Below are 56,989 nucleotides of genomic sequence, written 5' to 3'. Positions count from 1 at the left end.
CGCGAGGGTGAGTTCGGTGCGGCTCGCAGGGTGCCCACACAGCGAGGGTGAGGGAATATCGATGCCGGAGAGCACAACGATCTCGCCATAGCGGATCCAGCCGTTGTAACGGAACTCATAGGCCCCGCGGAGGATGAGCGCTTCAGCGAGGAGCCTCTTGGGAGAGGTTGTCTGGGGTATGTCGTAGTCTGAGATCGCGTCGTTGTGATAGGAGGCTTCTTTGCGCTCGATCTCATCCGGGGTGAGATTTGCTCGGATGATCACGGGGTCGGGGATCTCGGACATTCCTGGGATCGTCTCTGGGCGATCAAAACCGTAGAGGGTGATCGCGTCGGGTGGCGCGGGCGTGTTCGTGGCGGCACGGACGTAGACGCCGCAGGCGAGAGCGGCAGTCGCAAGTATGCAGAGCTTCGATCGGTTTGTGAGACGATGACTGGCGCGGGCGTCGATGAGTTTGTAGTATCCGTTGGTCATGTCATTGCTCTCATCTCGTAGTCGTTCGCGCTCAAGCTTCTCATCGGCACGGGTGTCGTCTGACTCGGGGATCTCGTCATAGAGTTTGGCACGTTCTCGGTGTATCGCGAACCACCTTTCATATTCCGCTCTGAGCTCGGCGACACTGACATAGGGGTCTTCCTTGACATCAAAGACGCTTCTTCTGTTCTCTCGGCGCTCCCTCCTTTGCCGTACTCTCTCCTCCTTTGCCTTCTTCCTCGTCTCTATCTCGATGAACTCAGGGTTGACTTCGGCGAGCCTGCCCGTGAAGGGACCTTTCACCTCCTGACTTTCTCCTGACTTTGAGCGGTGACAGGCCAGGGCGCGGGACTAGGGGCGCGGACGGGTACCTTGGGCTGGGGCGCGGGCGGCGGGTTTGTAGGAGGAGGTTGAGGAACGGACGGTGGCGCGGTGACCGGGATAGTGCTGGTCGAATCGAGGGTGCTCTGGTCCAGCGGGATTGCGGTAGGTTGATGGGTTGGTGAATAATCCTGTTGAGTCGAGTCGACGATGAACGGATTGCCAATGATTGACTCGGCTGCGGTAATGAACATGTCAAGAGTAGCAAGCGCTGTGGTCACCTTGACACCAAGGGGTACGAGGATAACAATGGATGACCAGGTGAACCCGCGGCTGCGTAGCCTTGCGATCTCGTCCACGTTGTCGAGTACCCACCGCATGGCCACGCCATACTCAGGAGAACTGCGTCGGATGAGTTCCCTTCGGTACAGGGTGCGGAGCGTATTGATATTCATCGCGACTCCGGTCACCTGTAGCTGTTTGCCTATCTCGGACCAGCGGACGCCCTGTGCATGCCACTGAGCAATCTCGTCGAAGTGAGAACGTATGAGTTGGATAGGCGTGGGGGTAACACTCATGCGTCCATCTCGCCAAGCACTTCCCATTGGGACGGGCCCAAATGGCCTGATTTCGACCGTGCAGGTGGCAAGCGGCGAATCTGACTGTGCTCAACAAATTTGCCCAACGCAGCCTCGACTCGACCCAGCCTGGCGAATCGACGACCGTTGGATCTTGCAGTTTCTGCGGTCGAGAATTTCCGTACCTGCTTGCGAACGATCCATCTCGTGGGCAGCTCTTCGTCGCTCACTGGTGCTTTGCACGGATACCGGTCCGGTGCGGCAACAATACCTCGATCAATCATATCGTTGTACTCCACAATGAAGAATTCGAGATGTTGGGCGTTGAGTATTTCAAGAGGGAGAGGAAGGCTTTCAATTGGCACGCGGGTGGCACGGGGCTGATGCTCGCCGCCCAATCGAACCCGCGGTTGCGTAGCCTTACGATCTCGTCCACGTTGTCGAGTACCCACCGCATGGCCACGATGCACCAAGGAGAGCAGCGTCTATTGAGCTCTGCATGGTAACGACTCACAAGTGTGTCCACGCTCTGACGCTTACAGTCAACTTCAAAACGAGTCGCAATCTCTAGCCATGTGTCGCCTCGTGCCAGGGACTCGCTGATTTCGTCGAAGTGATCTCGTACAAGCACATCTGCCTGCTTAGTGTTCATGCTTCCACCTTTCTGACCCTACCCATTGCATATAGGCCGGTTCTACACAAATCGTGAGGCTCCGTTGCGATTTGCCTTTACGAGGAGGAATTGTGCCTTGGACACGCATCTCATTTCATTCTGTTTCTAGATGCGACTTACATCCGATACGACCTGAGGCCCTTGCGAACGTGATGACCACCGGTGTCTTAACGAGTCCTCGGGCAGGGAAGGCAACGCATGCGAGCCGGCAATCGATTAATGCCGCTTGGCTCGGCATGTGTCAGGTTCTTCACCACCAGTTGTGTCTCTCATCCAGAGCGATAGTGAGAATACGCACGTATATCGGTGGGTGCATCTGCTGGAGTACGGGAACAAATCGTGGGCATATATCCCAAGTGGCCCTGGTGAGCAGGGGGAATGTGAAGGAGAACGAGATGGCAGGTTTCAGGAGTCGCAAGGGGGAATGGATAGAACTACCGAGTGATCCAGACGGTGACGGATGGTATCGCCTTTCAGAGAGCCTGAAATGCGAACTGTTTGGTTCTGGACCCCACAATGATCATGATCGGCTTCGGTTCAGGGTGCTGAACAAGGAGGACCAGGCACAGGTGAACTCGAGAGCGCGTGAACTCTTTGTGCGTGGCGCCGATGGCGAGTGCCCAAGTATCGCATTCTGCTGGAGAACCGCGCTGGACGAGAGCTACGCAGCCAAGGGCGTTGTGATGAAACTCAAGCGGCGCGAACGGGGTCTTAGCGATCCGATTTTGGTGCCCGCACCTGGGGTTAACGAAGTCTGTGCCTCATGCGGGCGACCGCTAGCAAATGTCAACACGAGGGTCTAGAGCGGAGGGATCGTGAGCAATCGTCTACCAAGGGGGTGGAAACCTGTAAGCGGAGGTGGTGTCGCCTGTCGGCATCGGGACTTGTCTGTCTGTCCCGAATGCCAAGATGCCCACGTTGTGCTGGTGAATGTCTACGAAGCGTTCTTTTGGGTTAGGGATGAAGAAGAACGAGCTGAACTGTTGGACCACCTGACCGCCATGGGGTTCACTCCCACCGCGCAGCAGCACAGGCAACGCTAGCCCTAGGTTGATGGGTCTCGTGTGCTCGGATTCGTCTCTCAGGCAGCCAGGGAGCCACGGAGAGTGGTGATTGGGTGGAATTGTGTCTCGCTTGCTGACGCGCCAGTACTGAGTGCCCGTGCTCTAGCGCCTACGACGCGGGCCGCGATCTGGCTTGGTTCCACTGCCTCGACCTTGATCCAGACCTCGGCTATCAGAGCTGTCGCCATCAACACCTAACGCTTCTGCATGGGCAATAAGGATGGGCAGTACTGCCAGGTCTTTAGCACGACCAGCAGCTCGTTTGCTACGGATTACGTCCGAGAGGTCGGCCACTTGGGTCGACATGCCACCGACTACGACAGCATGCGCGGATCGCATTAAGTCGTCATAGCCGGTGGTGCCGCTTGGCACGTAGCACAGATCAAAGTCTCCGAATTCACAGGTCAGATTGAGAATGTCGATGCTAGCGATCGACGATGCGCTATGAGCGAACGCCAGCTCGTAAGGGGCATCTGCGATGCGGATCTTCGCCTTGAGTTCCGTAAGGGCGCTGTCTAACCGGACAAAATTGTCAGAGGTTCTTGACGGTGTAAAGTCAATGTCCATAGTGGCAGGAATGGGTGCACTCTGAAGCTGTGCCGCAAATGCACCGATCACAACATACTCGACTCCGTGGCGATTCAACACCTCAATAATCGCAGCCCCGTTGAGCTCAGCTCGTGTCACGGCATCGATGCCTTGTTCGACTCCGTAGTCTTACCTGCTCCGCGGAACATCTCAACGTTACTCAAGTGACGCCGGTCAACTTGTGTTTTCTCGTCATCGCTCAAGCTTTCGTACCTCGCTTGGAGCACTTGATCATGATCATCAAGGGGTGCGAGCTGGATCCTCATCTCCAGTCCGGCCCCGGCAAGAATCCGAGAGATAGTTTCGAATTTCGGAGCTACGGAGCCAGCTTCAATGCGAGCAATGGTGCTCTGGGGAACACCAGACAACTCGGCAAGTTCACGTTGGGTGAGCTTAGCGGTCAACCTCGCGAGTGCGACAATTCCGCCCTCTGGTCTATACGGTCTCCTTTTGGTTCTCATACCCTAATGATAGCATTGCGGCCATCAACACTGATGTCTTGAGTCCGGACCAGGGGTTACGAGCTAACCCATGCTCCGAGCATCAATTGGGCATCCTCGTTGCTGCTTTGCGCCGCTGGCCAAACTATGCCTCTAACGGGTCACACTGACGGGCGATTCCGCACGAACAAGTCGGTCGCATATATCCCACTCGACCCTGGTGATCAGGGGGAATGTGAAGGAGATCGAGATGGACGACAAGATGGAGATGTTCGATTGCATCCTCAGCATGGCAATTGACCTGCAACATGAGGCAAGCAAGGCTTACAGCATGGCCTACTACAAATACCGCGCGGACCCGACTGAGGCGAATCGAGTCGAGGCGCGCAGGCTTGAGGCCGAGCACGAGGAGGCGAGGGCTTTTCATCGTTTCGCGTTGCTGGATAAGTTCATGCAGGAGGCACGAGAGCATGAGAATCGTTAGTCTGGTGCCTCACACCACGCGGCTCATGAACATGGGCAAGGTTGTGTTGAGCGTTCCACCAAGTGGCCTGGTCGCACGGGTTGAAGTGCTCGAAGAGAAGGCTGAGGTGCTCGATCTCGATGGCACGGTTGTGCCGGTGATGCGGACTCGCTTTGGACGGGTGACTGGGGTGCCCGATGCTGAACCGGGCACGTTCTACATCGTCTCGGGGCTGGTACTGGACTACGCGGGGGACCGTGGGGACCTGTTGGTACCTGCACGGTTGGTGCGCTCTGGAGGACGGGTCATTGGGTGCCAGGCGTTTGCGCGGGCATCGGTGTGCGTAGGTAGGGGTTAGGCGCGGTCATATTCGTGGTGCGGATCTCAGGGGCGCGTGGTGAGGGTCTGAGGTGGGTCAAGGGGGGAGTTGGCTTGGGGCGTTCGTGGTGACCACACCTTAAGCAGTCTGGGAAAGTGCTGGTCGGGTCTGGAATCCCGACATAGAGGGATTCTGGTTGCCGCTAGCGGGTACTATGAGACAATGGCGACCGATCAAACCAGCGCTAACACCAAGCGACCAACCACGCTGGATGACCTGCGTATCCACAGAGATAAGATCATGCGCATCGCAGCCGCACATGGCGCCTCGAACCTTCGTGTATTCGGGTCAGTAGCCAGGGGCACTGCTGGGAAAGAAAGTGACATCGACTTTCTTGTGGACTTCGACCGTGATCGAACCCTTGTTGACTATGTTGGCCTCTGGCGGGACTTAGAGGCGCTCCTGGGCGCATCTGTTGATGTCGTAAGCACCGGTGGCTTGACTGAGCGCGACAGTGACATTCTTCGAGACGCGCTTGTATTGTGACCCACCCCGCTGACCAACGGTCCGTTGAGAAGACCATCGACGACCTGTTGGATGCCTCTAGTGCTGCTGATGAGATCGTGAACCGTGGGATCGATGCATGGAATAGCGACCGACTCTTGCGTCTTGCTGGTGAGGCAGTTATCAATCGGATCGGCGATGCCGCCAATAAGCTTCCCGAAGAGGTGCGCAATGCGATACCGGAGGTGCCATGGGACGAGATCCGATCGAACCGGATTCTCGTAGCCCACATCTATCATCGCATCGATTACCAGATCATATGGGAGACGCTGGTGCACGATGTCCCGCCCTTGGCTCTGGCGTTAAACCAATGGCGCAAAAACATCTCCCGCCATCCTGGTGGCTTTAGACCATGACCTCCAAGTTGGTTCGTTGGGATGGTAGGGGCGCGGATCGGTAAGGGAGTTGCCATGGTGGAAATCTATACACCGGTTATGCTCGGACAGAGTTGGCACGTTGGGGAACTGTTACCGGTGACCACACCTTAAGCAGTCGGGGAAAGTGCTGGTCGTGGGCGAGGCATAAGAGGTAGTTGGATGGAGCGTTACCACCGGCGGGAGGATCACAATTGGATCTGGCGATCTTCGCGAAGCTGTGCCAGCGCTATCTCAAGAAACCGTCGGACAGCTGCCCGAAGTTGGCGCTCCTCCCAACTCGCCCTGTGTTCTGCCACGGCCACGTCGAATCCATCTCGTTTCTCGGCCAGTCCTTCTACCACCAGAAACTCGATCACATCTTCCAGGGCTGGTCTGAATCGACGACCGCCTACAGGGAAGTGAAAGTCACGTAGGGGACGCATGGGCGATATGCGACCTGCACTACGAGCCTGCTCGGTAAGTGTATCGAAATGTTCGCAATCTCCATTCACCTGCACATGCGCGCTAGGATAGTCGTTCTCCGGGTACCGCGTGTAATCCCAATGGACCAGCATCTTCTGGCGATCACTATCGAGATAGAGGCCATACTGCGACTTTGCAACGGCAAGGTGTGCCTGTTCAGGATCGAGCCCTAGTATGTAGGCGACCAGGAGGTGGCAAGCAGGAGGCGTCCTCCTGATTCCCAACGGGACGGGCTTCGCTGTCAAGTCCTTAGAGCTGATTCCGTAACCGACATGAACCGTCGTAGCTCGCCTGTTAGCATTTACCGATTTAAGCCGTATCCCGTCAGTGACCGTTCGGTTGAGAAGGTCAGTCACTTCAGCGGCAAATTCCCTTGCCTGACCTTCGAGGTCAACCAATGAAGGGGGAGATCGCGAACCAAGCTAGGCGGGCGTTTTCTGAGCTAAAGCGTCCTGATCGCGCTTGCGCCTTAAGTTCCTCGGCCGAAACTCCGGCAATTTCAAGGGCGCGCTGGACGGCAATCTCAATATCCTCATCAGTTGCGTATTCGACTACTACAGCTGCTTGGACTGGCGTCATTGACCTGTGCCTCCACTACCTAGTTGCGTTAGGACGACCCCCCGCCAACAAGTTGAATATATGCCTCGGGTATGACACTATCAGCGTAGCCGTTGGTCTGCAACTGCTATCGAGGCATGATCGTGGACCGGTCTGGTGACACTGGCATGGGGCGATGATGTTTGTATCTGGTTTCATGGGCTGGTATCTGGTGGGGGTGGAGTTGCGCGGCTGGATGGCGGTTCTGGGTGTCAGGGAGGGATCTCGCCGGTACTACAGGTGATCGACGAGTTTACTAAATCTCCCGATAGGGAGATTTCCACCAGGCATATCCCTACACCGATTCAGACCCTTGCAAAGCGGATGCACGCCACGAGCCACCTAGACGTGTTGATCAAGGAGGCTCAGCGCTTATGGGAATGCCAGATCGACCCACAGTCAACGATGCCGGTCTCGCACAGCGTCTATCTCAAACTGGCATCACTTGATCCAGAACCTATCGATGCTGAGGTCGTCTTCTTCGACGAAGCACAGGACGCCTCTGCACCAATGTTGCGCATCCTTGAGGCCCATGCTGGCCGTGGTGGACGACTGGTGCTCGTCGGCGACAAGTATCAACACATCTATGGATGGGCTGGGGCGATGAATGCGATCGACAAGCTGGCGACCAAGTATCCTAATGAGTCACTGGTGCTACCGCTTTGTCGATCATATCGGTTCGGCCAGGACATTGCCGACTCAGGGAATGTCTTCCTCAATGCGATGGGGGCTGGCTACTCCCTCATCGGCATGGGGCCTCCAGGGGAGGCTGTTGGCTATGCGGACACGACGACGGTCCTCTTCCGCTCAAACCTGCGGTTGATCATGGAGATCCTCTCCCTTGTAAAGGCTGATCCTGGGGTTAAATTCCATGTGGTAGGTGGCATCAAGGATATCGGTTACATGTTGAACGATCTGGCTGGCCTCTTCGAGGGCAGGCTCGCCAAGAGCGGAGAGTTGTGCGGCTTTGCTGACTGGGAGGAACTGACCGAGTTCAGCGAGACGCCGCTCGGGTCTGGATATCACCCACTTGTCAACCTTGTAGAGCGCATGGGCGGAGCGGTTGGCGGTGTATTGCGAGTACTCAACATGAATGAAAGCAACGCAAAGAAGGCTGAAGTAGTTCTTGCCACCGCGCACAAGGCAAAGGGTGCACAGTGGGGATCCGTTACGCTCTCTCGAGAGTTTCGCAACGTCTGGGAAGCCTCGGTTTCGACACACGGCGATGATGCTGCCTACGCACTCCCCGATTACGAGGAGATGGCGCTCCAGTACGTGGCTGCTACTCGTGCTGAGACTCTGTTAGCAGATTCTGGGCTCGTACCGTTCGTGAACGATCATCTCCGCCTGATGCGCTTTGGAGGCACACCAGAGGGCGCGCGGATCATGCCAAAGGCTCGGCGCCGGCCAACTCATGTGGGGCAACCACGAGACTCACTTACCACAGACGTGAGCGATTTGGCTAACGCAAAAACCAACAAGTATGTAGGTTCGTTGTTTGACGGCTAACCATTTAGTAATGAGGTATGGGTCTTTACCACTGAGCGAGCACAGAGGGCCGTGCGATGGTACGATGAGCCCCCCCGCTTGCCTCCCCACCGTGGGCACCTCGTTCAAATATCGGTTATCATTAGCGTTGTGACCGTAAGTAGTCCGTACCGTCGTTCTCGCTCTGCCGGCGACGGAACGATCACGAAACCCAAACCTGGCACCTACCGCGCAGAGCTTCGTTGGACAGACGCATCAGGGGCCAAACGCCGCTGGACGAAAACGACCCGTAGTCTCAGGGAAGCGAATAAAGCCCTGACTGAGTTCAAGCGTTTAAGAGACTCTGGTGATGAGCCAAGAGCCAAGAGCCAAGAGCCAAGACACTTGGGGGCCTCCTCGATGCATGGATAGAGTTCAAAGCCTCCGAAATGTCGGTCGGGACGATCGATCAATATCGGTACGCGCTTCGGCATATCAAAGGTGGGCTCGGCGGCGCTGAGCTGAGTAAGCTCCAGCCGCAGGCGATCGACGAGTTCCTTCGCTCGAAGCTCGGCGAACTCTCCCCACGATATGTGAAGTACTCCGAACGGTGCTCAGCATGAGCCTGGATCAGGCAGTGCGGTGGCAGCTCCTTGCATCCAACCCTGCAAAGCTACCGGCATCCATCAAACAATCACAGGTCAGAGGGCGATCGCTTACCCCAGATCAAGCTAAGGCACTTCTACGCGCGACCCAAGGTGATCGGCTCCGTGGGTTATGGGTATTGATGCTGGCCACTGGACTCCGACGCGGCGAGGCCATCGCACTTGAATGGCGCGACCATGACACCCAGGCGCATACCTTGCGAATCGAGCGCAACCGCAAGAAGTCCGGATCCGCTGTTATCGTTGGAGATCTCAAGACCGAGCGTTCTCGGCGTACGCTCCCACTCTCAGAGTTCGTTGTCCAAGAGCTGGAGGCACACCGTCTCACCCAACTCGCAGAACGCGAACACCTCGCCAGTCTCGGAGTGCAATGGAGGGAACCGGCGGCGATGTTCACGACCGCTTGGGGGCAGTGGCTTGATCCTGACAACATTTCCAAGGCATTCAAGCGATTGGCCGAAAAGGCTGGCCTAGGCGCTTGGCACCTCCACGAACTGAGGCATTCGGCAGCATCACTTCTCTTAGCCCAAGGCGTCGGTCTTGAGGAGGTCAGTGAACTCGTCGGCCATGCGTCGATCCGTGTCACAGCAGACGTGTACGGCCACCTCCAGCCCGAACGGTTAAGAGCAGCCACCGAGGCACTGGGTGGCTACCTTTCGGGGCTTGATGATGAGTGAAGCCACTTTTGAAGCCACTCAAAGAGCACGGTCAATAGAATGAGTACCAACTTTATAGGCCATGAACTGGACTTTTATGGTCGGGCTGGGGAGATTTGAACTCCCGACCTCTTGACCCCCAGTCAAGCGCGCTAACCAAGCTGCGCCACAGCCCGTGCGCCCATTCTATCGAACGCACCTCGCCAGAAGGTCATCAAACGCAATCCTTCCCAAGTTCGATCAAGATCAGAGCTACTCACGCACCCCAAAACGTCGCTTTGGTCCCTGATCAGCATCCTCTGTTGCTGCCAGAATACCAGACAGTCGATTCGAGATCTCCATGGTCGCCTCTTCCTGCTGTTCAGTGGCGCTGTTGATGCGAAGAAGCATCTCGCGCACTTGGCGATTCGCGGTAAGGATATCCTCTAAGGCAATCGCAGCCGCTTCCGCGTTGGTTGCGCCACGCAAGGCTTCTTGAAAACTCTCCTCGAAACCTTCACCGACCTCGATTGTTCCAGAACGCACCTCGGCCACTCGATTAGTAATTTCGGACGCGGCACCTCGTGCTCGACTCGCCAACTGGCGAACCTCATCGGCGACTACCCCGAATCCGCGACCGGCCGTACCAGCGCGGGCAGCTTCAATTGCCGCATTCAAGGCGAGGAGATTTGTCTGATCTGCAATGCTTTGGATGGTAGCCACCATGGCGTCGATCAACTTTGTCTTCTCAGAGAGGCGTGCTAACGTGGCGGAGGTCTCGGTCATGCGCCGCGAGATCTCATCGATTGCCCCTTTTGCCGCAAAAAAGACATCCCGACTTTCAGCGGCTCTCCCATTCACCGAATCTGCGGCTTCTTTCACGACACGGGTGTTTGCAGCGACCTCACCAGCGGTCACCGAGAGTTCCTCGACCGCAGCAGCAATCTGGCTCACTGCTTCTGTGACTACCGAGGATCGGTGTTGATCCGACTCACGCCGCCGTTGATCGTCACGAGTATGAGTGGTTACTTCGCGCCACTGCACGAGAAAATACTCTTCCGATCCGCTCTCAGTGTTGCGCACTAGGCGGATCGTGGCCACGAACTGTCGTCCCTCAACGTTGTAATCGAGCTCCGCAAGATCGAGCGTCTGTGTAGTGCGCAAACGCTGCAGTTCCCGACGAGCACGATCAGGATCTTGAAAGAGTTGATGCAGTTCCCCAGCTCCGCCAACAGAGCTCAGTCGCAGCTGTCGCTCGGCATACGGGGTGACATACGTGATGTGTGCATCGCCATCAGGAGTCGCGAGCGCAACGAGCACCTCAAGATGGTCAAGCACCTCCCTTCCTGGTACACCTGAACGCCGTAGGCCAGCAAAAGCTCTTCCCATGTGAGCTTCATCGGCACAATTACGATGAGCTTGACCCAGACCGACTATCCGTTGTTAGGCGAAACAGGCTAACGGGCCGCCGTGATAGGAAATCATCGCCCCGAATGCGGCGACCACATCTACCGGCCCTCCAGGTGGTGTCCCCGTCAGCTCAGCCATGGCCCGGTAGAGATTACCGACGATGCGCTCAGGGTCATGCCAGCCAGCAAACTCACCCAAGTCGACACTCTTGGCGGCCTCCAACGGCTCCACACCAGCCTCAATGGCTTGACGCGCCACTTGTTCGACAAATCTGAGGTAACGTTCGATATCCCTAAACACATCTATCCCACATGGTTCCCCATGCCCAGGGATGACCGTTTGGACATCGAAGGAGCGCAAGGCTTCAAGGGAGCAAAGCCAACCCTGGACCGAACCCATCAGGGCAAAAGGAGTGCCGCCGTTGAAGGCGAGATCGCCAGCGAACAAGACACGGTCATCCGGGAAATAGACGACACAGTCACCGAGCGTATGTGCTGGATGTCCAAGGTGTCGAAGTTCGACCCGGTGTCCGCCCATCTGCAGTACTATTTCCGAAGAAAACGTAAGATCGGGAAGCCGAAGCTCGATGTCTCCCCAATCTACTGGCGTAAACAATCCCGGTGGAGGAACGGCAAAACCATTGGACATCTCCTCGGGGACCGTCGTGTGGCTCACCAAAAAACTTGGATCGATCGTGGCATTTCCGTTCGTGTGATCACCATGGTGATGAGTGGCCACCATCCCAGTGCGGTCGCCAACCCCAAGACGACGAGCTTCACCAAGGAGCGCCTGCGTGCGTGCCACCGTCGCTGTAGAATCGATGAAGTAAGAAAGCTTGTGATCGGGGATGATTCCGGCATTATTGAGGTACCAAGATCCATCACGTTGGATGTAGGCAAAAATCCCATCGCCAACCTCAAGTGTCTGGGTGTCATATGCGTGAATCATCGAGGCGCCTACGAGACGAGATCCCTGATCGCCGCCAACGCACAGCTGCGCAGCCCATCGCTACACTCCAACCCGTCGGCCAACCAACTAAAGCACATGGTGAAGCCAAAGAATCAGCTGAATGAGACGATATGTCAAGTACAACACCGTAGCAACAATCAAGAGCTTGAAGTGCCAAGGCTTCTTTTTGGGCGCCGCGATAACGGTACCACAACCCGGGCAGTGTCCCTCGCGGTCGATCTCCTCTGAGTCTTGAAATCGCTCACAATTCTCGCACCACGGCATACTCCGAGTCTATCAGCTGCCGCCGACCAACCCCTAGACCGGAGGTACGCCGTGCCTTCGACCGGAGAAGAACCGATCCCGTCGACTGGCTCGTTCGAATCGTGCGATAAGTTCTTGCCGCAAGAAACGCCCTTCGATAATCGCATCGATTACCAGGTCACTCGCCAATCGAAGAAGGTCAACATCCTTCTCATACTCCTCGCGCTTGACGCGTATGAACTCAGCGCGCTCTTCAGAATCCTCGATGCTAGCAATCTTGTTATAGTAGACAGCGTTTACGGCAGGCTCCGGCCCCATCACGGCGATGGCGGCTGATGGCAATGCAATCGTGGCCTCAGGAGAGAAGCCTGGACCGCACATCGCGTAGAGTCCAGCCCCGTAGGCTTTGCGCACGATCACCGAGATCTTGGGCACCGTCGCCTCGGCCACCGCAGTGATCATCTTGGCACCATGGCGGATAATTCCCTGACGCTCCACCTGGGATCCGATCATGAACCCTGGAACATCCGCCAAAAAAAGCAAGGGGATGTTGAAGGCGTCACAGTTCCAGATAAAACGAGCTGCCTTGTCGGCTGAGTCTCCAAAGAGGACTCCTCCTTTCGACATCGGGTTGTTCGCCACAATCCCAATCGCCGCACCGTTAAGACGGGCAAATCCAACCACAATTTCAGTCGCAAACAAGGGCTTTATTTCGAAGAAACTCCCTGCATCGACAAGGGAGTTGATCACCACATGCATGTCGTAACCCTGCTGGGCCTGAGACGGGATCATCGCATCATCAAACTCGGAGACCGGATCAATGGCCTCCTCGAGTGGTGGATCCTCCTCATAACTCGTTGGGAGATAGGAAAGATAGGCACGAGCCGCTATGAGTGCACTCTCGTCGTCAGCTACGAGGTTGTCACCACACCCCGAGACCGAAGCATGCATCCGTGCTCCGCCCATCTCTTCAAGGGTCACCCTTTCTCCGATCACGACCTCCGCCATTCGCGGTGAGCCAAGATACATCGAGGCGTTCTTTTCGACCATAAAGACTACATCGCAGAAGGCAGGGATGTAGGCGCCACCCGCAGCAGAAGGGCCGAAAAGACAACAGATCTGGGGCACCCTGCCAGAGAGTCGTACCTGGTTGGCAAAGATGCGTCCTGCACCGCGACGACCAGGGAAGAGGTCGACTTGATCGGTAATTCGCGCACCCGCAGAGTCCACGAGATAGAAGATCGGCAACATCTCGGCATAGGCCAACTCGGTGATCCGGATGATCTTTTCGACAGTGCGAGCACCCCAAGAGCCAGCCTTAACCGTCTGATCATTGGCCATGATCGCCACCGGCCGACCATCGACCGTACCAGTGCCGGTGATCACACCGTCAGCTGGCAGCCCAGGATCTCGCTCGTTAGCAAAAAGGCCATCCTCTCGAAACGAACCCTGATCGACGAGCAACGAGATGCGCTCCCGGGCATGCAATTTTTCTGCCTTTTGCAACTTCTCCTCGACCAAGCGCGGCCAGCCATACTTGATCTGTTCCGCCCGCTCCGTTATGCGTTCACTCATGTTGCTCCCATTTGTATGACCAATCCGAGACCTAGGCTAATCCCTGCGTCGAACCCGCAGCTTGATCGGGGTCGAGCCCAGGTTGTATCGATCACGAATTCGATTCTCTAAGAACTTCAGGTACGAAGCCGTCAGTGGTTTGCTCGCAAACAACGTAAACGTTGGTGGCTCCGTCGCCCCTTGCACAATGTAGAGTATTCGACCCTCCCGCGGTGGATTCGCTCCTTGAAGCGAGCGCAAAAATCGATTGAGCTCACCGGTAGGAACCCGCGATCGATAGGCAGTCTGGGCCTCAAAGATCTTCGGAAGCAGCCGGTGCACTCCCTTGCCGCTCTGTGCAGAGATCCGCATCGGCTCCACCCCAGTCAGGAAGGAAAGCCGGTCGCTCACCTGCGCATTGACCATCAGTCGTGCGTCATGGTCGAGCAAATCCCACTTGTTGAGCACAAGCACGATCGGCGAACCCGAGAGATCGATACGCTCCGCAAGACGTTGATCCCAGCCGGTGACGCCTGTCGTGGCGTCCACCACCAAGATAGCGACGTTACAACTATCGATGGCGCGGAGGGTGCGGACCATCGAATAGTACTCCGTTGCCTCGGCATATCGTGATCGTCTGCGCAGTCCAGCGGTATCAAAAAACCGTACTGGTCCCATCTCTGTCTCAATCACCGTGTCGATGGTGTCGACTGTGGTTCCCGGTCGATCGTAGACCACCGCGCGTTCTTGTCCCACCACACGGTTAAACAACGTTGATTTACCAGCATTGGGTCGACCGACGATCGCCACCGTCAGTTCGAGTGCCTCCAGTCGCACTGCATCAGTGAGTGGCAACTCCTCTTGCTCCTCGACCTCATTGAGATCATCCAAGAGCGGCAACTCACCAGGATCGTTACTAGCAAATCCACCAGTGCGCTCACCGAGTAAATCAAGAAGATCGCCCGTGTTCCGCCCATGCATAGCGGAAATCGCCAGCGGATCCCCGAACCCTAGCTGTAAAAACTCATAGATCTGCGGTTGATAATGATCATGGTCGACCTTGTTCGCGACAAGAATGGTCGAGCCTGGACGCCGGTGCAGCATCTTGGCAACATCGAGATCCTCCTCGGTGACGCCGGTGCGGACATCGACTAGGAAGAGTACGATGTCGGACTCTCGCACCGCTCGTTCCGCCATCTGCGATACCTTCTGGTCGAGATCATCGCCCTTGCCAAGCCAGCCGCCGGTATCCATAAACTCAAAGGTTCGCCCTCGCCAGTTGGTTTCACCAACCTTCAAGTCGCGCGTGACCTTGGCGCGCTCCTCGACGACCGCTACTCGTCTTCCCACCATACGGTTAAACAGAGACGACTTTCCAACGTTTGGACGCCCCACAATCGCTACCTTGGTGACCTCAGCCACGGGAACCTCCAATCAAAGGAAAGGCCAGTCCCTCAAGCGCCGCCGCCAACGAAGCACCGTCCGTTGGTACCACCTCAACCTCGCGGGGCAGCTCACGTGCATCGAGGCCATCAATAAATCTTCCCTCGCTGAGACAGATATCCGGTAACAGTAGTCGATCAACATCCACATCCGCGATAGCTTGAGCGACATCTTCCCCACTCATAAGCCCAGTCACCGCGATATTGCCTCCAAAGAATTCGTTGCGCACCTCTATGACTTCGACTGGCGGGTGTCCGCCATCAGAGAGTATCCGTTCGAGCGCGAGTTTTCCATACACCGAGGTGATGATCGCCATCGACAGCGAACCCTTTGTACGACGCTCCCCAAAACCCTTCGAGCGAAAGCGCACCGACCGATAGCCGAGGGCTGGAGCTCCATCGATCGAGGCAAAAAACCCCGAATGACTCACCGCCTTGGATCGTTCGCGAAGAAGGAATTCGCGTTCAAAGGCTCTGGTGACCCCGACACCATTCTCCAGTTGTTCGAAGTTCTCATACGTTGACGGAATCGGAAACTCCACTTCACCCAAGAGATAGAACTCATCGGAACAGTAAAACAGTGTCTTACCAAGCATCTCCCGGGCTACGGCTGCGTACTCCTCAACGGTCGCAATGGCTTCTTGCGCCTCTGTCTTGGTCATCGGACGCATTCTTGGTTCCTTGGTATACTTCGAAACCCCGAGCGGCACGACACCGACCGAGGCCAATTTGGGGAACTGCAACAAAATATCGGTCAACGTAGCACGCAGATGGTCCCCATCGTTAATGTCCGGTGCAAGAACAATCTGCCCATGGACAGCGACACCTGCATCGAGAAGATGCTCCAACCATCGAAGCGAGGTTGCCCCACGCCGGTTGCGCAACATCTCCGCCCGCAACAAGGGGTCGGTGGTATGGATGGAGACATACAGGGGGCTTAATCGCTCGGTAATCACCCGTTCAAAATCAGCCTCGGTAAACCGAGTTAGTGTCGTAAAGTTGCCATAGAGGAAGGACAGTCGATAGTCATCGTCTTTGACATAGAGCGTGCGCCGGAGGCCCTTTGGGAGTTGGTAGATGAAACAAAATTCACAGTGATTGTCGCAAGTTCGGACCTTATCGAACAGAGCATCTGAGATCTCCATACCAACTAACGTGCCCGCCGGCTTGTCGATCGGAAGCTCTAGCTCAAGACCGGAACGCTCGATGGTGACGATGGGATCCGGACCATCGACAAGCTGCTGATAGTCGATGATGTCCCTCGGAGGGACGCCATTGACCGCGACGAGGGCGTCGCCAGCGACGACCCCTCCTCGCTCCGCGGGGGAGCCTGGGGAAACACGGAGAATCGAGGGGTGAGGCATACAGGACCAGCCTAAAGGGTGCGAGCAGGTTTCAACGGCAATCCCTGGTGTTTCGATTCCGCCTAGACTGAGGAGAGTGACGGTAGAAAAGGTCATTTTGGCATCTCCGCGTGGATTCTGCGCAGGCGTCGAGAAGGCGATCAACGCCCTGGCTTGGATGGTGCGCATCTTCCCTCCTCCCATCTACTGTTATCACGAGATTGTTCACAACAAGCTGGTGGTCGAGACCTTCACGAGAGTCGGCGTCATCTTCGTCCAAGACATCGCCGAAGTCCCCAAAGGTTCGCCGATCATGCTTAGCGCGCATGGATCAGCCCCGGAGGTCATTGAGGAAGCCCGCAGGCAGGATGGGACCGTGATCGACGCAGTCTGCCCGCTGGTGACCAAGGTCCACCACGAGATTCGCACACGTGCCCAGAAAGGTTATCGCATCGTCTACATCGGCCATCGCGGTCATGAAGAGGCGATTGGTGCGATCGCTGAGGCACCCGGATCGGTTGACTTCGTTGAAACAAGGGCCGACGTCGACGCACTCGCCAGAGATGATCGCCCAATCGCCCTATTGGCACAAACCACCCTTGCAGTTCCGGAGTGGAGCGCACTGGCCGATCGAGCAAAGGAGCATCTCGGCGAGGTGTGGATGCCAGGTCGCTCAGATCTGTGCTATGCGACCACCAACCGACAAGCCGCCGTCAGCGCCATTGCTCCTCGCGTCGATACCCTCATCGTGATCGGCTCCGAGAACTCATCAAACACACGTGCACTTGAGCGAGTCGCCTGGAGTCATGGCGTCGCCAACGTGCTGCGGATCAACTCAGAGAGGGAACTACCTGACGATCTGACTGGGATCGTTGGCATCACCGCCGGTGCCTCGGCTGCTGAAGACGTCGTCACGCGCGTCGTCGAACGGCTTGCACCAGTCGAGGGCTGCGAGATCGTTACCTCGACCATCGAAGAGGAGTTCTTCCCAGCTCCACCCGAGTTGCGAGAGTTACTTAGCGGGCTCACCGCGGCAGCGGCGCTCCTTCTTGACAAAGACCTCCCGCTTGAGGTTGGACAGCACGACTCCGCCCGCGATGCGCTTCAGGACCTTACCAACGAGCCCGTTTGGTCGCCCGAACGATCACTGACGTAGGTCGTGGAGTCCGCGCAACCGACACGACGACTACTAACGTGACGGACTGCTAACGTGACGGACTGTATCGAGACCTCTCAGGCGGCCAACCCTCAGCGGCCAACCGGTCCCTTGTTCGATCAGAGCAAGCGCCGAATGACCCATCCGCAAAAAACCCGCACGCGATGATGCCACCTGCTCGCTACTCTCTCTATCCGCCCTCTAGAGCGTCGAACGCAGCCGGACCCGCTCATGCTCAGCCTGCGTGCGCAGTCGATTCAACTCCGACTGCAACTGTTCGGTCAGTCTGGTAATCTCCGAGCGGCGCACCCGTGCAGCGGAGACGTTGCCCGAACGCACTGACAGAGGCATCAAGGAGGCACCCACTTCGATCGCAATGGGTGCAGGATAGATGAGCCTGGCACCCACCGGCATCGCCTGTTCAGAACCGGAAATACCAACAGGGACAATGGGCACCATAGCCTTGAGTGCCAGATAGGATGCCCCCTCTTCAAGGTTCTCCACCTTGGCACCTCTGCGGCGTGTACCCTCCGGAAAGACCACGAGGCTCGATCCTGAGAGCAGCGCTGCCTGGGCAATCTCCACCGCATCTCGGTCGGTACCGTCGCGGTCGACGGGAAAGCCGCCAAGGAGCCGCAAAAGTTTTGCAAAGATCGGATTAACAAAGACGCCCGATTTAGCCATGTACGTCATCGGATCACGGGTGATAGAGCCGACCAAAAGCGTATCGATATTCGAACGATGTGTGGGTGCCAGGATATAGGGAGGTTGTGGCATGGGAGTCTCATAATGTACCGTCACCAACCAGAAATGGCGATTCCAGCCCTCCACAGTTCGCTGTGCCCCCTGATAGAAGCGTCGCTCGAAGGCAGATGGTGCGATGTAGCGCGTTCGATCCATCAGCTTGGGGCCTCAACGGAGGCGCGCTCTGACTGGAGAGCCACGAGACGAGCCATGCGATCGACCAGGACTTCGACTGGTTCATCCGAGTTGTCAACAAGAAATGCGTCACGAGCCATCCTCAACGGCGCATCACGACGTACCGAGTCCTTGCGATCGCGATCGATCAACTCCAACCCCTCCTCCGGCCGCCGCTCGATGCGAATCTGTTGGCGCGCGACAAGATAGAACTTGCAGATCGCCTGGGGCCATACCACCGATCCGATATCACGACCCTCCACGACACACGAGCCAACGCTGCTGATCTGCGCCCGTTCCAGCTCCAAGATACGCCGTCGTACCGTAGAGTCCGCCGCGACCAGCGAAAGGATCTGCTGGACCATCGGTAGACGCAGCTCCTCGCCAAGATAACCGCCATCAAGCAGAGCGCGATCCCCTTTGACGGTGATCCGGTGATGATCAAACCAATCCTCCACAAAACCGGGCTCCAACCGATCTTCGCCGAGGACAGGCGCCAGGCCCCAGGCGGCAACTCGAAAAAAGAGACCTGTCGACAACATCGGCACAGCAAGACGTTCTGCGAGCCGCGAAGCGATAGTCGACTTTCCTGAACCCCCTGGTCCATCGATGGCAACAATTGTCACGGTCACTACGACCAGACTTTCTGAATACGTCGGCCAGAACCCACTTCTACCTTTCGCCTACCAGCTGCTAGAATAGCAGGCAGAGAGCTGGTCGGGCACCTCTTCGGGAAGGATGAAGCGCAGGTCCACGCTGGTTGTGTGAGCAAACCTAGTACAGATGAACGGAAAGCAAAAGATCCAAGAAAGGTGATCAATGGCGGAATCTCGATATGTAAAGGATAGAGGGTTGAGTGCTCGCATGGCATTCACGATCTTTCTTCTTGGGCTCGTCTACGTTCTCTTCTTTGGGCTCTTGATCGCAGTTGGCGTTGGCGCCATCACGGTCGTGATCATCGCCGTCGCCCTGCTCGTGGCACAGCTCTACTTCTCTGACCGCATTGCACTCTTTGGGATGCATGGTCACATCGTCACCCAGGAACAGGCACCCGAGCTCTACCAGATCGTTGCCCAGCTCACCACTCTGGCCGACATGCCGATGCCAAAGATCGCCATCTCCGAACTCGACGTCCCCAATGCCTTCGCAACCGGACGGAGCCCTAAGAACGCAGTGGTATGTGTCACCCGTGGCCTGATGCGTCGACTACCCCCACAAGAGCTCGAGGCCGTCTTGTCGCATGAACTCAGCCACATTGCGCATCGGGACGTTGTGGTGATGACGATCGCCTCCTTTCTCGGCGTCCTCGCAGGGCTGCTGACCCGATTGATGTTCTACTCTGAGATCTTTGGTGGCATGATGGGAGGAGGCTACGGTGGCGGACGTGGCCGTGGAGGAGGTCGTGGCAACGGCGGGGGAAATATAATCGCCATCGAGATGACGATCATGCTGATCTCGGCAGTCGTGTATGCCATCAGTTTTTTCCTCATCAGAGCTCTGTCTCGCTATCGCGAATTAGCCGCTGACCGCGCTGGAGCTATATTGATTGGGCGCCCAGCAGCCTTGAAGTCAGCGCTTCTACGCATCTCTGGAACAATGGGGCAAATCCCTACCAGAGACCTGCGCACCGCCCAGGCCTTTAACGCCTTCTTCTTCACCCCAGCCATCAACCCCCGCAATCCCTCACTCGCCTCTGGGCTCTTTGCCACCCACCCCAGTATCGAAAAGCGCATCGCACAGCTCGACGAACTCGATCGGGAACTCGGGAAGGCAGAATAGCGTGGGCTTCTTTGATACTATTTTGGGTAAATCCAAGCAGGTCAATGCAAACCTTGACTCGATCTTTGCCTTGTCAAGTGCTGCCATCACGCTCCAAGTTTCAGCGAACCTTGTGCCCACCATGCAGGCAGCAGTGGTCTTTAAGCCAGCCTCTGGGGCCGCGTTCGCCAACACCGAGTCTGAGTTCCAGGGCGTTCTTAAAGAGATGACCGACGTGAAGATCTCGCTGTCGACCGATTCCTATGGATACCGTTGGGTCGTGATCGACGGTCAAGACCTAGAGACCGTCGTAACCGCCTCTCATGCAGTGAACCGCAGTCTTGAGGACCACGGCTTCTCACCGCAGCTCCTCTGTTCGCTCTACCCCTTCCAGGACACGAAGGATCAGAGCATGGTCTACTGGGTTTATCTCTATAAACGAGGTACGTTTTATCCCTTCGTACCCCTCGCTCACGAACGTCGCGACAACGAAAGAGAGCTCTCCCTAAAGGCGATTGTCGGCACCGATCTCCCAGTGGAGACCGACGTACAGCGGTGGTTTCCTCTTTGGGATATACCGATTCACCCCTAGCATCACATCAAGCCAACACCAAAGTTATCGCTCACCCGGGACCACCGTCACTTTGAATCGGTGGCACATCATCAGCGCATCTCGGGACTATTCACTCAAGATGCCGCCTCGGCCTACCGCATCACTGTACAGCCAACAACGATACTACGTCCCCAGCGAGCCCTTGCACAAGGATCGCTTCGAATTAACAACAGTGACGAATTTCCTTGGAGGACCCCTCACCGCCGGTCCACTTTATTGCAGACTCACAACTTGCATTCAGGCCCCTGGCTTCCCACTGCTTGAACTATCGAGTAAATGGTGATGTAGAAATGCCGATGTTGCTGCAGCAAAGACACCACTCCTTGAGCAACAGAATCGAAAACACAACATGCTCTGGTACCAGCCAGGCACGACCGACATGTGCAGACTATGCAGACAATCCACCAGACAGATTGAAAACGCTACGCTTGTCCACCAGTCTAACGAGTTCTTCTAGTGGCACTGGTTTAGAATAAAGATAGCCTTGCATGTACTCGCAGCCGAGCTCAGCCAACCGTCGGGCTTGCTCGATGTTCTCAACGCCCTCCGCAATAATATCCATATTGAGCCCCTTGGCAATAGCGATGATAGCCATCACCAGGGTATCTGATACCGATACCGTGCCACCAAGAGCTTCAACGAACGACCGGTCAATTTTTAGCAAATCAACGGGTAACGTCCGCAAGTACGCAAGTGAAGAGTATTCAGTCCCGAAATCATCAAGGGCCACACGCACCCCTCGACTTCGCAACTTCTGCAGTTGTCCATCAGCAATAGTCAGATCACTCATGAGCGACGATTCGGTGATTTCGACACAAACTGCCTCACCGTCGAGGCACGACTCCCTCAAAGCAGCGACCAGCAAGATATCGATCCTGTCTCTTCGAAACTGTTCAACCGAGAGGTTGACGTTCAGACGTACATGTGCAAGAGCTGGGCGAGATGCTCTGATAGTGACGAGGTCTTTGACCGCATTGAAAAGAACCCATCTACCAATATCAAGGATCGCACCGGTCTGTTCAGCGAGCTTGATGAACTGGTCCGGGGCCAGAACCCCGTGCTTCGGGTGACGCCATCTCACAAGGGCTTCAACAGCCACAATAGTCTGTGAGCTCATCTCGACAATGGGATGATATACCAGGAAGAGTTCTCCTTGGCGAACCGCGTTATGCAGATCAACTTCGAGATCGGCATGGGCCTCTACCGATTTACGAATACTATCAGTGAACACTGCAATGGAGCTGGGACTGCTGGCCTTTGCTTCATACATTGCAAGATCTGCATTCTCTATGAGTGTCTGGACATCCAATGTTGAATCAATGGTAGCGATCTCTATCCCTACGGCAGCCGAGATACGATAGACCGACTGATGGACATTGATCGTCCTCCCAAGTGCTTCGGTGATGCTAGCAGCTATCGTCATCGCATCTGCTGCATCAGCAATATCTTTTTCAATGACAACAAACTCATCGCCGCCCATTCTGAACACCGCACCCGATGGGCTGCTGGAGGCTTCTAGACGCTGCGCCACTTCTCGTAATACTGCATCACCACCGCTGTGACCCAGAGTATCATTAAGCATCTTGAAGCGATCGAGATCAATGAAGAATATAGCAATTTTAATACCAGGGTGGTGACAACTAGCCTCATCAACAAGAACACTGATATATTCGTCGAGGTACTTTCTATTCCCGAGCCCGGTTAAATAGTCATGAGTAGATTGATAGTGGAGGCGCCGCTGGGCATCATCTGACTTTCCTAGCGCGGAAGACAATCTGAAGAGCGCAAGGAGTGCTACCACGAAAGCCAATCCACCAAGTATGTCACGGTTGAAAGTAGTCTCGTTAGGCGCAATCAAGAGAATTGGCATCGCGAGAAAGCTTACACCAATTATGACTAGTCTTGGAATCAGACGAGGATTGCGGCTTACAAATGATGGTTCTGTGAGTGTATGCACAGTAGGATCGACTGTCATTAGGATGAATGTTAATAATGAAACCGAATACGGTAGGTTCATCAATCCAAAGGAGAGGTTGATCCGATGAACCTCGTCTAGCAAATAAAGCGCGTCACCAATGAACATCGAACACATCGTAAGTAATAATAAGACATCCGTTGTCGTCAGCCGCCTCTGTAGAAGCAACTCAATTCGCACCGTCAAGGATACTAACACAGCCGACAGGGTGGGATATATTGCGAGGACAATAATTACCCGAAGTGAAATATTCTGATCAGCCAATGGACTAATAACAAAGGCCCAGGCGATTCCGAATATTAGCACTCCGGTCATGAGGGTTTCGATGATAGCGCCATTCCGATTTGCTTTAGGTCCCTCTTGTATTTTAAGAATCCCGCTCAACACGATCACTAGGAGCACATATCCTGAGAGAGAGACCACGCTGGGCAACCAAGGCCGATTCGGTGTGAGGTTACCGAAGGAGTGCAAGAGTGCTCTCAACGCGGATCCGATCATGAACAAGACGAGCGATGATGCTATGAGCACCCAGACCCATACTTGGTTTGGTCGGTAGCGCAGTACATACTGGACGATACTGGCTAGCGTAACGACCCCTAAGAGCGCGTAGGCAAGTGTCGTTTCAATGCGGAGGAATTGGAGAGCTTCGATCAGTACCCATAGGGTAATGAAACCCAGTGCAGCGGGCCGCTTCAGGAGATTACGGGTCTCGTCAGAAGCCAGCGACTGGCGGTACTTGCGGGAGATCCATTGCGGACGCTTTGCCGGAGGGTCTTCGCCAGGAGCTCGATGCTGTTTTGCAATGGGGCACATAAGTATTCCATCGGCAGGCTACGTCGGGCGCTTAAGGAATCCTCCAGGGTACTTGCACTGCAGATGCCCTCCCAAAGCACGTGGTGAAAAGGACCCCGTCGTTCTGCACCTGCTATTGCACATGTGCTGTTCCAGCCCCCATCAGTACATCAACCTCCACCCGCCCGGCGAGTCCCTACCCACAATGGACCTGACCCACAGAGTTTGGGCACGCTACAGTGCTGTGATCCATCCATTGAGTTCACCGCTTGCCGATGATCTATGCCAACTGGACAACGAGGCCGCCGCCCAACCTACCCTATTCACGATCGACACCGCTTCCAACAACCAATCATTTCGTCAGGCCTGCCACAAACTTTTCCCGTTTAACGGGAACGCTAATCAATTGCTGCAAATCCGTAGGTAGGGAGGCGCGCCCTGGGGGTGAACGCATGAACCAACCACTAGGGTTAACACATGGTGTTAGCGCAAGATGAGGACCATGGCAACAAACACGTCGATCTGGCCCCCTCGATTTACCGACAGCGACTAGTAATAGAAGGTCGCAGAGAGCTACCAATCGGCGACAAGGATATCCAGGAGTATCTTTCGCAACTCTCGGACGTGTGTGGGATGACCCTTCTCATCGACCCCGTAACTCATAGATCTGACCGTTTTGGCTGGGCTGGCTGGGTACATTGGGAAACCTCTGGCGCTCATTTCTATGCATGGGAGAGTCCGCTGGTGTTCTTTAGCGTGGACATTTATACCTGCCTAGCATTTGAACCGAGTACGGCAGTCAGCTTTACAAAGTCCTACTTTGACGCTACCCATATTACATCGAAAGCATTCTAAAACAACCATGCAGGAATACATCTATCTGAATCCAATCACCGAACTATGAGTGCATATCTCACCTTTTCTGACAAGACATACGATGGGTTATGAACGCGCTTTTAGCGGTGGACGGTAGGAAGATCCAAACACCACTACGGAATCATGAATGATTACACCTACCCCCTTCAGCGTCAACCTGTACACTGCTAATGATCCACGTGCCAAGCCCGCCTTGGAGCTCGAGGGATTAGTATTTCTTCGCGAATTTGGCAATACTCCCAAGGAGCTCGATGAGGAATATGGTCCCTATAGGAACTACAGCATCATTTTGTGTGTGACGGACAACTTGACCAATTTGATCGCGGGAATGGCGAGAGTCATACTGCCTAACGATGCTATTGGCCTAAAGACACTGAACGATATCGCCAAACAGTGGCCTGAATTGTATAATGATTCGTGCTTCGACGAGCTCTTCTTGTCGACACCTGATCACTGGGATATAGGCACAGTAGCCATTGGCGTTGAGTATCAATCACCTCTCGCTGCAAGCCTCGTGAGTCTAGGATTATATCAGGCAATCACACAACTAGCTCAATACTATCGAATTGATAGCCTAATCGCATTGCTTGATAGCAAGGTGTATCGCATGACGAGATGGAAGTTTCATTCCCCCTTTCTGCCGATCCCTGGGGCAAAGGCAAAGCCATACTTAGGTTCGGCAGCCAGTTACCCCGTCTATAGTCGTATAAGCGAATGGGGCGCACGCCTCAAGGTAAAAGACCCCACGATCTACGAGATCATCTACGGTGGCACAGGAATCGAAGCTGCTATATCTCCAATGTCTATTGACCACGGTGTTTCCCTTATTCGAAACGTTGGCTTGATCGTTGATGTGCGTTCCACGACACCGGATAAGCTGAACATCGCTCCAACACCCATTGTTGATTTATTAGATCCGATACGCTAACGGGGCAGCTTTTCCATCCCAGCATCTTGCAATAGGTTGGTGAACTCTCAACAGCGCTCTTCCATGAGTTATATGGGTAGGAACAGCGTCATATTGGGTAACCGGAAGGCCCCTCATGGCGCGTCCTCTCACATTCAAGGTGGTTCATCTGGGGTGGATCACTCCACGAACTAGAGCAACCCTCTGGTCGCTCCACCGTCAACCGCGATCGCCTGGCCAGTGATATAGCCCGCCCACCTTGAGCACAGATACGCAACGAGGTGGCCACAATCATCTGGATCACCGAAGCGACCCATCGGTACCCGCGAGAGCATCCGATCGAGATCGACCCCGGCCTCCTGTAGGGCGACCAGACGCTGCGTTGCATGAAGTCCGGGAAGGATTGAATTGACCGTCACATCAAAATGTGCCAACTCGAAAGCCGCCGCCTTCAAGTACGCAAGGAGACCGGCTCGCGCCACGTTGGAGGGCATCATCTCGGGATCTGGCTCGCGAACGACATACGAACTGATCGAGACAACTCTCCCGAACCGACGTGCCCTCATCAATGGAGCTACCGCCTCTACCAGCTCGATCATCGGTGCGAGTACCAACCCAACGCCCTCATGGAGTTGATCCACCGGCATCGCGCCTAACGAGGCGTTCTTGGGGCCTCCAGCATTTAGCACGAGGATGTCTATATGACCATGGAGATTGAGAAACTGTCGAAGCAACTCCTGCGGTCTCCCGGATACGGCCAAATCCACGGGTAGATACTGCGCCCCACGGCCCAGCAGTGAAACCGCCCTCTCACCAACCTGCTCGTCGCGCGCTGCAATCACCACCTCGGCACCTTCTTCCAGGAGAGCTGCGGCGACACTGAAACCAAGGCCGCGAGTTCCACCCGTTACCAGCGCCTTCGCCCCCTTTAGACCAAGATCCATTACTCCCCTCCCCATCGTCGCGTCCCCTTGGGGACTGCTCGGGCATTTGCACGACGATCACCCATCCCACCCTAGTTCCACTACGACCTGTGAAACCAGTGGCGCATTCTAGCCCCACACGACCGCTTAGGAACGACTGGAGCCCAAGTGCACATCTACCCTACCAACGACAACCGAACCCCAAATCATGGAGCGCTACGCCAAGCCTCTACCGTCGAACTCCCCATGGGTGGATCAGCGACAACTGCGCTGAGAGGCCGGAGAAGTGAGTCGGCTGGTGTAGTATTTACTACACAATAACTTGTGAACGAACAGAAAGAAGAGTCCCATGACCCAGCAAGCCGAAAGTATCGTACGTGCCGCCAACATTCTCTTTGAGAACGGAGTGATGTCCCATACGGGCCACGCAAACCTGTCAGCTCGACTTGGGGCCGATAGCATGTTGCTCACCATCGATGGACAGGTCCGCAACCTCACTGCCGATCGGGTAGCGACCGTTGGACTTGACGGTGTCGTCCGCGAAGGCGATCTCGACCCAACCAACGCAGAGATCATCGCGATGCACTCCGAGATCTATAAACTACGAAGCGATGTGGGAGGCATTATCCATACGCATTCGCCGAGTCTTTTGGCATTCGCGATGGCCAATCAGGCGCTCCCTTGCCGCTACGAAGCGCTCCTCCGATGGGGCCAGTCTGTCGACGTACCCGTCGCCACCTGGGCACCACGTGGATCAGACAAGTCGGTCTCAGCCATTATCGACCAAGCCAAGGCTCACCCTGAGACGAAGGCGGTCATCCTCGGAAACCACGGCGTCTTGGTGTTCGCTAGCGATCCTGTTGCCACCGCACAACTCCTCACTGTCCTCGAAGAGGCGGCCGAGGCAGAGCTGGCGGCAATTGGACTCGGAGGCGCACAATCCTTGCCCGAATCTGCTTTGGCTGCTATTCGCGAGTCGATGGCGAGAGTTCGATGACGACACCAGATGTTGCCGCCATTGAGGCTAGCTATCGTGCGTTGACTGGGACCGTTCCTCCCTCTATTGCAGACCGGATACGCATCGCGCGACTGGCCGATCGGGATGAGAGCATCGTGAGTATTGAAGCGTTGCGAGCCCAGTTGATCATGGATAATCCGCTCGACTCCAAGACCGCGCAGCTCGTTCACTTCGCCCAGCTTCTCGTCCTTGGTGAACACGATGCGGCGACGCTCCACGCTGGCGCCGCGCGTAAAGCCGGGGCAACCCTCAAAGATCTCCTCGGGGTCGTAGAACTCGCGCTCATCACCGCTGGGATGCCTGCCTATAGCAGAGGCATCGCCATCCTTGCAACCATGTTCCCAGGAGATCAGCTCGAACATGGTGGATGACCTTGGATTCCGACTCGCTAGGGTCGCGCGGCAGTTGCGAACGCAGTGGGGAGAGCGGCTGGGGACGATAGCCCTCAACCAACCACAGGCGGCGATTCTGCGAACCTTGGCGGGAGCCCCGGGCCTAGGGCTCCGCGAGATCAGCCGAATTATCGGGGCTGATCCCTCGAACCTGCGTCGGGAGATCGAGCGACTCGCCAAACGCGATCTTCTCATTGTCGAGACTCCACAGCACGCTGGCATCAAAGCCACACTCGCCCTCACGACGGCTGGGGAACAGCTGGCGAACGAGATCGAACAACTGGCTCGCGTCCAGATGGCATCGACCATCGACCAACTCTCCCTTGGCGATCAAGCTGCACTGACTCGCGTCATCGCCCAGCTCGAGGTGCTCACCGGTATCACCGAATCAACTCCAGAGAACGAGAAAGACTCACGATCAACCTCTCGAGTCGGAGCTGGTTGACCGTTGTAATCTTGACCGCTTGATCACAACGCCACGTTGGCCTCGCCTCATTTGGGTAGCCTCGCTCCCTCACGATAGCCTCCCTTCATCACGATAGCCTCGCTAGACCAACTCGATCGTCACCGATGAGAGCGCTTCGAGGTCGCGAAAGAAGCCAGGATAGCTCGTCGCCACCGTCTCGACCCCGTCAATCTCTGTCATCCCACCCGCCAACATACCCAGTATGGCGGCGGCCATCGCGATACGATGGTCGAGGTTGGCGCCCACCCGACGCTGCCCAGCGCCTAATGAGCCAGGTTGGAGTCCTCCATGGACGACCAATCCGTCAGTGAGCTTTTCCACCGTAACTCCAAAGGACATCAACAGCTCGGCGGTTGTCTCGATCCGGTCCGTCTCCTTGATGCGGAGTTCGCCCGCATCATGGATGATGGTCAGCCCACCGGCAAAGGCGGCAGCGACGCACAGGATCGGGATCTCATCGATAAGGCTTGGGATGATCGAACCACCGATCTCGACACCCTCGAGCGAGGAACCCTGCACTCTGAGGCGACCATGATCGCGGGTCAAGTGGGCACCCATGCGTTCGAGCACCTCAAGGAACCCGGTCCGTGTCGGACCAAGATACATCTCCTCAACTTCGAGATCGGCACCTGGCGTGCAGGCTGCCGCCACGACAAAGAAGGCCGCAGCAGATGGATCGCCTGGTATGCGGAATGAAAACGGTGACGGCTGCGCGGGGCCTACGATGGTGACGCGGTGTGCTTCGCTGTCCTCCACAAAATCCTCGACAAGATCAATACCGGTCAGCCCAAAGAGCTCCTCCGTGTGTGGCCTGCTCAACACTGGCTCAACTACCGTTACTGGTCCATCGACTCCAAGTGCAGCAAAGAGTAGCGCCGACTTCACCTGCGCAGAGGCCACTGCTAGATGAACAGTTCCCGACACTAGTCCCCCACCACTCACCATCGCTGGCAGATAGGTATCACCATTTCGAGCCGAGATCGTAGCTCCAAGCTGGCGAAGCGGACCAATCACGCGCCCCATGGGTCGTTGCCGAAGGGAGTCATCCCCGGTAAAGAAAGAGAGGCCCGGCACCAACGTGGCGACCCCAATCCCAAGGCGTGCACCGGTGCCAGAGTTCCCCAAATCGAGTATCCGATCGGGCTCGATCAGGCCCGCACGACCCGAACTCTCCACCAAGGTCACCGACCCATCAACCCGCAACGATGCACCGTATCCCTCGATCATTGAGGCGGTGGCGGCCACATCAAGGGCGGTGCTGAGGTGGTCAAGGCGCGATACACCCCGGGCCAGCAACGCCAGCAAGAGAGCTCGATGGCTGATCGACTTATCGGGTGGTGGCCGGAGGCTGCCGACAAGGCGAGGCTCGGCAGAGAAGATCCGCGCCTGCACCGTACGCTCTAATCCGGAAGGTCGTCACGGAGCCCTATCGCTCCGTGCAAATAGACATGATGAAAAAGCCGACGATCACGATCATCCTCGACGTGCATCATCACTCGAACACAATGAGTCACTGCACCCTCAATCGTCAACTCCTGCGCACACATCAGCGGAACATCACCAAATCCAAGCGCCCTTGCTGCTGCGGCAGGAAACATCGAATGCAGATCCGAAGTAGCCGTGAAGAAGATACTGATCAACTGGTCCTTGTCCAGCTGATTGCGTTCGAGCATGACACTCACAAGTTCACGCACGTTTTTGTCTATCGCTTCGGCGGTGTCGGTATCCACCGTCGTCGCACCCCGTACTGCTCGCACACCCATGGCTGACAGGTTAGCGGGCCAACCGGCCGCCGGTGCGCAGGGCGATCAACTCGTCTGTGGTGATATCACGTGATTGACCAGGCGCCAAAGAGGGGTCCACAAGCGTACCGATGCGGGTGCGAACCAAGCGCGTCACCTCAAATCCGCATGCCGAAAGCATGCGACGTATCTGGCGATTTTTACCCTGTTTGAGAACGATCCTTAAGGTAGTGTTTGAGAGCTGACCGACCCGCCTAGCGACCAACAACTCACCATCGACTTCGATCCCACGACGCAATGCTCCGAGCAACTGTGAGGTGGCCTTCCGATCGATCGCAACAAGATACTCCTTCTCGACACCACCTCGTGGATGCATCAAATACTCCGCCAGCGGGCCGTCATTCGTGAGGATCAACAAACCCTCACTCTCGGCGTCTAGGCGGCCCACTGGGTAGATCCGGCTTTCACATGGCACCAGATCCACCACGGTTGGCCGACCATGAGGATCCTTGGCGGTTGAGACCACCCCAGGTGGCTTATTCAACAGTTTGTATTCGAGTGTCTCCGCGATGCCGACCGGCGCGCCATCAACGCAGATGGTATCGGCCGTGACCACCCGACAGCCAAGCCTGGCCACCTCTCCGTTGACAGTAACCCGCCCTGCTTCGATGATCTCCTCCGCGGCACGCCTAGAACCATAACCCCTCGTCGCTAAGACCTTCTGGAGTCGATCCCCTACCGGTTCCGTCGTGACTCCTCAAGCACCTCGACAAGCTCCGCAGATGGGACGAAATCGGCAAGCGCAGGAAGACTCGCGAGATTCTCGAGTCCAAAACGCTCAAGGAACAACTGTGTGGTCTGGAAGAGGATAGGTTCGCCGACACGCCCACGCCGTCGATCACCTTCGATGAAGCCGCGATCGACAAGCAGCCGAATCACTCCATCCGAACTGACCCCGCGGATCTCTGAAACCTGTGCCCGGGACACCGGTTGCAGATACGCGACGACCGCTAGCGCCTCCATTGCAGCACCTGACAGCACTGGACTCTGTTCTTCGGAAAGAAACCGACCGAGTACGACCGCTAAATCAGGTGCGGTCTTTAGTACGTAGCCATCGGCAACCTTCACTAACCTGGTCGCACGGTCATGCGCTACCAGATCGCTCGCCAAATAGTCGAGGGCGAGTTCAACCTGACCCTTCTCGAGTTCCAGGAAATCGGCCAACTCGGCGAGGGTAATCGGACCAACGCCAAGCGAGAGCAGACCCTCGATGGTCCTCGCCACCACCGGCAACACTACTTCGGCAGCATCGACCCCGGCCGAATCGACCCCTAAGGGGAGCAGATGATCAACCAAGGGTCCGCACCATCTCGGCCACCAAGCCAAGACGCTCTCCATCGATGACACCGACCTCGATATCGGTATCGACCTGGCGCAACGCTACTGCACCGAACGCATGGGCTTCAAGCAAAATCACAAAGCTCACTATAATTTCGACGCCTGATCCATCGGCAATCATGGCCGAGAATGATGTCATCCGTTCAAGCCGGTCCAAAAACTTCAGACCAATGGCGACAATATCGACTGAGGAGCGCATCAATGGTGTAGGACCAACCTCCGCGTTTATACTCGCACGGGCCAAGGCGCGAGCTATCGCCTCACCGAGCCCCGAGGATGGCAGTACTACCTCATCTCGATCATCAACAAGATCGGCGGCCTCGAGTGCGACCGGCAATGACTCCGCCGTCCTCTCAAGGCGGGTACGCATCGCCTTGGATGCGGAGGCGTAGATCGCCTTTTCGACCAAGCCAAGCAAGATGCCCTCCAGGGCTCGGTCGAGCTCCTCATCCTCGATCACCTCGTCATCGTCACGATCGAGAAGCCAATGCATCTTCATCCTCATCAACCAGGTACCAGCTACCAATTCGAGACTGAGTTCGTCGAAATCGTCGATAGCGAAGAGCTGCTCAAAGAGCGACGCTAACCGTAGATCTGCAAGGTCAAGCATCTGATTACGTACGCGATCAAGACTCTCGGTTAGTCGACTCATGCTCGCCTTTGCACCATCAGTACGTGAGGCCCAATCCCCTCAATCACAAAAACCTCTCCAACGACCTCGAAACCATGACGTTCATAGAGGCTACGCGCTGCAACACGGGCATGACACCAGACGGGCGTCACCGACGTAAACCGCGAGGTGACGACGCTCTCTTCCTGGGTGCCAGTAGCTTCGTGAGCGACTTGAAGCAGGTGCTGGAGGATACGCGCTCCAACTCCTCGCCCCCGGTAGTCTTGCTCCACCGCCATCCCACGTACCCGATAGCCCGGCACCCCCTCGAGGGGCTCTGGCAACAGACTCCCGACGCCCACCGCTCTCGTGCCGCGACGGGCAAGTGCGTGTATCGCGAGCGGATCATCGTCTCCCGGGAAGTGGGCCGTCGATGGATCAAGGCCAGCTCGAAGAATGCGTGCCCGCAGGTCCAGCACCTCGGGAGAGAGGCGTCCAAGATCGATGGTCAACTCCTCTGAACCGGTCATGCTTCAAGCGCCTGGGCCAATAGGACGATCGGATGGAGCACCTCCACGCGATCACCGAGCAACGAGTTGAGCTGGATGGCACAACCAGGGTTTCCCGAGACAAGGAGCTCGACCTGGGTACGCAGGATCGCATCTCGTTTCGCCTCGCCGACTTGGCGTGCAAGCGCCGGCTGGCTCACGGAGTACAATCCTCCGGCCCCACAACAGTTAGGCCCCTCAGTGAGAGCGAGCTCGAGCTCGGGGATGCGACTCAGCACTGATGGTCCAGCCGAACGAACCCCCTGCGCGAAGGCGAGATGGCAGGGTTCGTGGTAGAGAATTTTGCTCGACAGCGGTCGATAGTGGGCAATACTCGTGAATCGATCCAGGAACTCCATCACATCGACCACCTTTTCCGCGAACGCATCGGATCCCTCCTGATGTTCGAGCAGCTCCCCATAGTCCTTCATCATGGCGCCGCATCCCGCGGAGTTGGTGATCACCGCATCGATATGGGTAAGGTCGAATGTCTCCATCAGCGTCCGTGCCTCATGCTGTGCTAAGTCATGCTGGCCAGCATGTGAGGCGAGTGCTCCACAACACCCCTGCCCCCTGGGAACAACGACTGAGATGCCCTCGGCGTTTAAAACCTTCACTGTCGCAGCGTTGACCTCGCTGAACAGTACCGACGCGATGCACCCTGTGAGCATGACGACCCGCGCTCGCTCGTTGGGAACCAGCGAGGTGAAGGTGGTCACTGGCGACGCCGCACGGATAGTTGCCGCCTGCTGCACCAACGCCTGCACCCGCGGCAGATGGGCGAGTCCAGGCCGCAAGAAGGACGCTCGCACCACCCCACGGGCAAGCACCTGAGCGCTCGGGGCCAATCCCGCAAAACGTTGTGCCTTTGAAAAACTCCTCACCACCAACGAACGCCCAAGTAGTTCGCGCTGAGACCGGCCGACATTCACCACCCGGCGGGCCCGGTCGATCAGCTCGTCATAACGAACCCCAGAGGGACATGCCGGGACACATGCCTCGCATCCAATACAGCGATCGATGTGTAGTCGGAGAACGTCAGTGACCTTGTTAGTGCGCGCCGCCTCTGCAAGGAGCCAAATCCTTCCACGAGGGGAGTCGTTCTCCATTGCCGTCACCGCATACGTAGGGCAAGCAGCTAAGCAGAAGCCACAGTGTACACAGGTCGCACTGAGCTTGGCGATCGCTGTAAACTCCTCGGCAAGCGACGGGGTTCTTGTCGTCATGATCGGTCAAACCTTCCGTATGGATCGAATGCCATGGCAATACGATCGATCAAGAGCTGAGCAGAGATGGTCTCTGCGGTGCCGACTTCGGCGTCATCGGTCACATGCTGCACAGTTGCGGCCGGCGTGCGCGACCAGGTCTCGTGAGCGGGCACCCTGTGGGAATGCCACGCACGGACCTCCACGGCACCGGCACTGAGCACTCCTTGGAGGTTGGCTAGTCGGTGTGCCTGGTGTTCCGGTTGGACGGAGATCTCCGCCACGCCCGCACCGACATGAGCGACAAGAGCCACAAGTGCAGGTCCCAACGTTTTCCTGATCGTAGGGAGCAGATCAAGCATCGCCGTACTGCGCGCGGAAAGTGCAAAAACCATCCCCCCCTCCTCCGGGAGCTGGAACCCCCTAAGGCGAGACCAATGAGCCATCGATTCAGCTTCATCGAGAATCATGGTTGAGCCATCCGAAACCGCACGCTCCAACCGCTCGATACGTTGGTCGATCACCTCGTGACCGCCTTCGACCAGACCGGAGAGCGTATCCTCTACAAGGTCGAGAGCGCTCAGCTCAACGTGGGCACCCATGAGTGCGATGACGACATCGCGGACCCGATCTGGCCGCATGGTGACCAACAGCGTCCGTTGCGTCTCTGGCAACGGACGCGTACGGAAGATCACCTCAGCGATAATCCCGAAACGACCTCGGGCCCCGGCAAAGAGTTTTGCCAGGTCATAACCGGCGACGTTCTTGATGACCGTCGAACCGCTATGAGCAATGCTCCCGTCAGCCAGGACTACCGTCATCCCGATGATCTGATCGCGGATGCCGCCGTAGCGGTGGATGAGGCCACCTCGCGCACCTGTGGCCACCATCGCGCCAACAGTACCGACCCCTGGAGGGTCTACCGCTACCCGTTGACCGACAAGCGCCAGCTGATCCTGCAGCCTGGCCCAGGTGACACCAGCCCCCAGCGTGACAGAAAAATCATCAACCCGGTGCCCGATACCCGCAAGCGAAGTCGTTTCGACCACGGCCAGCCCTTCAGGATCGCCCGACAGATTCGAGCCAAGGCCTCGAACGACGACTCGACGGCCCGGGTCCAACTCCCTCAACCATTGACTGAGTTCCTCGACTGAGGCAGGGGCGATCTGTTCTGTCACCATCGCTCCCCTAAGCCAGCCTCTTCGAGTGCATGAGGCTGATAGCGACCGGGACGCTCACCGCACAGTCGTGGGGTCGGCAACAACTTCCCCCGGTTACACATCCCGCTCGGATCGAACGCAGCTCGCAGTCGTTCAAAGGTGGACAAGTCCTCGGTTGAGAACATCTCCGGCATGTGGCAGACCTTATCGACGCCAATCCCATGTTCACCCGTGAGAGAACCGCCCTCCTCAAGGCATAACGCCAGGATCTTTGCCGCCACCTCCTCCGCCAGGACCTCCTGCCCTTGGACCGAAGGATCGTACGTGACGAGTGGGTGTAGGTTGCCGTCACCAGCGTGGAAGACGTTCAAAATCGCAAGGCCCGAATCGGTTCCGAGATCTCCGATGCGTTCAAGGACCCGCGGAAGCGCCGATCTCGGCACCACTCCATCTTGGACAATGTAAGCCGGCGCCACACGGCCTGCTGCGGCGAAGGCAGCCTTCCTTGCGAGCCACATCAACCCACGTTCCTCCTCATTGGCCGCCTCCCAGACGTGGGAGGAGCCATGGAGCTCCAGCAGTGCGCGTACCGCAAGAAACTCCTGTGCCACTTCATCAATCTCCCCGTCGAGTTCGAGCAACAGGCAACTCTTGGCCGTCGTGTCGAGCCCGGCACCTGTGGCGATCTCACAGGCAACGATAGCAAGTTGATCCATCATCTCGATGGCAGCAGGAGTGATCCCTCGCGAAACCACATCGCTCACCGCCTCCGCCGCTGCAGCCACCGAGTCAAAATAGGCCAAAAACGTACGGCGGATCTCGGGGAGGGGGAGCAGTCGACACACGACCCTTGTCACAATCCCGAGCGTCCCCTCGGAACCGATCACTACACCCCGTAGATCCGGTCCGGGTCCATCCATTCCCTCATTGCCAAGCCACAGCAACTCGCCAGTTGGCAAGAGCAATTCCAGTGCCAACACATGATGGGTAGTAAAACCATACTTAAAGCAGTGGGCTCCTCCTGAGTTTTCGGCAACATTCCCTCCGATGCTACAGGCGATCTGGGAGGATGGATCTGGCGCGAAGTAGAGACCGTAGGGCAATACCGCCCGGGAGAGTTCAAGGTTGACCACTCCTGGTTCGACGACGGCAACGCGGGAAAATGGGTCGATCTCAAGGATGCCTTTCAAGCGCGAGGTGACCACCAACACCCCTTCTTCGTCAGGGAGGGCGCCACCAGAGAGGCCCGTACCGGCTCCTCTGGCAACCCAAGGAAGACCCAACGCAATGACCTCACGAACACACGCCACCAGCTCGCGACGATCAGCTGGTACGACGACAAGTGCGGGAACCGCCCGATGGCTCGTGAGTCCATCGCAGCTATAGGCTTGCCGTTCCCCAGCCTCTAGAATGAGCGCAACCGGGTCAACGACGCTGCGGAGCCTATCGATAAGGAGATCGATGCGCGAAGCTACCACGTTGTTCCCTCTCTCTTTCCGGGCATTATCACGAGGAGTACTGCCCACCTTGAAAGTATAGAACGAAAGGAATTCTCTATGAAAGCCATGATTACCGGCGCAAGCTCTGGCATTGGCGAGGCGATCGCCACCAACCTCCACGATCTCGGCTACGAGCTCATCATTACCGGTCGCCGAAAGGAGCGTCTCGATGACCTTGCAACGCGTCTTGGCGGTGATCGAGTCGCTGCTCACACCCTCGATGTCACCGACACCGCCGCCATTCATGCCCTCGTCGAGGAGGTCGGTGCGGTCGACATCCTTGTCAACAACGCGGGTGGCGCACTGGGACTTGCGAGCGCCCAGGAGGCTGAGCTCTCGGACTGGCTGACCATGATCGCCACCAACGTCACCGGGCTGACGGTGCTCACGCACGCACTGCTGCCAGCGATGGTAGAGCGTCGTAGTGGCATCATTATTAATCTGGGCTCGGTCGCCGGTGAATATCCCTACCCGGGCGGGAACGTTTATGGCGCTGCGAAGGCCTTCGTTCGTCAGTTCAGCCTCAACCTCAAAGCCGACCTCGCCGGCACCGGTGTACGAATCACCGACATCGAGCCAGGAATGGTCGGCGAAACCGAGTTCTCTCTCGTCCGCTTCCACAACGACACCGAGCGTGCCTCCAGTGTCTACGATGGGATGCAGGCACTCACCCCCGCCGACATCGCCGATCTGGTTCGCTACATCGTCACCCTTCCACCACACGTGAACATCAATACCGTCTCGCTCATGCCAGTTGACCAAGGATTTGGTGCGTTCAACGTCACCCGACATTCGTCGTAACCGAGCCACATGCTCCACACACCGCTCCTCTGTCATGCCCGCAGGGGCTGCGGCCATGCCTGTCATACCCACGCACCACACTTAACGAGAGGAGCGGTCACCGCAGCGAGAGCAGATGTGACAAGGAGGACCCGATGACCACAACTAATCCCCACCGAGACCATCAGGCCGAATGGCTTGCCACTATGCACGGTAACCGTGCTGCAGGTAACATCATCACCGCGCATGAAACGCCGATGTCGATCGAGACCACCCTCGCCGACCGACGAAGTACCGAAGAGCAGCAGGCCGCGACGCTGAGCAGTGGAGCCACCCTCGCTCATGGTGCCGGAAATCGACCGCAACGTGAGGAGCCAGACGTCCTTCGAACCTGCTTTGAGCGCGATCGAGACCGCATTCTGCATTCCAGTGCATTTCGACGTCTCGCCGGCAAAACGCAGGTCTTCATCTTCCCCGCAGACCACCAACGTACCCGCCTTACCCATGCCTTGGAGGTATCGCAGGTGGCAGTCGCTATCGCACGTCGGCTCCGTCTGAACACCGACCTTACTGAGGCAATTGCTCTCGGTCATGACTGTGGACACGGACCAGGTGGACACGCCAGTGAGGTCGCTCTTGAACCCTTTTTACCTGACGGTTTCGATCATGCACCTTGGGGTGCGTATGTCACCTTAGCCCAACTGAACCTCTGCCAAGAGACCACCGATGGAATCGCGAACCACTCCTGGTCGAGGCCAAAGCCCATGACCCCAGAGGCTGAGATCGTAGCGCTGGCAGATCGCATCGCCTATTGCGCTCACGACCTCGAAGATGCAATCGATGCTGGCCTCCTCGAAAGAAGTGCCGTCCCCGATGATCTCACGCAACTCATTGGGTCCCACCGCACCCAACAGCTCGACTACTTTATCACCGATGTCATCTGGACCTCAGTCCATCGTGGCACGATCGGCCTCAGCGCGGAGGCAGGAGAGGCGTTAGCGATGCTACGCGCCTTTAACTACACCCACATCTACACCACCCAGGCCGCCGAAAACCAGAGCAAGGCCGTGATCGCGATACTGCGGTCACTTACCGACTATCTCCTCGAACACCCGACAGCATTGCCACAACGCGATCCGTCGCTTCCCGTCGAATACCAGGTAGTTGCCTACGTCGCTGGCATGACCGATCGCTACGCTTTCCGACTCGCTCGTGACCTGCTCCACTGGCCAGCAAACCGGTTGCCATTGGGGATCGACCTGGGTGGTTAGCGCTCAGTGATCTCGCTTGGTCCACCGCGAGATCCATAGGTGCTCCCAGCCTCTTTGACTGGGAGAACAGCGGCGCAGAAACTGGAGAACGCAGATAGGAACGGCTATCAGCGTCGACTGGTCAATCGATTAACCTTTCGTTGAAAAGGAGCGACAGGGGTCGCCGAGCTTGAGGGGAACAGATGCATTCATTTCAGGATCCGCTACGGCGTGGGGCAAGTGTAGCGCCACAGAAGGACGCTATCGTCTGTGGTGGCGAACACTTCACCTTCCATCAACTTGACCAGCGAGTACACCAGCTGAGCGCTGTGCTCCAGCATTTTGGCCTTCGTCCCGATGACCGGGTCGCCATTATCGCAAATAACTGTCATCGCTATCTTGAGGTCTACCTTGCAGTCCCCTCGAACGGCCTCGTCTTGGTGCCACTCAGTACCCGTTCAACCAACGCCGAAGTGGTCTTCGCGCTCTCTGACGCCGACGTCAAGGTCGTCGTTACCGACCGCGACCTTGGCCCCCTTCCCCCGTGCGTGGAGCAGGTTATTACGATCCCCGGGCACTATGACGAGTTGGTGAGCAAGGCCACCCCTGCCTCCTTCCTCAGCCAGCCTAACGAGGAGACGCTGGCAGGCTTGTTCTATACCGGAGGTACCACTGGACGGTCCAAGGGGGTCATGCTCACCCATGGCAATCTGCTCGCAAACGCATGGACCGCCATTGCCTGGACACATCTGACCGAGGACGATCGATGGCTCGTCATGGCACCGATGTTCCACGCTGCCGGTACGTGCCTAGTCCTTGCCTCATTATGGCTCACCACGACCCAAATCATGCTGAGCACCTTCTCACCCACCCAGGCACTCGACATCATCGAGGGCGAACGAGCCACTGGGACGCTTGCCGTACCAACCATGATGCTCGCCATGAACGACACGATGGCCACCTCTCCTCGCGATGTCTCCTCATTGCGATTGCTGAGCCACGGCGCCTCCCCAGCCCCCCTTGAGATCCTCAAGGCAAGCCACCGGTATTTTCCTGAAGCAGAGATGCTCCACCTCTACGGGACTACCGAGACCTCTCCGATCGCATCGATCTTCCCCCACGAGGAGCGACATCTGACCGACGCACTGGCGGGTTCGATCGGCGTACCTGCCGTCGGTGTCGATCTCACCGTACTCGACCCGGACGACCAACCGCTCGGCCCTGGTGAAGTAGGCGAGATCGCCATCCGAGGTAACAACGTGATGAAGGGTTACTGGAACCTACCGGTGGAGTCACAGCAGGCCCTCCGCTCCGGCTGGTACCACACTGGTGATCTCGGATTTCGAGACTCAACTGGATACTTCTTCCTCATCGATCGGCTCAAGGACATGGTGGTCACCGGGGGCGAGAACGTCTACACCATCGAGGTTGAGGATGCGCTCTATCGTCATCCCAAGGTGCAAGAGGCTGCTGTCTTTGGCGTGCCCGACCCCAAGTGGGGAGAGGCTGTCCATGCCGTCGTCGTGCCACGAGAGGAGGTCAGCGCCGAGGATCTCTTGGCCTTCCTACGCACGCAGATCGCTGGGCACAAGCTTCCAAAGAAAATTGACCTTCGTCAAGAACCATTACCAAAGTCCGGAGCCGGAAAGATCTTAAAACGTGATCTCCGCGAACCTTTCTGGGTCGGTCACACCACTCGGATCGGCAACTAAGGTGGCCGAGCATCATCACCCGCCGCATCGAAAAAGGAGTCAGCTTTGGAGTTCCTAGGTAGCCACCTCCTCTCGGTGGATCAACTCTCCAGAGAGGATGTCGAACTAGTCATCACGGTTGCTCAGCGCCTGGAGCCGGTTGCACGACGCAGAAAAATCACCCGCGCCCTCGAAGGAGCCGTCTTGGCGAGCCTCTTCCTTGAGGCAAGCACGCGAACACGCCTCAGCTTTGGAAGCGCCTTTTCGCGCCTCGGAGGTGCCGTACGCGAGACCGTCGGCCTGACGTTCTCCTCCATGGCCAAGGGGGAATCGATCGCCGACACCGCGAGGGTCATCAGCGGTTATGCCGATATCATGACCATCCGGCACCCGGAGGCAGGGTCTGTTGCCCAGTTCGCCGATGCCTCGCTCGTACCGGTAATCAATGCAGGTGATGGTGCCGCCGAGCACCCAACACAGGCACTGCTTGACATCTACACCATCGAGGAAGAGTTTGCCACCCGCAACAAGCGCTTGGACGGCTCTCACATCCTCTTCGTCGGTGATCTCAAATATGGGCGCACCGTTCACTCGCTCATCAAGCTCCTCAGCCTCTACGAGAGAATGACCTTCACGCTTCTGGCCCCTGAACTACTTTCCATGCCCGCCTCTATCGTGGAACTCGTCGAGGCACGTGGACATAGGGTCAATCAACTAAACGCCTTGCCAACTGAACCCGAACGCGCCGACGTCATTTATACCACCCGCATCCAGCGCGAACGCCTCCAGGGAGAACAGATCGAGGGCTACAGCTCTGACTTTCATGTCAACATGGCCTTCGTCAACCACGTTGGAGACCAATCGACCGTCATCATGCATCCGTTGCCGCGCGACTCAACTCCCGCATCAAATGATCTCAGCACCGATCTTGATACCGATCCACGTCTCGCCATCTTTCGCCAAACTGATCGCGGCATTCCAATCCGCATGGCACTCTTTGCGCTCATCCTCGGCGTAGCCGACAATATCGAAGCGACCTATCGGGACCCGTCCTGGCGGGTATCGCGCGAAACCGCCGCCCCGCCTCACTAGCACCCTCCATCATCCCCATGATCAACAGACCGATCAGCGCGTTTCGCAAGCAACCCTCCATCGCCATAGCGCCATCGTCGTAGTGCCATCGTCGTACCTTCACTCGTGCGAACCTACACTGCTTGGCTAAGCAGCAATGAGCGCACCAGCCAGCTTCGGCAACGAAGTATCTGCATTGACCCAGACAAGCAGGGTACAATCATCGCAGCCAGCACCAGGATCCAGGCACCGAGCACGCCGCTACCAAACTCGGGGCTTAGACGGACGATCCGCTAAACGACAGAACAGAGACGCCTCCTGGTACCTAGGCGACGCAGATGTTCTCGACCTAAACCGAACCGTTAGGGTAATCGTTTCTGCAAATCCGTAGCAGCCCCACTCTCCCGGTCATCTACGCTTGCCCTGAGGCGCCAAAGGGTACGCGGTTCGTCACAGTCCAACAATTGGTGTGCGTCTCTTCCACGCGCCACCGATGGGCCATGATTGACCACAAACCCCCAACCAGGCAGCACACCCACGAGGGATCGGAGGAGGAGGGATTGACCCAACCACGACGTCGGCAGGGGCACAATTTGCAGGTCCCAGCAGGTACGGATCGACGAGCACCTCTTTTGCTCTACACGGATCCCCCATGGTGACCAAGGATGCCTCACGCGTTCACGTGCAGGCGATCACCCTCGCTCCTCGGGGTGTTTCACTCCACCAAGGCCATCTTGCCCTAGCGAGCAAGCTGCTAGAAGTGCTCGACCTGCCGTTGCTACACGGGATGGCTAATCCATCCACAGGAATGTCAGAAGAGCCAGAAAATTCGCCCCGTCACACTCATGATTGCGATTGGCCAGTCACGTGAATCTGGCCGAGTGGTCTACCCTGGGCCGCCGTCATCGACTTCGACGCACCGACTAGCCAGGTGCCAAGCGTTTGCTAGCTCGTAGACATCAGCTGTGTCGCAAGAAGTGCATGGGATAGCCACCACCAAGCCTCGAGGGGGCAGAAGTCCTCCTAGCGCACTCTTCGGAGCACTGCGGCGATCCCTTGCCCAACTCCAATGCACATCGTCACCAACGCGAGATCGAGATCACGTTCGGCTAACTCGGTCGTCGCCGTCAGTGCGAGGCGCGCCCCGCTCGCACCAAGTGGGTGTCCCAAGGCGATCGCGCCACCATTCGGGTTGACAAAATCCGCATCATCGGGCAAACCGAGTTGTCGCAGGCAAGCGAGCGACTGCGCCGCAAAGGCTTCGTTCAACTCAATGACGCCAAAGTCGGTAATGCGCAGATCCAGCCGCTCCATCACCCGGCGCGAAGCGGGCACTGGCCCAATCCCCATGATGCGGGGTGGCACGCCCGCGGTTGCCCCCGCCACCACCTCTGCCATGGGAGTCAGCGAATACCGATCAACCACCTGATCACTCACGACAAGCAGCGCGCCTGCTCCATCATTGAGCCCACTCGCGTTGCCGGCCGTAACCGTACCTCCCGGCCGGAACGCCGCCTTGAGTTGGGCTAACTTGTCCAAGGAGGTCAAGCGAGGATGCTCGTCGCGGTCGACCATCGTGCTCTGGCGCCGACTTTGGACCTCGACAGGAACGATCTCGCGGCTGAGCCGTCCGTTCTCCTGCGCCTTGGCGGCACGCTCCTGTGATCGCTGCGCGAAGGCGTCTTGATCATCGCGAGAGATCGAAAACTCCTCTGCAACGTTCTCAGCCGTCTCACCCATCGAGTCGATGCCGTACTCCTCTCGCATGCGTGCATTGATGAACCGCCACCCCAGAGTGGTATCGAACACCTGCATTGAACGATCGAAGGGACTAGCGGCCTTCGGCATGACAAACGGGGCTCGAGACATCCCCTCAACACCACCGGCGATCACGACTTCACCGTCGCCGCTCTGAATCAACCGCGAGGCGGTCAAGATGGCCTCGAGTCCGGAGCCACAGAGCCGGTTCACGGTGACGCCTGGGGTCTCAACGCCAAGCCCCGCCAACAGACTCGCCATACGGGCAACGTTGCGGTTGTCCTCGCCCGCTTGGTTCGCACAGCCCAGGATCACCTCATCGATATGCCCGATCACCGACGGATACCGGGAGACGAGTGCTCGTAGGACATCTGCGGCAAGGTCATCGGTACGCACCGACGAGAGTGCGCCACCATAACGACCAAACGGTGTTCGAACCCCTCCAACGATATAGGCCTTTGGCACGATTACTCCTCCTCTAACACCGGTTGTCCCAATGACCGCGATCGACCATGGAAGAGCGCAACGACCTCGCCCCCTCGTTCAACCGCAATATCATAGAGCCCGTTCCTTCCAAAGCGGGTCACCTCTCGCGCTCGCGCATCCAACCGTTCTCCCCGGTAGACCGGCACAATAAACTCCACCGCTGCACTCTGCGCTACCGTCACCACGTTATAGGTATTGCAGGCAAAGGCGAACGCGGTGTCAGCGAAGAGAAAGAGATAACCACCATGACAGATTCCATGCCCGTTTACCATCGCATCCGTCACCTGCATGGTGAGATGCGCTAAACCCGGCCCCACCTCTGTGACCTCGATTCCAAGCGCTTGTGACGCGACATCGCGAGCATACATCGCCTTCGCGCACGCTTGTGCGAGCTCCTGATCGGTCATGGTTGCCCCTCCCGTGTCCGTTGGACCACTACGTTGGCCACTCCACCCACAACAAACTCGGTGACCAGGCTCGCATACTCGGACAGTCCCAGCCTTCCTGATCCCTCACGAAACCAGCGAGCATGCCAGTTCAAAATACCGAACGTTGACATCGTCAACGCTTTGACGGTCGATGCATCGAGTTCGGGTCCTACCCGCTGTAGAAGTCCTTCCATCACTCGGACAACCTGGCGTTCGTTCTCGCGAATGATCTCCTGCTGGGATGGTGCAAGGCGTGCAAGGTCATTGATCTGGGCTTGGTGATAGGCATCGGCATCACGATAAAGATACAGCACCGCTTCGATCACCCGCGATAGCTGCGCTGTGGGGGTGCTGCCACCTTCGAGGGCGTGCTGCACGGTCGACAAGAGCCGCTCGGAATACCCCAGCAACGCCTCAAAGAGAATCGCCTCCTTGGTAGCAAAGTAGTGATAGATACCCGCCTTCGAGAGGCCGACATGCTGAGCAAGATCGTTCATCGATGTGCCATCAAAGCCCTGTAGCGCGAATCGATTCACCGCAAGTCGCGCGATCTCTTGGCGGCGCGCTGGCACGAGAGAGTCAACCAAGACTCAACGTCCCGTAAACAAGGGGTCTTGATGCGCCACAAAGGCACGAATGCCCGATCGGTAATCACCAGTCGTGGCACACAGGCCCTGTTCTTTGGCCTCCATGGAGAGTATCTTGGTGAGGGCAGGCACGCGTGCTTCATTCAGGATGCGTTTGGAGGCAAGAAATGCCTGGGTTGGTCCTTGAGCCACTCGGCTCACCCAACGGGAGACCTCTTCATCAAACTCGACATCATCGACGACTCTTGAGACAAGTCCCTGTTCGAACGCACCTCGTCCATCGAGCAGTTCACCAAGCAGGATGAGACCAAAAGCCCGTGCAATGCCAAGGTTTGAAAAAAAATAATGGCCGCCAGAGTCGAGAACGGCCCCAATGCGACCAAACGGAGACCCCCAGCGACTCGTGGTCGAGGTGATGACCAAGTCACACGAGAGTGCCAATCCGAGTCCAGTGCCGAGGACGGCGCCATGCGCCGCCGCTACCGTGATTGTCTCGAGAGTGGCCAGCCGCAGTAGCAGCGGGTTATAGAGCTCAGCGAGAATCCCCTCAGCATCCTCCTCCTCAGGGTTTGCCTCGCTAAGATCGCGTCCGGCACAAAACGCTCGACCCACGCCAGCAACCAGCAGGGCTCGTGGTGGACGTTTCTCGACCTCATCGAGCGCATCGTTGAACATGTGCACCATCGCCTCCGTGGTGGCATTCAGGCGCTCTGGCCGGTTCAACCATACTTCGGCGACCTCATCACCACGAGCAAAGACCACTGGATCTCGGCTCGACAGGGTCCCTGGTAGGGCGCGTTCAAACGCCATAGGGACGGACCTCCCGAGCGACGAGGACCTTTAATACGCTGGTACAGACGAGCGTTGTCTCCTGATTGAGTACCTGCCAACGCAATGCAACCACCCCACGGTCTTGGCCCTTGTCCTCCTTGGCAATGACCTCAGCTTCGAGATGGATGGTGTCACCCACAAAGGTCGGGTGTGGATAGCGAATAGAGTCAGAGCCATAGTTGGCAAGAATTGCGGTAGAATCCGCTGGGACTCCGAGACCGGTAGCCATCGCGAACACCATAATACCGGGAGCGACCACTCGCTGAAACATCGACGCTTGCGCCGCATGGGCGTCCGTATGGAGATAGAACCAATCCCCAGTCAGCGCACACCAATTGGTAATATCGACTTCGGTGATGGTGCGACCCCTTGTTGCCTGCCGTTCCCCGATCGCGATCTCACCATACCCCTTGTAGAGAATGGGATATCTCTCTGACAACGAAAACTCGCGCATAACCCTTTGCAGCCTTTCGCACTCGCTAGTGGTGTCGGTCAAGAAACGTCTGCATCCGAGCCCGCTTCTCCTCCGACTCAAACAGGATCGCCTGACCTAAGATGTCGATGAGTCCGGTCGACGAACGTCCACCTGTCCCCAAGGCTAGCTTTGTTATCTCAAGAGCGCGCCACGGTTTGGTCCTGATGGTCTCTGCCCACTTGCGTGCGCACAGGACTGGGTCATCACAGACCTCGTCAACAAGACCGGACGAGAGTGCACCAGCTGCGTCAATCACCTCACCAAGGTAGAGCATTTTGCGAGCAACGCCCACCCCGACGAGGCCAGGAAGACGCCAATTTCCTCCAGCACCAGCCAGAATACCAAGACCCAACTCCGGCTGTGCGAAGCGAGCCCTTGGTGATGCCACCCGAAGGTCGCAGGCGAGTGCACACTCCAATCCGCCGCCAAAAGCGGGCCCATCGATAGCTGCGATAGAGGGCCAACGCCAACGCGCTATCGCATCGAAGAGCTCTACGTTGAAGGCTCGGAACGCCTCCTCCTCGCCACGCTCGCCGAGCTCAGCGATATCAGCTCCAGCAATAAACATCCCCGGTGTGCTGGAGGTCACGACAAGTACGGCCGGTTGGTGCCGCAGACGCTCGAGCGTTTGGCGCAGTTGATCGACCAGTGCGAGCGAGAGGGCATTACGCTTCTCGGGTCGATTGAGACTCAACTGCAAGACACCCTCGGATTGGCTCATCAGCACCAAGGATTGACCGTGCGTGGGCCCCGAAGGCTCTTGCATCGCTGAACCTAGCGTGCCGTGATCACCAGTCAAAGAATCCCTGCCCAGATTTCTTCCCGAGGCGGCCAGCCTCAACCATCGAGATCAGTAGCTCGGGGGGCGCAAAGCGATCACCTAACGTTTGTTCGAGGTAGCGTGCTATCGCCAGACGGACATCGAGCCCGACCAAATCGGTCAGCCGCAATGGACCAACCGGATGTTTATAGCCAAGCACCATCGCTTGGTCAATATCGGCAGCGCTTGCCACCCCCTCTTCAAACATGCGGATTGCCTCAAGGCCGAGGGCTACCCCCAAACGTGAGGTCGCAAAGCCGGGCGCATCCTTGACCACGATCGCCTCTTTATCGAGTCGTTCCGCCAATGCCCTAAAGACCGCGACCGTCGCCTCATTGGTGGAGGGACCGACGACGATTTCGACCAACGAAGAGGCGGGAACGGGATTAAAAAAGTGCAACCCACCGATATTGTCCGCGCCTGCCACGCCCTGTTGCAGACTGCCAATAGCAATCGCGGAGGTGTTGGAACCGATCGGCACCTCATCTCCAACCACGAGACGGATCCGTTGCAAAACATCGCGTTTGAGTTCGACGATCTCTGGCACGCTCTCGATCACGACATGCGCACCCGCAAGCCGCTCGTAGTCAACGACGACCTCTAAGTTTTGGTCGACGACCTCCGCTGGGATGTCGGTGAATCCACGGCTACGCGCCCGACTTAACGTAGCGATGATGTGCTCTCTAGCCCGCGCGGCCGCATCTGCCCTAGCCTCAATGACGGTAGTCCGAAGACCACACAACAACGACTGGGAAGCGATCGAGGCGCCCATGGTTCCTCCACCGACGATCCCAATCGTTGCCTCTTGATCTCGACCTAAAACACTGGAATGATCTCGTCCCAATTTACGTCCGTGACTTCCTCTCCAGAGATGCCGACCTCCGGGATGGCTGGGAACGGAATATCATAACGCTCCAAGACCCCCTTGACATTGAGCATCGCCTGTCGCCAATTCTCTAACTTCTCATCGTAGGTGGCGACTCCCAGTCCCGCTGCACGGGCAACCTCCTCAATCTCGCGTTGTGTGGAGATAAAGTCGTCAGGAAGATCCCAGAAGTCGGAGGGAGGCTCAAAGAGTACACCGGAGAGGAAGACATAGCCTGCTCTGATCTGCTTTGTCACAATCGAGCGATCCTCATCGCTGATCTTGGGATAATCACGCTCCATTAAGGACAAACAGATGGCCATGTGTCGCCCCTCATCACGACCGATCGCCCGGAACGCCTCCTTGAAGACGGGAATCGTCGTGTGTGTATACATATAATGAAACAGTGTCGATGACGCTACTTCCCCCATGAGGAAGGAGCTAAACAGCACCGCCATGGAGTAGCGAGGGACTGCCTTTTTGTAACCATTCCAATAGCGTGCACCGTTGTGATAGAGCCATTGGACATTGCGCTTGGCCCGGCGTCCAAGATCCGACTGCGGTTCGTAGTCAAGAGGGCCACCTGGGGTCAGCAACGAGATGGCCTTGCCACAGACGATCTCGTGGTTCTGCTCGTCACGGGTAATCGAGAAGAACGCCCTGCGTACGGGGTCCTCTTCATGGATCTCATAGGCGTGTACCAGCGCAGTTGCGAACACCGGAGGTGCCGAGGCATCAAAGACTGATAACAACGAAAACCAGTACGCTACGGCCTCTCGTTCAGCTGCGGACATCTGATCAAGACGAAGACCATCCCATGGAAGTCGTGCGGGATCCCAATACTCCTTCTGTGCAGAAGCCCAGATCTCATCGAGTTTTGCGGTCTTTGACTCCCAAGACAGAGGAAAAACATTGGGTTGTTCAATTGGCGGAGGAAACTCCATCGACCCACCCAGTCCGTCATGTGCCTGTGCCACGTTATTCCCCTTTCACACATCGACCGACCATTCGGTCGGGACACTACAATAGTAGCACGGTCGCGCTCGTTATGGTTTGATCCGATGACCCGGTGAGTAGCATCGCATCATGCCGAGGCTGTCGTGTGTGTCGAGAACTCAAAGGAGGCCCCATGTCGATCATTCGACTTTACCCATCCGGTAACGAGATACCCTGTCCTGATGGCATGACGGTTTTGGCCGCCTTGGAGGCCGAAGGTTGGGCCTTGCCCAACAACTGCAGAGCTGGGACATGCGGAGAGTGCAAAGTCAAGGTGCGCTCAGGCTCCTTCGATCAGGGATTCGTCCTCGATATGGCGCTCTCGCAGGAGGAACGTCAGCAGGGCTACGGCGCGATGTGCATGGCCAAACCTCTCTCAGACTATCTGGAGATCGAATGGGGTACGGAGGACGCCAAGCCCACCCTGTTCCCCCCTCGAGAGCAGGTACCACATATCGTCGTAGAACGGCTAGAACGCACCCCTTCCATCGTCGAACTGCGACTGCGACCACTCGGTGACCCGCTGCGCTTTTGGCCAGGTCAACACGTACAGCTTGGATCACCACCCGAGTACCCCTTGCGCAACTATTCAATGGCGAACGCACCCCGCCCCGACGGTGAGCTGATCCTCGAGATCACCCGAGAACCATTCGGCCAAACCAGCACCTGGCTGACCAATAACGTCGCCATCGGCGACACGCTCATGATCAACGGGCCCTACGGCTCCTTTATCGGAGACCCCGCCATCGCGACACCGGTCCTGCTCATCGCGGGAGGATCGGGCTTGGCACCTATCCTTTCACTCACTGAAGCCGCACTACGCCGGGGATTTGCCCATCACGTCACGCTGCTATTTTCCGCACGTACGCCAAGCGATGTCTACCCCCCTGGCCAACTCGCCTACCTGACCCATCGATACCCCAACTTTGAACTCCAGGTCACCTACACGCGGCACCCTCACGATCCGAGCTGCGGGGAGCTACCACATTATCATGGGCGCCTCCCCGGCATGCTCAGCGATATCTTTCCTCGCCTCGCCGATACCGCAGTCTTCATCGCCGGCAGTGACGCCTTCGTCCAAGATTGCACGCGAGCCGTCCGGGCCCTAGAGCCCGATGCCGTCTACACCGAACCCTTTACTGATCAACAGGGTGACTTTTCCTCGTTGTCCATCCTCGGGTAACGGCCCACCAGCCGCTCGAACACCATCGATCATGCAATGCATCAATGGCGTCATGCATCAATGACGTCATGCATCAATGGCGTCATGCATCAATATCACGAGGTCGTTTGTCGAGTCCTCTTACCGAGCAGTCTTTGTCTAGCCAGCGGGGTCCTCTGTGGTGGGCCCTCCTTGCTACTCGGTGAGTGCCAGCAGGTGATGGGGCCCTCTCCGTGGACCCTCGATATCATGATGGGCCGGACAGGGAGAATATGCAAAACATCCCACCGTCCCTCGCTGTCAGACCCAACGGCGTCCGCAAGCTCCTCGCCGCTGGTCCGTGGAACCGCGAACCAGATCCAACGTCGAGCACATGATCAAACATGCTCGATGCCACAGCCCATGGCAGCCCAGATCGGCCGGAGTACCGAGTGGCAGGAGTACCGAGTGGCAGGAGTACCGAGTTGCCGGAGTACCGAGCGCCTGATCGACAAGGGCCAACGATCTTCAACCGCACAGAGGATGGTGCGCTTGTTGCATCAAGCGGAAAGGGAATCAAAGATAATCGCTGCGATCTGCTCTGGATACTGTGCATGCAGATCATGATCACCCTGGATGGGATAGAGCCAACCCTGGTTGGGGGCCTCGGCTAGCAGTCGACCAGCCGCGACTGTCTTGGCTTCATCCGCCTCCGGCTGCCCTGACAACGCGGGGATCAGAAGCAGTTTGGAACGGAGACGCCCTGCATCGATGTGAGGCTCATAGTCAAGCAAGTCATTAAGGATCATCATGTGGTCGTCGATGCTCAGTCGTCGATAGGCAAGACCATTGGTGTCGATACGAAAACCAGCGCGAGCAGCCAGAAGTACCTCCGGATCCCAGTCCCGGTAGCGCCGCTCAAAGAAAGCATCGAGCTCCTCTATCGGCCTCCCGTCGATATCGGCTGGCCGAAGCACCCGTACGGCCTCCTCTCGCGAGGAAAAACTACGCGCCATCGCCTGGAAGCCCCCATCGACGAGTCCCACTACGTAGGGGCGAACCCCTGGCTGATCAGCACTCAACGCACCGTAGTGCAACGCGACTGACGCCCCCCATGACTGACCTATGACCCCGAAAGGCTCCCCACTGGGGAGATCTTGCACGACGCTGAGGAGATCGTCCGCGCTCACACCCACCCCCATCGGTGTGTGTGCGCCACCCGATCGGCCGTGTCCACGTTGGTCAAGGGTGTAGGTGCAGACCCCCATTGCCGAGAGCAGACGAGCAACGGGCCACCAGAATTGCGCATTTGATGAGAGCCCGTGCAGCAGCATTACCGAAGCGGTGAGGCTTGGGCCAACTGGGTCGAATCGATCCAACACCAGCCGGACTCCATCTCGCATCTTCGCACTCAGCGTCTCCACAACCCGCCACCTCACCTCTTATGAAACCAATTCCTACAAAGAAATACGCACCGAAACATCTTTGACAACAGAACGCTTAAAGGGTAGTATGCGGTGATGAGCACAGAGTCCACCACCGCTACTTCGCTGGAGTCAACCATTCAAGAGATCGCAGCGGCCATCAGCACCTATGACGGCCCAAGCGGTGTCTACCAGCTCAAGGGACTCGCCTCGCTTGTGATGAAACAGGCCCTGAAAGACCCGGTCTTTCGTGCCGATCTTTTTCGGCTCGTCGACGTTTTCCCGACCCTCGAGGGACCCGAACAGATCACTGCACACGTGCGCGAATACCTCGATCCACGAGCCCCGAAATGGATGGCGACGAGCCAATCGCTCGCCTCAAAGCTTGGGATCGGCCGCTCCGTACTCACCTCGTTGACCCGCAACAACATCATCGAGATGGCGAACCAATTCATCCTCGGCACCGAACTCGATGAGATTGCTCGGAAAGTGGGCCAGATGGCCCAGCAGGGCTACCTTACCACCGTCGACCTCCTCGGCGAGAAGATTATCACCTACCCGGAGAGTGACCGCTACATCAACCGGATCACCGAGATTCACGAGCGGCTAACCACATCGGCACCGTTCCTCGCGGTGAACAAGAAGCTAACGGGACCAATGGTCAGTATCAGTGTCAAGCCAAGCGCATTGACACCCCACTATGGCCCACTCCAGCGCGAGGGTGCCATCGAAGAGGTCATCGAGCGCATCACGCCACTGCTCAAATCAGCCCAGGATGCCGGCACGCTGATCTTCCTCGACATGGAACACTATGACACCTACGAGCTCACACTTGAGGTCTTCAATCGGCTGGTCTTGGACAAGAACTTTGCCGACCTCCAACTTGGATTGGTCATGCAGGCCTACCTGCGTCGCCACGTCACCGAACTGAAAACACTGCTCAATCTCCTCCATGACCAAGAGTCTGACCACCCTCGCCTTTGGATCCGTTTAGTCAAGGGGGCCTATTGGGATACCGAGTTTGCGCAGGCATCAGCCGAATCTCACACTCCCCCGGTCTTTACCGACAAGGCAGAGAGCGACATCAGCTACGAGGAGTCTGTCAAGCTTCTCCTGGACAACCATCGAAGGGTGCATCCCGCCTTTGCCTCACACAACCTGAGGTCCTTGTCCTTCGCGATCGCCTACGCGCGCGCACACGGGCTCACTCCAACCGACTACGAGATCCAGATGCTCTATGGCATGGCAGAGCCAATGGCCTCGGCGCTGCTCGCCCAGGGCCAATCCGTGCGGATCTACACCCCAGTGGGTGAGCTATTGCCCGGAATGAGCTACCTCGTGCGTCGGCTTCTTGAAAACACCTCGAACTCCTCCTTTGTGCGAGCTCGATTCGGCGGTAAGCAGTCGATAGCCCGGCTGGTGGCACCTCCAAAACCCACCCATGGTGCCAAGCCTCCCGCTGGCTACCCAGTGGGCTATGCTCACGAACCCACGACAGAGTTCCACCATCAGCACGAGATGCGACTCCAACAAGAGGCGATTGACCGCATCGCCGGTACGTTAGGGGCTTCCAACAAGGTTCGGCTCTCGATTGGACGTCCTCTCCCCGAGACTGCCACGTGGTCGAACTCTCTCAATCCAACGAGGCCGACTCAGACGCTCGCCACGGTAGAGGAGGCGAGCGAGGAGCAGGTGGAGTCAGCGGTGTCAGCGGCACTCGCAGCACAGCCAAAGTGGGCCAGTACAACGCTTCCCGAGCGTGCCGCCGTACTCCGGAAAGCAGCAACCTACCTGCGGAGCCGTCGCAGCGAGGTCAACGCGGTCGAGGTGATGGAGGCAGGCAAGCCCTGGCTTGAGGCGGACAACGATATCGGTGAAGCGATCGACTTCCTCGAATACTACGCCATCTGGGCGGAGCGACTCGCCACCGAGCGTCTGGACTCCCCCGCTGGCGAAACCAACCAGCTACGGTGGCGTAGCCGTGGTCTCACTCTTGTGATCCCACCCTGGAACTTCCCATTGGCGATCCCTATGGGCATGACCGCTGCCGCACTGGTGATGGGCAACTCCGTCATTCTCAAACCGGCGGAGCAGACTCCGATCACGGCGAGTTACATCGCCCGTGCCTTTGAACACGCGGGGCTACCTGCAGGTGCCCTCTGTTTCGTCCCTGGCCGAGGTGAGACGGTCGGCGCAAGGCTCGTGCGTCACCCGCTCATTTCCACCATCGCCTTCACTGGCTCAAGAGCCGTCGGGCTTGACATCATCGAAGCCGCGAGTCGAGTCGTACCTGGGCAGACCTCCTTGAAGCGAGTGATCGCCGAGATGGGTGGCAAGAACGCCATTGTGGTCGATGCTGATGCCGACCTCGATCAGGCGGTACCTGGCGTTATTTACTCAGCCTTCGGCTTTGCGGGTCAGAAATGCTCCGCCTGTTCGAGGGTGATCGTTCACCGTCAGATCTTTGATGCCTTCGTAGACCGACTGACTCAGGCTACCAAAACCTTGATCATCGGTGACCCTCGCAACCCGGCCACCCAGATGGGTCCAGTCATCGATGACGCAGCACTGGCCAAAATTACCGGCATGATCGAAGCGGGCAAGGCTGGTTCTGAACTGCTCTATCAGGGCGCTCGACCAGATCTCGACGGCTATTTTGTCCCACCCACCATCTTTGTCAATCCGGATCGCCAATCCCCGCTGTATCGAGAGGAGATCTTCGGCCCGGTGCTGACCGTGGAGCGCGCAAGCGATCTCGATGACGCCATCTGGCGTGCCAACGATACGATCTATGCTCTGACACAGGGGGTCTTCTCGCGCTCTGCGCAAGCGATCGCGCGGGTGGCGAATGCAGCCCGGGCCGGAAATTTCTATGTCAATCGTGGAATCACCGGAGCCATTCCAGGGCGACATCCCTTCGGAGGTTTTGGCAACTCTGGCGTAGGTTTCAAGGCGGGAGGACCCTCCTACCTCCTCCAATTTGCCGATCAGCAAGTGATCTCAGAAAATCTCTTGCGCCAGGGCTTCTCTCCGGACATCAGCGAATAGCGCCTAGGGCGAGGATCATCCTTCCCGCGACAGGAATACTTGTTGCCTACAACTAGTTTGTAGGGAGTATGTATAGCAGGGCGCGACGTTGACCAAGGCTGCAAGTTCAGGTTCATGGCTGGAGGTACTCCAGACCAAGGACCTATCGCTGATCTTTACCGCACGGGTGGCGATGAGTGTGTCGCGGGCGATCGCCGGGATCGCGGTGCCTCTCTACCTTGCGACCCTGGGTTTCAACGGCTTCGAACTCGGGATCCTGTACTTGATCGTCGCACTCGTCGCTGCGGGCATGTCCTCGGGCATCGGCTTTGCCACAAACAAAGTTGGCGCGAAATCCTTCATGGTCATCGTGCCAGCGTTAGTTGCCATCGCCGGCGTCGTCTATGCCTTCTCCAGCGACACCGCAGTGCTGTTTATCTTTGCGGCGCTCGCAAGCTTCGGACGAGGTGCGGGTGCGGGTGCGGGGATGGTCGGCCCCTACCAACCGGCTGAATCCCAACTGATCGTGAACTCCATTAGCCCAGCGAATCGCAATCGAGCCTTCTCACTGGTCTCACTCGCCTCGACTGGAGGGGCACTCATCGGCACCGGCCTCGCAGCGCTCTCTGGACATGAACACGTGCTGCGTGCAGCTGCGGTCGCGGTCTTCCGTCCGAGCATGCTGATCGCCTCACTGGCCGCATTGGTCGCGAGCGTCATCGCACTGTTTCTGTCAAGCCACCCCGTGCAAGCCAAGCATCCGAGCGCGCACAAACAGGAGAAGGTCTTCGCCTTCCCGGAGCGATCCCGGTGGCTCCTCTACCGGCTCTGGGTCACCAATACCCTCAATGGGGCTGCCGTTGGAATGTTTGGACCATTTGTCACCTATTGGCTCTATATCCGTTACCACGCCAACGAGGTGACCATCGGCGAACTATACCTACTGGTCAATATCATCACCCTGGGCTCTGGCCTCATCGCCCCAAGGGTCGCACAACATTTTGGGACCATTCGTATCACGTCATGGCTACGCATCGCGCAGGGTCTACTGCTCATTCCTCTCGCACTCTCGCCAACCTTCGTCATCGCTGGTGTTATCTACACGATCCGCATGTTTGCCCAACGGGTGGCGCTGCCCTTGCGTCAGTCCTACGTGCTCGCGATGGCGGACCCTTCAGAACAGGCCCGCGTCGCCGCGCTATCAAATCTTCCGTCCCAGATTGTGATGGCAATCTCCCCTACCCTGACCGGTTATCTACTCGATGACGTCAGCCTCTCTTTACCCTTTGAGATAGCTAGCGTCATCCAGACGATCTCCGCCTTCGCCTACTACTTCTTCTTCCGCAACGCAGCACCCCCCGAAGAGGTTGCACGACGAGTTGATGAGAACGACGGCGTACTCGAAGTAAGCCCCGAGGAACAGACACCAACGGACTAATAGGATACTTTGCATGGCAACTCCGCCCAAACTAGAGTTTTTGGCAACGAACCACCATGCAGTTCTTGGCACCTATCGCAGCGATGGAGGAGTCCAGCTCTCTCCGGTCCTCGCAGTACCAATGAGCCCCACCACCATCGGGGTCTCGTCGCGAGAGACCGCCATCAAAACCCGAAACCTTCGTCGGAACCCCACCGCTTTCGTCTGTGCCTTTCCCGATTCCTTCTTTGGCAGCTGGATACAGGCCGACGGGATCGCTACCATTTATTCACTGCCAACAGCGATGGATCGACTGATTGACTATTACCGTTTAGCGGCGGGTGAACACAACGACTGGGCAAGCTATCGTGAGGCAATGGTGACAGAGCACCGAGTGCTCATCGAAATCGCCGTGACTCGCATCGGACCAACCGTCAGCGGATGACCGACCTCGAACAGCGTATCAGAGGCCTCCAGTTGGCACCCATGGTGGCCTTCACCGGTGCTGGTCTCTCTACCGCTGCTGGCATCCCCGACTATCGCGGGCCAAATGGCATCTGGACCAAGGACCCCTCTGCAGCAAAGTTGTCGCGCGTGAGCCAGTATCGCAGCGATCCAGAATTGAGAAGACGCCTGTGGAGGGATCGCCTCACCAACCCGCTCTACTGCGCCCAACCAACGCAGGGACATCAACTTCTTGAATCACTCGCCAACAGCGGCACGCTTACCGGTGTGATTACCCAAAACGTCGATGGCCTCCATCGGCTGAGCACCGGCCACAGCTACCCACTGGTCGAACTGCATGGATGCATCCAAGAGACTCGCTGTCTCTGCTGTGGAGATATCCAACCGATGGACCAAGCGCTCACTCGCGTAGCCAACGGTGATAGCGACCCAACCTGCCTCCGTTGCCGCGATGTCAATCGCAGCGGTGGCTTGCTCACCTCCAACACCGTAACCTTCGGTGAACCAGTCCCGCCCACAAGACTAGAAACGGCCCAGAAGCTCATCGACAACGCCCAAGTCCTTCTCGTGCTCGGTAGCACCCTCTCTGTCAACCCGGCAGCCCGACTTGTCGCGTTTGCGCTTGAGCGAGAACGCCAAGTTGTCGTAGTCAACCAGGGACCCACTCGTTATGACAACCGAGGAGTCATCAAGATTCATGCAGATTGCCAGGAGTTTCTCCGAATTCTCGCTAGCAAAATACACCATGCCGCCTGAAGGAGTTCCGATCCATCATTCCCCAAGAAGCGCTGCCCGTGTTACCAGGGAACTCACAACAACGCGGCATAGGTTGGAGAGTACCAACAACCCCATCCCAAACCCCCAGACACCAAT

The 56,989-nt window shown here is 57.3% G+C and carries 56 protein-coding genes, 1 tRNA gene and 3 pseudogenes; 25 read left to right on the top strand and 35 right to left on the bottom strand.

Annotated elements, in window-relative coordinates; genetic code table 11:
- A partial coding sequence (locus tag M7Q83_RS04575; protein WP_298335835.1) for a hypothetical protein occupies positions 1-777 on the bottom strand: 777 nt, incomplete at its 3' end.
- Positions 774-1,373: a hypothetical protein gene (locus tag M7Q83_RS04570; RefSeq protein WP_298335833.1), complete on the bottom strand. Its 600-nt coding sequence runs from the start codon at positions 1,371-1,373 to the stop codon at positions 774-776. The genes M7Q83_RS04570 and M7Q83_RS04575, both read right to left, overlap by 4 nt.
- Positions 1,374-2,441: 1,068 nt before the next feature.
- On the opposite strand from M7Q83_RS04570, the gene M7Q83_RS04565 reads away from it, so the two are divergent.
- Positions 2,442-2,849: a hypothetical protein gene (locus M7Q83_RS04565; RefSeq protein WP_298335831.1), complete on the top strand. Its 408-nt coding sequence runs from the start codon at positions 2,442-2,444 to the stop codon at positions 2,847-2,849.
- A 363-nt stretch (positions 2,850-3,212) separates the two neighbouring features.
- Here the strand turns inward: M7Q83_RS04565 and M7Q83_RS04560 are convergent, their stop codons facing one another.
- Complete coding sequence (locus M7Q83_RS04560; protein ID WP_298335829.1) at positions 3,213-3,797, bottom strand: hypothetical protein; 585 nt, start codon at positions 3,795-3,797, stop codon at positions 3,213-3,215.
- Positions 3,794-4,159, bottom strand: coding sequence for a helix-turn-helix transcriptional regulator (locus M7Q83_RS14195; RefSeq protein ID WP_366526368.1), 366 nt, complete (start codon positions 4,157-4,159; stop codon positions 3,794-3,796). The genes M7Q83_RS04560 and M7Q83_RS14195 overlap by 4 nt, the downstream gene beginning before the upstream one ends.
- A gap of 229 nt (positions 4,160-4,388) precedes the next feature.
- Here M7Q83_RS14195 and M7Q83_RS04555 point away from each other — a divergent pair, with 229 nt between their 5' ends.
- The 4 genes from M7Q83_RS04555 (at position 4,389) to M7Q83_RS04540 (ending at position 5,840) form a co-directional block, all read left to right on the top strand.
- Positions 4,389-4,622: a hypothetical protein gene (locus tag M7Q83_RS04555; protein WP_298335827.1), complete on the top strand. Its 234-nt coding sequence runs from the start codon at positions 4,389-4,391 to the stop codon at positions 4,620-4,622.
- Positions 4,609-4,959, top strand: coding sequence for a hypothetical protein (locus M7Q83_RS04550; protein WP_298335825.1), 351 nt, complete (start codon positions 4,609-4,611; stop codon positions 4,957-4,959). The genes M7Q83_RS04555 and M7Q83_RS04550 overlap by 14 nt, the downstream gene beginning before the upstream one ends.
- A gap of 183 nt (positions 4,960-5,142) precedes the next feature.
- On the top strand, positions 5,143-5,466 hold the full coding sequence (locus tag M7Q83_RS04545) for a nucleotidyltransferase domain-containing protein (protein WP_298335823.1): 324 nt from the start codon (positions 5,143-5,145) through the stop codon (positions 5,464-5,466).
- Positions 5,463-5,840 (top strand): HepT-like ribonuclease domain-containing protein, encoded by a 378-nt coding sequence (locus M7Q83_RS04540; RefSeq protein WP_298335821.1) that lies wholly within the window; start codon positions 5,463-5,465, stop codon positions 5,838-5,840. Before M7Q83_RS04545 ends, M7Q83_RS04540 begins: the two co-directional genes overlap by 4 nt.
- 206 nt (positions 5,841-6,046) lie before the next feature.
- On the opposite strand, the gene M7Q83_RS04535 is transcribed toward M7Q83_RS04540, so the two are convergent.
- Positions 6,047-6,679, bottom strand: coding sequence for a hypothetical protein (locus M7Q83_RS04535; protein WP_298335819.1), 633 nt, complete (start codon positions 6,677-6,679; stop codon positions 6,047-6,049).
- A gap of 34 nt (positions 6,680-6,713) precedes the next feature.
- Positions 6,714-6,902, bottom strand: a complete 189-nt coding sequence (locus tag M7Q83_RS04530) for a hypothetical protein (protein WP_298335817.1) — start codon at positions 6,900-6,902, stop codon at positions 6,714-6,716.
- Between the two features lie 135 nt (positions 6,903-7,037).
- Between M7Q83_RS04530 and M7Q83_RS04525 the strand changes: the two genes are divergently transcribed.
- The 3 genes and pseudogenes from M7Q83_RS04525 to M7Q83_RS04515 all read left to right on the top strand — a co-directional run bounded on the left by M7Q83_RS04525 (position 7,038) and on the right by M7Q83_RS04515 (position 9,729).
- Complete coding sequence (locus M7Q83_RS04525) at positions 7,038-8,429, top strand: UvrD-helicase domain-containing protein (protein WP_298335815.1); 1,392 nt, start codon at positions 7,038-7,040, stop codon at positions 8,427-8,429.
- Positions 8,430-8,800: 371 nt separating this feature from the next.
- A pseudogene (locus tag M7Q83_RS04520) lies at positions 8,801-9,010 on the top strand (hypothetical protein); the annotation flags it as partial.
- Positions 9,007-9,729 carry a site-specific integrase gene (locus M7Q83_RS04515; protein ID WP_298335813.1) on the top strand — a complete coding sequence of 241 codons (723 nt, stop codon included), beginning with the start codon at positions 9,007-9,009 and terminating at the stop codon, positions 9,727-9,729. The pseudogene M7Q83_RS04520 and the gene M7Q83_RS04515, both read left to right, overlap by 4 nt.
- Positions 9,730-9,806: 77 nt before the next feature.
- Here M7Q83_RS04515 and M7Q83_RS04510 read toward each other — a convergent pair.
- From M7Q83_RS04510 to M7Q83_RS04485, 6 genes are all read right to left on the bottom strand, one after another.
- Positions 9,807-9,884 (bottom strand) — tRNA-Pro (locus M7Q83_RS04510).
- A 76-nt stretch (positions 9,885-9,960) separates the two neighbouring features.
- Positions 9,961-11,076, bottom strand: coding sequence for a methyl-accepting chemotaxis protein (locus M7Q83_RS04505; RefSeq protein WP_298335811.1), 1,116 nt, complete (start codon positions 11,074-11,076; stop codon positions 9,961-9,963).
- A gap of 54 nt (positions 11,077-11,130) precedes the next feature.
- Positions 11,131-12,045, bottom strand: coding sequence for an MBL fold metallo-hydrolase (locus M7Q83_RS04500; RefSeq protein ID WP_298335809.1), 915 nt, complete (start codon positions 12,043-12,045; stop codon positions 11,131-11,133).
- 318 nt (positions 12,046-12,363) lie between these two features.
- Positions 12,364-13,884 carry an acyl-CoA carboxylase subunit beta gene (locus M7Q83_RS04495; RefSeq protein ID WP_298335807.1) on the bottom strand — a complete coding sequence of 507 codons (1,521 nt, stop codon included), beginning with the start codon at positions 13,882-13,884 and terminating at the stop codon, positions 12,364-12,366.
- Between the two features lie 36 nt (positions 13,885-13,920).
- A complete protein-coding gene (gene der / locus M7Q83_RS04490; RefSeq protein WP_298335805.1) occupies positions 13,921-15,285 on the bottom strand; it encodes a ribosome biogenesis GTPase Der in 1,365 nt (454 codons plus the stop codon).
- Positions 15,278-16,669, bottom strand: coding sequence for a DUF512 domain-containing protein (locus M7Q83_RS04485; RefSeq protein WP_298335803.1), 1,392 nt, complete (start codon positions 16,667-16,669; stop codon positions 15,278-15,280). Before M7Q83_RS04485 ends, der begins: the two co-directional genes overlap by 8 nt.
- Before the next feature lie 76 nt (positions 16,670-16,745).
- Between M7Q83_RS04485 and ispH the strand changes: the two genes are divergently transcribed.
- Positions 16,746-17,804, top strand: a complete 1,059-nt coding sequence (gene ispH / locus M7Q83_RS04480; RefSeq protein WP_298335802.1) for a 4-hydroxy-3-methylbut-2-enyl diphosphate reductase — start codon at positions 16,746-16,748, stop codon at positions 17,802-17,804.
- 201 nt (positions 17,805-18,005) lie between these two features.
- Here the strand turns inward: ispH and M7Q83_RS04475 are convergent, their stop codons facing one another.
- Entirely contained in the window at positions 18,006-18,704 is a 699-nt protein-coding gene (locus M7Q83_RS04475) for a lysophospholipid acyltransferase family protein (protein WP_298335801.1), read from the bottom strand.
- Complete coding sequence (locus M7Q83_RS04470; RefSeq protein WP_298335799.1) at positions 18,704-19,354, bottom strand: (d)CMP kinase; 651 nt, start codon at positions 19,352-19,354, stop codon at positions 18,704-18,706. The genes M7Q83_RS04475 and M7Q83_RS04470 overlap by 1 nt, the downstream gene beginning before the upstream one ends.
- A gap of 187 nt (positions 19,355-19,541) precedes the next feature.
- On the opposite strand from M7Q83_RS04470, the gene htpX reads away from it, so the two are divergent.
- Entirely contained in the window at positions 19,542-20,501 is a 960-nt protein-coding gene (htpX, locus tag M7Q83_RS04465; protein ID WP_298335797.1) for a zinc metalloprotease HtpX, read from the top strand.
- Position 20,502: 1 nt separating this feature from the next.
- Positions 20,503-21,072, top strand: coding sequence for a hypothetical protein (locus tag M7Q83_RS04460; RefSeq protein ID WP_298335795.1), 570 nt, complete (start codon positions 20,503-20,505; stop codon positions 21,070-21,072).
- A gap of 409 nt (positions 21,073-21,481) precedes the next feature.
- Here M7Q83_RS04460 and M7Q83_RS04455 read toward each other — a convergent pair whose 3' ends face one another.
- The gene (locus M7Q83_RS04455; RefSeq protein ID WP_298335793.1) at positions 21,482-23,461 is read right to left on the bottom strand and encodes a bifunctional diguanylate cyclase/phosphodiesterase; all 1,980 of its coding nucleotides are present in this window, start codon (positions 23,459-23,461) and stop codon (positions 21,482-21,484) included.
- Positions 23,462-24,337: 876 nt separating this feature from the next.
- Between M7Q83_RS04455 and M7Q83_RS04450 the strand changes: the two genes are divergently transcribed.
- Together M7Q83_RS04450 and M7Q83_RS04445 are read left to right on the top strand one after the other, a co-directional pair.
- A complete protein-coding gene (locus tag M7Q83_RS04450; protein ID WP_298335791.1) occupies positions 24,338-24,715 on the top strand; it encodes an S-adenosylmethionine decarboxylase in 378 nt (125 codons plus the stop codon).
- A 148-nt stretch (positions 24,716-24,863) separates the two neighbouring features.
- Entirely contained in the window at positions 24,864-25,664 is an 801-nt protein-coding gene (locus M7Q83_RS04445; RefSeq protein ID WP_298335789.1) for a hypothetical protein, read from the top strand.
- A 170-nt stretch (positions 25,665-25,834) separates the two neighbouring features.
- On the opposite strand, the gene M7Q83_RS04440 is transcribed toward M7Q83_RS04445, so the two are convergent.
- Positions 25,835-26,602 carry an SDR family oxidoreductase gene (locus tag M7Q83_RS04440; protein ID WP_298335787.1) on the bottom strand — a complete coding sequence of 256 codons (768 nt, stop codon included), beginning with the start codon at positions 26,600-26,602 and terminating at the stop codon, positions 25,835-25,837.
- A gap of 313 nt (positions 26,603-26,915) precedes the next feature.
- On the opposite strand from M7Q83_RS04440, the gene M7Q83_RS04435 reads away from it, so the two are divergent.
- Genes M7Q83_RS04435 through M7Q83_RS04425 form a run of 3 tightly spaced genes read left to right on the top strand, consistent with a single transcriptional unit; the run spans position 26,916 to position 28,421 of the window.
- Complete coding sequence (locus M7Q83_RS04435) at positions 26,916-27,563, top strand: class II aldolase/adducin family protein (RefSeq protein ID WP_298335785.1); 648 nt, start codon at positions 26,916-26,918, stop codon at positions 27,561-27,563.
- The gene (locus M7Q83_RS04430; protein ID WP_298335783.1) at positions 27,560-27,955 is read left to right on the top strand and encodes a carboxymuconolactone decarboxylase family protein; all 396 of its coding nucleotides are present in this window, start codon (positions 27,560-27,562) and stop codon (positions 27,953-27,955) included. Before M7Q83_RS04435 ends, M7Q83_RS04430 begins: the two co-directional genes overlap by 4 nt.
- Positions 27,945-28,421, top strand: a complete 477-nt coding sequence (locus tag M7Q83_RS04425; protein ID WP_298335781.1) for a MarR family winged helix-turn-helix transcriptional regulator — start codon at positions 27,945-27,947, stop codon at positions 28,419-28,421. The genes M7Q83_RS04430 and M7Q83_RS04425 overlap by 11 nt, the downstream gene beginning before the upstream one ends.
- 102 nt (positions 28,422-28,523) lie before the next feature.
- Here M7Q83_RS04425 and aroA read toward each other — a convergent pair whose 3' ends face one another.
- From aroA to M7Q83_RS04375, 10 genes and pseudogenes are all read right to left on the bottom strand, one after another.
- Positions 28,524-29,834, bottom strand: a complete 1,311-nt coding sequence (gene aroA / locus M7Q83_RS04420; RefSeq protein ID WP_298335779.1) for a 3-phosphoshikimate 1-carboxyvinyltransferase — start codon at positions 29,832-29,834, stop codon at positions 28,524-28,526.
- Positions 29,835-29,842: 8 nt separating this feature from the next.
- Positions 29,843-30,205, bottom strand: coding sequence for a chorismate mutase (aroH, locus tag M7Q83_RS04415; RefSeq protein ID WP_298335777.1), 363 nt, complete (start codon positions 30,203-30,205; stop codon positions 29,843-29,845).
- Between the two features lie 10 nt (positions 30,206-30,215).
- Positions 30,216-30,800 (bottom strand): pseudouridine synthase, encoded by a 585-nt coding sequence (locus M7Q83_RS04410; protein ID WP_298335872.1) that lies wholly within the window; start codon positions 30,798-30,800, stop codon positions 30,216-30,218.
- Positions 30,798-30,902, bottom strand: a pseudogene (locus tag M7Q83_RS04405) (S4 domain-containing protein); the annotation flags it as partial. The gene M7Q83_RS04410 and the pseudogene M7Q83_RS04405, both read right to left, overlap by 3 nt.
- Before the next feature lie 17 nt (positions 30,903-30,919).
- On the bottom strand, positions 30,920-31,540 hold the full coding sequence (gene scpB, locus M7Q83_RS04400) for an SMC-Scp complex subunit ScpB (RefSeq protein WP_298335775.1): 621 nt from the start codon (positions 31,538-31,540) through the stop codon (positions 30,920-30,922).
- Positions 31,533-32,234: a hypothetical protein gene (locus M7Q83_RS04395; RefSeq protein ID WP_298335773.1), complete on the bottom strand. Its 702-nt coding sequence runs from the start codon at positions 32,232-32,234 to the stop codon at positions 31,533-31,535. The genes scpB and M7Q83_RS04395 overlap by 8 nt, the downstream gene beginning before the upstream one ends.
- A complete protein-coding gene (locus tag M7Q83_RS04390) occupies positions 32,231-32,722 on the bottom strand; it encodes a GNAT family N-acetyltransferase (RefSeq protein ID WP_298335772.1) in 492 nt (163 codons plus the stop codon). Before M7Q83_RS04390 ends, M7Q83_RS04395 begins: the two co-directional genes overlap by 4 nt.
- Positions 32,719-33,966, bottom strand: coding sequence for a heterodisulfide reductase-related iron-sulfur binding cluster (locus M7Q83_RS04385; protein WP_298335770.1), 1,248 nt, complete (start codon positions 33,964-33,966; stop codon positions 32,719-32,721). The genes M7Q83_RS04390 and M7Q83_RS04385 overlap by 4 nt, the downstream gene beginning before the upstream one ends.
- Entirely contained in the window at positions 33,963-35,126 is a 1,164-nt protein-coding gene (locus M7Q83_RS04380; RefSeq protein WP_298335768.1) for an FAD-binding oxidoreductase, read from the bottom strand. Before M7Q83_RS04380 ends, M7Q83_RS04385 begins: the two co-directional genes overlap by 4 nt.
- The gene (locus M7Q83_RS04375) at positions 35,120-36,583 is read right to left on the bottom strand and encodes an FAD-linked oxidase C-terminal domain-containing protein (protein ID WP_298335766.1); all 1,464 of its coding nucleotides are present in this window, start codon (positions 36,581-36,583) and stop codon (positions 35,120-35,122) included. Before M7Q83_RS04375 ends, M7Q83_RS04380 begins: the two co-directional genes overlap by 7 nt.
- A gap of 78 nt (positions 36,584-36,661) precedes the next feature.
- Here M7Q83_RS04375 and M7Q83_RS04370 point away from each other — a divergent pair, with 78 nt between their 5' ends.
- The 4 genes and pseudogenes from M7Q83_RS04370 to pyrB all read left to right on the top strand — a co-directional run.
- Positions 36,662-37,405, top strand: coding sequence for an SDR family NAD(P)-dependent oxidoreductase (locus tag M7Q83_RS04370; RefSeq protein WP_298335763.1), 744 nt, complete (start codon positions 36,662-36,664; stop codon positions 37,403-37,405).
- Between the two features lie 185 nt (positions 37,406-37,590).
- Entirely contained in the window at positions 37,591-38,655 is a 1,065-nt protein-coding gene (locus M7Q83_RS04365; protein ID WP_366526371.1) for an HD domain-containing protein, read from the top strand.
- A 182-nt stretch (positions 38,656-38,837) separates the two neighbouring features.
- Entirely contained in the window at positions 38,838-40,346 is a 1,509-nt protein-coding gene (locus M7Q83_RS04360; protein WP_298335759.1) for an AMP-binding protein, read from the top strand.
- Positions 40,347-40,412: 66 nt separating this feature from the next.
- Positions 40,413-41,417, top strand: a pseudogene (gene pyrB / locus M7Q83_RS04355) (aspartate carbamoyltransferase); the annotation flags it as partial.
- Positions 41,418-42,419: 1,002 nt separating this feature from the next.
- On the opposite strand, the gene pcaF reads toward pyrB, so the two are convergent.
- The 8 genes from pcaF to M7Q83_RS04315 are packed head-to-tail and all read right to left on the bottom strand — an operon-like array spanning position 42,420 to position 48,623.
- Entirely contained in the window at positions 42,420-43,619 is a 1,200-nt protein-coding gene (pcaF, locus tag M7Q83_RS04350) for a 3-oxoadipyl-CoA thiolase (RefSeq protein ID WP_298335755.1), read from the bottom strand.
- A 2-nt stretch (positions 43,620-43,621) separates the two neighbouring features.
- The gene (gene paaI, locus M7Q83_RS04345; protein WP_298335753.1) at positions 43,622-44,047 is read right to left on the bottom strand and encodes a hydroxyphenylacetyl-CoA thioesterase PaaI; all 426 of its coding nucleotides are present in this window, start codon (positions 44,045-44,047) and stop codon (positions 43,622-43,624) included.
- Entirely contained in the window at positions 44,044-44,655 is a 612-nt protein-coding gene (locus tag M7Q83_RS04340) for a TetR/AcrR family transcriptional regulator (RefSeq protein WP_298335751.1), read from the bottom strand. Before M7Q83_RS04340 ends, paaI begins: the two co-directional genes overlap by 4 nt.
- A gap of 3 nt (positions 44,656-44,658) precedes the next feature.
- Positions 44,659-45,465 (bottom strand): enoyl-CoA hydratase-related protein, encoded by an 807-nt coding sequence (locus M7Q83_RS04335; RefSeq protein WP_298335749.1) that lies wholly within the window; start codon positions 45,463-45,465, stop codon positions 44,659-44,661.
- The gene (locus M7Q83_RS04330) at positions 45,455-45,940 is read right to left on the bottom strand and encodes a MaoC/PaaZ C-terminal domain-containing protein (RefSeq protein WP_298335747.1); all 486 of its coding nucleotides are present in this window, start codon (positions 45,938-45,940) and stop codon (positions 45,455-45,457) included. The genes M7Q83_RS04335 and M7Q83_RS04330 overlap by 11 nt, the downstream gene beginning before the upstream one ends.
- A gap of 25 nt (positions 45,941-45,965) precedes the next feature.
- Positions 45,966-46,727 (bottom strand): enoyl-CoA hydratase/isomerase family protein, encoded by a 762-nt coding sequence (locus M7Q83_RS04325; protein WP_298335744.1) that lies wholly within the window; start codon positions 46,725-46,727, stop codon positions 45,966-45,968.
- Positions 46,728-46,749: 22 nt separating this feature from the next.
- Complete coding sequence (locus tag M7Q83_RS04320) at positions 46,750-47,625, bottom strand: 3-hydroxyacyl-CoA dehydrogenase family protein (protein WP_298335743.1); 876 nt, start codon at positions 47,623-47,625, stop codon at positions 46,750-46,752.
- The gene (locus M7Q83_RS04315) at positions 47,598-48,623 is read right to left on the bottom strand and encodes a hypothetical protein (protein WP_298335741.1); all 1,026 of its coding nucleotides are present in this window, start codon (positions 48,621-48,623) and stop codon (positions 47,598-47,600) included. The genes M7Q83_RS04320 and M7Q83_RS04315 overlap by 28 nt, the downstream gene beginning before the upstream one ends.
- 152 nt (positions 48,624-48,775) lie before the next feature.
- On the opposite strand from M7Q83_RS04315, the gene M7Q83_RS04310 reads away from it, so the two are divergent.
- Positions 48,776-49,825, top strand: a complete 1,050-nt coding sequence (locus tag M7Q83_RS04310; RefSeq protein ID WP_298335739.1) for a 2Fe-2S iron-sulfur cluster binding domain-containing protein — start codon at positions 48,776-48,778, stop codon at positions 49,823-49,825.
- A gap of 518 nt (positions 49,826-50,343) precedes the next feature.
- On the opposite strand, the gene M7Q83_RS04305 is transcribed toward M7Q83_RS04310, so the two are convergent.
- Positions 50,344-51,207 carry an alpha/beta hydrolase gene (locus M7Q83_RS04305; RefSeq protein WP_298335737.1) on the bottom strand — a complete coding sequence of 288 codons (864 nt, stop codon included), beginning with the start codon at positions 51,205-51,207 and terminating at the stop codon, positions 50,344-50,346.
- 96 nt (positions 51,208-51,303) lie between these two features.
- Here M7Q83_RS04305 and M7Q83_RS04300 point away from each other — a divergent pair, with 96 nt between their 5' ends.
- The 4 genes from M7Q83_RS04300 to M7Q83_RS04285 all read left to right on the top strand — a co-directional run bounded on the left by M7Q83_RS04300 (position 51,304) and on the right by M7Q83_RS04285 (position 56,872).
- On the top strand, positions 51,304-54,255 hold the full coding sequence (locus tag M7Q83_RS04300; RefSeq protein ID WP_298335735.1) for a proline dehydrogenase family protein: 2,952 nt from the start codon (positions 51,304-51,306) through the stop codon (positions 54,253-54,255).
- Between the two features lie 88 nt (positions 54,256-54,343).
- Positions 54,344-55,672, top strand: coding sequence for an MFS transporter (locus M7Q83_RS04295; protein ID WP_298335732.1), 1,329 nt, complete (start codon positions 54,344-54,346; stop codon positions 55,670-55,672).
- 13 nt (positions 55,673-55,685) lie between these two features.
- Positions 55,686-56,096 (top strand): TIGR03618 family F420-dependent PPOX class oxidoreductase, encoded by a 411-nt coding sequence (locus M7Q83_RS04290; protein ID WP_298335730.1) that lies wholly within the window; start codon positions 55,686-55,688, stop codon positions 56,094-56,096.
- A complete protein-coding gene (locus M7Q83_RS04285; RefSeq protein WP_298335728.1) occupies positions 56,093-56,872 on the top strand; it encodes a Sir2 family NAD-dependent protein deacetylase in 780 nt (259 codons plus the stop codon). Before M7Q83_RS04290 ends, M7Q83_RS04285 begins: the two co-directional genes overlap by 4 nt.
- Positions 56,873-56,989: the final 117 nt, after the last annotated feature.

The sequence above is a fragment of the Ferrimicrobium sp. genome, assembly GCF_027364955.1.
Classification (GTDB): Bacteria; Actinomycetota; Acidimicrobiia; order Acidimicrobiales; family Acidimicrobiaceae; genus Ferrimicrobium.
Note: the sequence above shows the minus strand (reverse complement) of the source record. Positions and strands in the feature narration are given on the sequence as shown.

Excerpts from the sequence above, each read along its gene's own strand:
- M7Q83_RS04570 (WP_298335833.1), bottom strand. The coding sequence starts at position 1,373 with ATGAGTGTTACCCCCACGCCTATCCAACTCATACGTTCTCACTTCGAC.
- M7Q83_RS04565 (WP_298335831.1), top strand. The coding sequence starts at position 2,442 with ATGGCAGGTTTCAGGAGTCGCAAGGGGGAATGGATAGAACTACCGAGT.
- M7Q83_RS14195 (WP_366526368.1), bottom strand. The coding sequence starts at position 4,159 with ATGAGAACCAAAAGGAGACCGTATAGACCAGAGGGCGGAATTGTCGCA.
- M7Q83_RS04555 (WP_298335827.1), top strand. The coding sequence starts at position 4,389 with ATGGACGACAAGATGGAGATGTTCGATTGCATCCTCAGCATGGCAATT.
- M7Q83_RS04550 (WP_298335825.1), top strand. The coding sequence starts at position 4,609 with ATGAGAATCGTTAGTCTGGTGCCTCACACCACGCGGCTCATGAACATG.
- M7Q83_RS04545 (WP_298335823.1), top strand. The coding sequence starts at position 5,143 with ATGGCGACCGATCAAACCAGCGCTAACACCAAGCGACCAACCACGCTG.
- M7Q83_RS04530 (WP_298335817.1), bottom strand. The coding sequence starts at position 6,902 with ATGACGCCAGTCCAAGCAGCTGTAGTAGTCGAATACGCAACTGATGAG.
- M7Q83_RS04515 (WP_298335813.1), top strand. The coding sequence starts at position 9,007 with ATGAGCCTGGATCAGGCAGTGCGGTGGCAGCTCCTTGCATCCAACCCT.
- M7Q83_RS04505 (WP_298335811.1), bottom strand. The coding sequence starts at position 11,076 with ATGGGAAGAGCTTTTGCTGGCCTACGGCGTTCAGGTGTACCAGGAAGG.
- M7Q83_RS04500 (WP_298335809.1), bottom strand. The coding sequence starts at position 12,045 with ATGATTCACGCATATGACACCCAGACACTTGAGGTTGGCGATGGGATT.
- M7Q83_RS04495 (WP_298335807.1), bottom strand. The coding sequence starts at position 13,884 with ATGAGTGAACGCATAACGGAGCGGGCGGAACAGATCAAGTATGGCTGG.
- M7Q83_RS04485 (WP_298335803.1), bottom strand. The coding sequence starts at position 16,669 with ATGCCTCACCCCTCGATTCTCCGTGTTTCCCCAGGCTCCCCCGCGGAG.
- M7Q83_RS04475 (WP_298335801.1), bottom strand. The coding sequence starts at position 18,704 with ATGGATCGAACGCGCTACATCGCACCATCTGCCTTCGAGCGACGCTTC.
- htpX (WP_298335797.1), top strand. The coding sequence starts at position 19,542 with ATGGCGGAATCTCGATATGTAAAGGATAGAGGGTTGAGTGCTCGCATG.
- M7Q83_RS04450 (WP_298335791.1), top strand. The coding sequence starts at position 24,338 with ATGGTGTTAGCGCAAGATGAGGACCATGGCAACAAACACGTCGATCTG.
- M7Q83_RS04445 (WP_298335789.1), top strand. The coding sequence starts at position 24,864 with ATGATTACACCTACCCCCTTCAGCGTCAACCTGTACACTGCTAATGAT.
- M7Q83_RS04440 (WP_298335787.1), bottom strand. The coding sequence starts at position 26,602 with ATGGGGAGGGGAGTAATGGATCTTGGTCTAAAGGGGGCGAAGGCGCTG.
- M7Q83_RS04435 (WP_298335785.1), top strand. The coding sequence starts at position 26,916 with ATGACCCAGCAAGCCGAAAGTATCGTACGTGCCGCCAACATTCTCTTT.
- M7Q83_RS04430 (WP_298335783.1), top strand. The coding sequence starts at position 27,560 with ATGACGACACCAGATGTTGCCGCCATTGAGGCTAGCTATCGTGCGTTG.
- M7Q83_RS04425 (WP_298335781.1), top strand. The coding sequence starts at position 27,945 with ATGGTGGATGACCTTGGATTCCGACTCGCTAGGGTCGCGCGGCAGTTG.
- aroH (WP_298335777.1), bottom strand. The coding sequence starts at position 30,205 with ATGGGTGTGCGAGCAGTACGGGGTGCGACGACGGTGGATACCGACACC.
- M7Q83_RS04395 (WP_298335773.1), bottom strand. The coding sequence starts at position 32,234 with ATGAGTCGACTAACCGAGAGTCTTGATCGCGTACGTAATCAGATGCTT.
- M7Q83_RS04390 (WP_298335772.1), bottom strand. The coding sequence starts at position 32,722 with ATGACCGGTTCAGAGGAGTTGACCATCGATCTTGGACGCCTCTCTCCC.
- M7Q83_RS04385 (WP_298335770.1), bottom strand. The coding sequence starts at position 33,966 with ATGACGACAAGAACCCCGTCGCTTGCCGAGGAGTTTACAGCGATCGCC.
- M7Q83_RS04380 (WP_298335768.1), bottom strand. The coding sequence starts at position 35,126 with ATGGTGACAGAACAGATCGCCCCTGCCTCAGTCGAGGAACTCAGTCAA.
- M7Q83_RS04370 (WP_298335763.1), top strand. The coding sequence starts at position 36,662 with ATGAAAGCCATGATTACCGGCGCAAGCTCTGGCATTGGCGAGGCGATC.
- M7Q83_RS04365 (WP_366526371.1), top strand. The coding sequence starts at position 37,591 with ATGCACGGTAACCGTGCTGCAGGTAACATCATCACCGCGCATGAAACG.
- M7Q83_RS04360 (WP_298335759.1), top strand. The coding sequence starts at position 38,838 with ATGCATTCATTTCAGGATCCGCTACGGCGTGGGGCAAGTGTAGCGCCA.
- paaI (WP_298335753.1), bottom strand. The coding sequence starts at position 44,047 with ATGACCGATCAGGAGCTCGCACAAGCGTGCGCGAAGGCGATGTATGCT.
- M7Q83_RS04335 (WP_298335749.1), bottom strand. The coding sequence starts at position 45,465 with ATGGCGTTTGAACGCGCCCTACCAGGGACCCTGTCGAGCCGAGATCCA.
- M7Q83_RS04330 (WP_298335747.1), bottom strand. The coding sequence starts at position 45,940 with ATGCGCGAGTTTTCGTTGTCAGAGAGATATCCCATTCTCTACAAGGGG.
- M7Q83_RS04325 (WP_298335744.1), bottom strand. The coding sequence starts at position 46,727 with ATGCAAGAGCCTTCGGGGCCCACGCACGGTCAATCCTTGGTGCTGATG.
- M7Q83_RS04310 (WP_298335739.1), top strand. The coding sequence starts at position 48,776 with ATGTCGATCATTCGACTTTACCCATCCGGTAACGAGATACCCTGTCCT.
- M7Q83_RS04300 (WP_298335735.1), top strand. The coding sequence starts at position 51,304 with ATGAGCACAGAGTCCACCACCGCTACTTCGCTGGAGTCAACCATTCAA.
- M7Q83_RS04290 (WP_298335730.1), top strand. The coding sequence starts at position 55,686 with ATGGCAACTCCGCCCAAACTAGAGTTTTTGGCAACGAACCACCATGCA.
- M7Q83_RS04285 (WP_298335728.1), top strand. The coding sequence starts at position 56,093 with ATGACCGACCTCGAACAGCGTATCAGAGGCCTCCAGTTGGCACCCATG.